Source organism: Vibrio sp. 11986-1-5, assembly GCF_963878025.1.
Classification (GTDB): Bacteria; Pseudomonadota; Gammaproteobacteria; order Enterobacterales; family Vibrionaceae; genus Vibrio; species Vibrio injensis.
In genome coordinates, this window is record NZ_CAWNVW010000006.1 from 1 (window position 1) to 57,671 (window position 57,671).

Genomic DNA, 57,671 nt, shown 5'->3' on the forward strand with positions numbered 1-57,671 from the left:
TGCCGACAGAGCACATTGAGCAACAACTCGATGAGTGGTATCAAATCGAATTAAAACAACTGGACCGCCACGCTCAGCGCCTTTCTGATCGCATCCCGATTGATGAACGCCGAAAAATGGCTCGAGCCTCTCTCGAACAGGAATACCAATCACTTAAGTTAAAACTAATACCATAACGGCAAAAGGCCGGAGTACATCACTCCGGCTGAATGATAAATAATATATTGCATTAATAGTGATAATATTACGTATACCGTTCTATCGTTGAGAACAACCAAAGCTACGGCGTCGGTCTCCGTATTTTTTTGTTTCAGATTTAGCAAAATAACTTAACCGTTTAAATAATTGATCGAATTGAACTTCAAAATTATTCGCTGTACGATTAAGCCAATAAACAGCGTGCTTGGGGAAATGAACCAATCCCTCTCCCTCATCTATATCCAGATCGAGAGCACGACACCACGCACTTTGAATTTTATAGGCTAAATTATTTATGCTTCGATAATTACCTAGATAAGCATAAACATCTTTATTAAAGAATAAGACACAATGATAATGATCATTAATAGATAATTTATTTTCTTTAACCCAAATATAACGAACATTGCAGCTGGGTGTTCTTTTTCCTTCTCTTCGTTTTCTTTTTATATCTACTTCTATTTGTGATGTTAGGGATCCAATAAATCGTTTAATTACATTGCCAACCTCATATTTTATAGTGGAAGGGAATTTAAGATCAACTCTAACTGCGGTTACTCTTGAATATTCACTTGTCGTTTTTTTCATTACCCGCTCTATTCTATCTAAATATTCTTTGAACATTTCTAATTCTTTATTATTTCTCCCCTTACAAATATCTCTTCCTTTGTAGCTACCTTGTTTGATTCTAGTCAAATGGTTCTTTAGTGATGATGTCACTTTCTATACCTCTTCGTTATCCTGGTATAGAAAGGAGAAACAATGTTATTTTTTATTCGTTGATTAAAGTAAATAATATTACTAATACCAACAATCATTCTAAATCACTAGTTCTATAAAAACAAAAAATCAAATTAAAAGTATCTATCCATACCTTATTTTCTTATAACAAAGACATCAACAAGATAAAATACAACTTCACCATACTACCGGCTACTCGGAAGTTAACTTAGGAAAAACAAGCTCGATCAACTTCACAGAACAATGAGAAAAGACCATTAACTTAAGGCTTAGTGAGCAATAAATGAATCAGAACATTACATAAACACTACCTTAACACTACAATAAAAGAACGTTATAACTACTAAGTAGAAAATAAAATGATACATGAAGAAAATATAAAAACAGACAATGTTGAACTACTAAACAAAATTAAAGTTGAGTTAAAAAAATTAAATGAACTTGATTTAAAAAGCATAGCCTATGAACAAGATTTAAGCATGGATCCACAAGAAATAATCTCTTCAAGTATAATAAATGAAGATAATATTGACACGTGTGCGAAATATATAATTAAATCAATTATCGATTATTATAAAAGCGATAACATCACACAAGAACAGATCGGTGAATATATTATGAACTTAACATCTGATTATCTACCATCAAAATACTATGAAATTATTCTAAACGATAAAATAGCCGCCATGACATATTACTCTCATCTATTAAATAATAATGTATTCAATGTTAATGATGAATTAGTATTTTTTAGACCTAGGAAAAAACATGAGTCCGAAATTTTACATTTTTATAAATTCACAACAAGAAAAACAGAAAGCATAGATTATAGAATAAAGGAGTTTATCATTTTTTTAAACACAATGAATACTTCTTATCGACAAAAAATAAGATACCTTGATTATTTAAATGAAATGTATACAGAAAACAAAAACTCATTAAAAACTTCATGGCTCGATGTAAACCTCGAACAAAAACAGTGGTTAAATAACTATATAAAAAATTGTGACACTTTCAAATCAAAATTACCGAAGAAACCTAGAATATATGATAGAAAAGATATTAACTATATTTACTTTTTATCTAGCATTTATGCATTAGAGATATCAATTCATGAGAAAAAACTATTAATACTATCTATGAAAAAGGCTTGGTCTCAAGTGAAATATAGAGAAAAGATAAAGAAAGAAAACAAAAAGAATATAAACGTTGTAGTTGAAGAATCAACAGTAAAAAAACTTAAGCATTTATCTAAAACTCTCGATATGCCAATAAACCAAATAATATCCATTATGACAGAACTGTTTTTTAAAAAAATTGAAGATGTACAAAATCAAATAAAAGAAGAAAAAAAGAAAAAAAGAGATATGCTGAAGAAGATATATACCGAATCAACTTGAAGATGCAGGCTTGAGCAGGGCGTCCGCATGAATGGTTAGAGTTTAGCCATTGATTTGACTCCAGAAACCAAAACTAGCTCCAAGAATCCGGGATCATCATGCAACGTTTCTGCTGCATTGGCACAATAATTTTGGTTGACTCAGCTCTTAACATGTTAAGCATCATGTGTCTTTGATAAGTATCTTCCCGCATGCTCACATCTCAAATCCAGTGCATTGACTATATGCTTCAGTGGGCAATGGCTGGCCTAATGCTCAAAAATAAAACTATTGTTAATGTAAAAACGAAGTGATTTAAACCAACTGGGTAGTATTTGGGGTAGTAAAACCAAACGATCTAGAGAAAACAACACTTAAACCATTGATTTTAAACCATTAAAACCAAGTAATCAACAAGCAGATCCAAAACATCGAATAAGGTTTTTTGAGTCTCTTTAAGCTTACCAAGCCCCTGTAAATTGGGGCTTTTTTTTGTTTTCAGAAGATTTCAACCCCTTTCTGCTGTTTTCAACCAACTGGTGAGTAAAGTTTAATCCCCCCTCGCTCTGATTAAACAGCGCACTAACCACAAGCTTTTTGGGCAGCATGTATGCGAGGCTTCTTATCTAGCGGACAATCTGCGCACATTTGGGTACAAGGCAGCTTGTGACGCAGGCAACATACGATACGCGCGCTTTGCTGATCTTTAAGTCTTAATTTTCGCCAAAAGGGATTGATTGTCGGCTGATCATTTACCCTTAGGGATAACTCTGGACGAGCGAATATTTCTTTTATCCGTTGCTCACGCCAGCTATCAGGGAGTGACAGCTCCCCCAGATACCAATGCACAATATAAGCTTGATGGCTAAAATGAAGCTTTGCAGCCACAGGGCTAAGGCAAGTTAAACGCTCGACGATCGGGATGAGCAATTGTTCGAGTAGCTGCTCCCAACTGGCAAGCTGACTGACGGAAGCGAGATAATTCGCCTCTGGACTAAGCAATAAATAAAAAGTTTCTACTCGACCACTTTCGTGCGCTTCAAAATACCAATTATCCCAACGGGATGCCGCAGCAATGGCACGCTGAAGCTCACTACCGAGCGGACAACAAAACAGCCACAATAATAAAGGAGGCAGTTGCAGACCAAAAAACCACTGACTCCACATTGAATGTAATGCCCTCGCATCGACTTCTCGCGTTGCCTCTCCAGCAACGTTCCCTTTTACTCGATAGCTAAGAGCAAACTGTTCCAACCATGGTCTGTAATGTGTCGCACTGAGCACCGAGTTTAAACAATGGGCATTTGGAGGTAACTGCTGCAAGTTATCAATGGCTTTGAAATGTTCAGCATAAAATGTCGCTTTTTGGCTGAGTAAATGGTTAACCTGGTCAGATAGGGTGATTATTCCCATGATGGTAGTCCCCCATTGACTTCATTATGTTCATCACTTCGGTGATAACTTTTTGCCATTCTCACCCGAGGGATAATCATTGGACACAGCGCTTCAGGGTCGGGCTAAAGGGATTAATGGAAGGCGTGTTTATATCCATCCTTTAGTTAATTCCTCGAAGGTTTACCGGGCTGAACGAAGCTAACATCACGCGAAGGAAAACGATAACATCTTCTTCTAATGCTCTCTCAGAATAGTAACAACACCCTAACACAAACAAGAATCAAAATACAAACGATTATCAATACATAAACTAAGGACTATAACTATCTTAAACTCTAAATACATACCCTGTTTTTAGAGACTATTTTCCCATACCGTTTGAATGACGAAGAAGAGAAAAGCCGTTGAGCACCCAAATTTAAGCACCCCAGCGATAGCAATTATTGGTCCAATCTGTCGCCACGGCTTCGTAAGTACAACATCACCATAACCTAGAGTACTGATTGAGGTACCCACAAAATATAACCCCTCTGTAACCGAAGAGACTAATCCAGCGCAACGTAAAAATATCCCCCACCCGACAACCTCAAGTAAATGGGCAAAAAATAGGATCATAAAACAGCATAGGATAATTATCTTTCCTGCGTAGCTCGAGCTAAAGTGCTCAATAAACCAAGGATGAGCTCGTAGAAAATCTCCCGCAACATCAAATATTAACCATGCATGCACATAGAAGAGACCAAAAACCAGCAAAATGGCTAATAAATATATTCTAGAGATATAAAAAGGCTTAAAACTTTTAATTTTGCTCATGTTATCTCTTGACCTATTATCAAAAATTAATTCATAAAGCCCTAAATGCTAGAAAGCGATATATTTCAATAATAGTAGTTATATTGCCATCTCAATTATCTAAGCGGATGAATAATGTGACTTAAGAAAAAACGAGGAGAATCCAATAACAAGGACTATCGTCTTAGAAGCTGCATTTTAACTTCAGGGTAAGCTCTCGCGCGAAGTCAGTTTACCCATAATAAAAGCTAAGTTAACTGAGCTAATAAGTGTCGCCACATGAGCATCCCCTTGCGCTTGCCGAGCATCAAGTAATGCCGTATCTGCAGCTGTGATCGCATCAATCGTACCGATATCATTACGATAAGCGGCAATGGCGGCTTCGTAAGTAATTAACGCAGCTGCAACCAGCTCTGTTGCTGCATGATAGGCTTCATGTGCGGTGCGTAACGCGTTATGCGCAGCAATAATTTCTGCTACAGCAGCATTTTGTACCCGCTGAAACTCATCCTCTGCCGCCTCAGATCGAGACTTGGCCTCTGTAACCCGCGCACTTCGTAAACCGCCATCATAAATAGGCACGGTTATTCCCAAGAGAACACTGTTCCCAGATCCCTGCTGACTGATTGAGGGAAGGCCAGAAATATCGAAGTTTCCAGATCCCCAGCTAGCACTCGCCCCCAAATAGACCTTGGGTAGGTAACTCGCCTGAGCGGCATCAACACCAGCTTTACTCGCCTGTAAAGCGGCGTAACTTGCAGCAACATCAGGGCGTTGTGATAAAGCTTGGTGTATTAGACTATCAATAGGAGTATCAATGGGCTCAGGAAGAGGGTGCTGCGTTATATTAGCAGCATCAACGTTCAATTCGCGATTAACACCGACAATGGCAAGAAGATGATAATAAGCCGTACGCTCATCACCAATGGCCTGAACACGACGAAACTTAGCCTGAGCGACAGCCTGCCGTGCTTGAGCGATATCCATGGTCGTAGCGAGCCCTTGAGCAGCTCTTGCTGTAACCGCGGCTTGAATATCTTGAGCGTTGTGTAAAGCCTTTTCGGCAAAACTTCGCCGTTGAATGGCAGCACCGTAACCGTAATAAGCTTGAGAAACATCGAAAATCAATTTTTGATGTGTAGCATTGAATAAAATATTTGCTGCTACCGCAACCTGCTGCCCTTCCATTGTAAGCGCTTTTCGCTGTCCAAAATCAAACAGAAGCCATTGAAGCGAGAGTATTTGTGCACTGCCTTGTTCTGTATTATCGATATGACGCTGGCCGAAAATTTCCGGTAATGGAACGGTGACCGTTTGAGAGCCTCCCACAACACTTGCTGCAATGAAGGGTAAGTAAGTACTTTCGACCATACCAACAGCAATTGCTGCTTGTCTCGCGCGTTGCCAAGCCGCTCGTGTTTCTGGATTCGTTCGTTGCGCTAAATCGATTAATTCAGGGAGCCCATAGCGTTGTTCAGAATGAATAAACTCATTTTTCCTAAATTGTGCACGAGCAGGGTTTTCAGGAATAATGAAGTCTGGAATAACATGAGTTGGGGTGGACTGACTCTCATCGGAACCCGCCAAACTCCATAACACAGTTTTATCTTCATCACGTGGTACCCATGGCCTATCTGGAGATGGCGACACCCTGTGAGCCGCATTAGATACGCAGCCTGATACGATAAAAAGCATCATCAATACGATGAATGGAGAATAAACACGACATCGCGAATCACATTGACCATTATTCATCATGCTGCCTCCATAACGTGATCCAGTGAATCAATAAATGATGCTGAAAGATCAGAACACTCTCTCAATTCAATATTGTAAGAACCGGGCTCTCCGGCTTTATCATGAAATCGTAATGCAAGCTCATCAAGTAAATCAGCAAGTTGTCCAAGGTCCGTTTCGCCGCTCAACCAAATGGCTCTATTGAGTGATTCTATTTCATCGATCGCTTTTTTAAGAGCGGCTTCACGCGTTGGTGGCGGACGTAACCATGTCGGCTCAAACGACAACAGACACAACGCTTCATCACACTTTCCGACTAAGGATTCTACAGCGGCAGTATGCCCCAAAGCATGTATGCGTTGATGGGAAGGTAACCTAGCCATCTGAGCTAACTCCTTTAGAGCACGAGAAAATAATGTACGAACCTCGCCTTCTAGAGGAGCGGGCCAAAGACGAGAAAAAATCAGATAAACCACAAAATTACCGAGTAATATACCAAAGATTCGACCTTGCGCCGTTTCCAAACTCAGATTCGGACCAAAGCCCTGCAACACGGTGAGTAGAAAGGCGAGTGCTATCTGAACACCAGCATAAGAACTACGCTCTGGCCCTGTTGAAATCCAAGCACTGATTAAGCAGCCTAGAAATATCAATACCATTAACGAAGCAATATCATCAATATAAGGGATCACCCAAAAGATAGAGGCAACGCCAATTGATGCTCCTATCAAACACCCGACAATGCGCAGCGCCAACTTATGCAAAGTCTCTCCAGTCGTTCCTAATGCTGCTACATAGCAAGTAATCATCGCCGTATGAATACCTTGCCAATCGATAGCGGTATAGATAAGAAAACAAATCATCGCAGCCAACGTCGTTTTGAACGCAAAACGAATGTAGGCTGGATTACTAAAAGCGTCTGGGGCAACAAATGCGGGCTTGCTCGTCGATACGATTTCAGGCTCACTAGCTCCCGCAAGTAAGCGGAGCGCATCCCAGGCCTGCTTCTCTGCATCTCCCATTTCAGTGTCAAGATCTTGAGCACGAGCAATGGAACATTGGGGAGCCTTCCCCTGACCAAGTGAATCATCAATATCACGAATAGCATCCACTAGAGCGATGCGACGATCAGCATCCATAGAGGCGGGTAAGGCGGAGACAGCAAGCATGAGTTTAAAACCAGCACGAATATCGGTGGCTATCTGTTGAGCGGCAGAAAGATTAACTAAACGAAGTGCTTTTACAACAAGTGCTTGTGGCTCAAAGGGGCTATTTCCTTCGCGTAGATATTGAAGTAACGCGGCTGAGTCACCCGTTTCTAATGCTTTAATAGTCACGGCCAATCGAGAGCGCAATTTATCACGTAATAGCTGTACTGGTGAAAAGCCGAGTAGAAAATTAAAGCCGATCATCAATATCATCGGCATAGCAGCCATTAACCAAGCTTCACGCAGTGCAAAGCTCGCCGCTTCACCAAACGGAGCCTTAACAATCAAGGTGAGCAAAAAAGCAATAATCAGTGCCGCTACGCTGCCTTGCTCACCTAGCTGGGTTGCCGCGCCAAGATAAACGAGAAAAATAGAAGTGATAATAATGGCCGCCATGATATGCATCGTCGAGCCATTCGTTAGGTTGATCAACCAAACTAAAAATGCAATAAGTCCAGGTAATAAGATGAGAAAGCCAAAACCCGTGACAATATTGACCACCGCATCAGGCTTCATTAGAAATATGACGAGGTAACAACTGATCGCAGCTTCAGGGATCTGAAACATCATACCGACCCCAGTAACCAAAGCGCATAACAGTGCAATTCGCCAAGCTAAGCCTGCTCGTCCCGGTGCTGGCTGTAAATCCTCCCACGATTGAGACCATAAATATGACAGTAGATCGCGAGTATTACTCTTTTCAATGGTCATCACAATTTTCGCTATGCTTAACTACTGCAGCCGCTGAAGCTCCTACACGCATCAAAGATGCAGGAGGATTATCGATGATGATTCGTACAGGGAAGCGTTGAACAATCCGTACCCAATTTAATGATTTGGGTACGTAAGGAACATTGCGAGGTAAATTGATCAGCTCTTCAGATATGACTCCCCAACCGATACTATCAACCCGACCGTAAACGGGAATAGAACGATCTGCCAGTATATAAACCTGTGCACAGTTGCCCACGGCAATATGAGCCAGCTCTGTTTCAGGAAAAGTCGCCAAAGCGTACCATTTACGAGTATCAATAAGCGTAAACAAAGACTGTCCGGGAGCAACAATCTCTCCCGCTGAAACCGTGAGACCGACGACAAGACCTTCATGTGGGGCACGTACTTGAGTTGCTGCTAATTCATGCTCAGCAATCGCTAATGCTGCTTGCCGAGCACCAACTAATGCCTCTGATTCATCAAGACTGGTGATCAAAGCTTGAGCGGCAGCCTCTTGATGTATGGCTTGTTCGAGCGTGGTTTGAGCATCATCCCTCGCCGTTCTCGCATCATCCACTTGCTGAACAGTAACGTACCCCTTAGCCGCTAATGGTAATAATCGGGCAAGCGCGGTCTCAGCAAGAGAGAGATTGGTTCGAGCACGATGAACCTGTTCTGAAGCGATAGCAGCATTAGATAACTCAGCCGTAATTGTTCTACGCTGAGCATCACGCAATGCCGTAGCAAGCTGTAATTCTGATCTGGCTTTATTGACTATTATTTCATAGGGTTTAGGGTCAATTTCAAATAATAACTGTCCCTCTTCGACACGCTGATTATCGGTTACAGCGATAGTGATTACTCGCCCTGCAACGATAGAAGCAACATTGACAACATTTGCACTCAGTACCGCATCCTCAGAAAGAACCTTATCTGCGCTGTGTTGAAAGTAATACCATCCCGATACCAGTGCACCAAGGACAACCGCTATCGCCAAGGCCGTACCCACAACACTATGTCGACGTGTATAAGCAGAGTTAGACATCACTAAACTCCAAAAACAGTGATCGCGAGCGTTAAAGTAATCATACTCGCGAGCGCGATATAAACGATAGTTCGTAACGGGATGCCTTCATCAACACCAAGTCGAATTAAGACAATTCGTATTAATACCGTGCTGATTATTCCAATCATGGCGCATATAAGCCAAGACGGGAAATAGGCACCGTAAAAAGGTAGCAAAGGGCTCACCGATATGCCCCTTATTGATGAGATAAGAGTGTTTGCGTTCCATCCCATGTTCCACCAGAGAACTGACTGAGAGGAACGACCATTGGACTTGATTGTTTGCGTAATGCTCCTAGATCAAAAGTGACGTAATTTAAGCTTTCATATAAACGAACACTCAATCGCAGCCGTTTAAGATCAGATAATGAAGTCCAAGTCGAGTATTCTGAGGTGTACATACGGTGACCAACCACTCCAGGAGCTATCTTATCTTGCAGAGCCTCGGTAGTACGGCTATCAATAGTAATACCTCTAGGACGGTCGAAATTGTTCATAATATGCGCCAAGGTCGTGACGGCTTCATCGGGTGTTTTCGCTTTTTCAGCAAACTGTGAATAATAAACCGCACGAATAAAACGGCCTACCGACGTATTTGATGCCGGCAATCCTGCCGTGGCGATCCCTGAATCCGGTTGTTTAAACGTTACCCCACCGAGTTTTATCTCTGATTGGTCGATATTACTTAAAAACGTGTAATTATTAAGATTAGTTAAGTGCCAAGTAAACTCAGGACCATTGGTCATAACACCTAAAGGGTTTTCATAGATATGCTGTTGGCCATTCGAAAATTCAATAACGATAGAGTGACCATTAGCATCGTGTAGAGTGTAGTGGAAAGGAGTTTTCAATAATCCCATGGGTAGTAGAGCGGTGACCAATACAGGCTGCTTCTCTAATGCTGCCTTAACTTCATTCACCGTTTTGAATTGTGATAATGCCCAACTTCCTAAATCGATCGCAGATAACATTTTTTGAGTTTTGTCCGACATATCTTCTGGGCCTTCAGTACTTGCAAAAGCTAAGACACTGAAACTCAAGCCTTGATCATTAATGCCCTCGACTACTTTAAGATCTTTAGTAATAGGGTCTGGCATGGCAATCGATAAAAAAGCGTGTTTTGCTTGATAATTTAGAGAAGCATGCTCATCGGCATGGGAAGAAAATTTCGAGCCTTGAGGAAAGAAAGCGACTTTATAATCTAACTGGACTGGGAGTTCCATGGTCCTTCCTGCATAAGGTGCGCCATTGGCATCAGTATACAAAAGCGACGTACAAGCTTGGCTAATTGCTGGAAGCATAAACGTTGCAGCCAGTACTGTTGAAATAAGTGTTCGTTTGAGTGTAGATGATGCGCGCATGAGAACTCCTTGAAATAATTCTGTACCAAGTCACATGAATCCCAATTTAATAGGAGGTGTATCGACAAAGTATTCGTAAAAAAAATATAGTCCAATCAATGGCTTTGTCAATGAATCCACCTCTCTCATTAGTTCATCTCAAAAAATAGAGTTTTTCCGCACCATAAATGTTGTAAATTCATTGCTAAGCATCAGTTTTTACTGACAACTAAATAACGATAAAAAATAAATACATTTAAAAAGGAGATGGATTGTTTTAAAAATGTATTTAAAAATCGTGATCCTCGTGCTTGAAAAAAATGCTACTCGCATTAAACGAGTAGCATTCTTATATTTACAAAGTCAGTTGACTCTCTTTGCAACCAATATTCAGTAAATCAATCCACGGACTCTCCAAACGAGGTAATGACTTTTAAGCACTTGTCTTTACTTAAATAGCGTTGGGCACTGGCTTGTACTGACTGACTGTCCGCCGCAGCAATATGATCATAAATTTGCTGCACGCGCTGATAATACTTGGGTTGAGTGTGGCTCATCGCAGCAATCTCTAACCAAAAGCTATTGCTATTATCGGCATTGGCAATCGATTGTAGTAACGGCTGCTTGGCTCTGGCCAATAAATCAGCGTCTATTCGCTGCCCTGAACTGAGCTGCTCGATGAGCGTGTCAACTTTACCTTCAATAGACAACACATGCTGTCTGTCAACTCGTGCGAATAAACCGATATGACCTAACTCTGAAGGTTCTGTCGCGTTAAAGTGAAAAGCATAAGGTGAATAACTCATCCCACCTTGTACTCGCAGCTCTTCGGTGATCAGCAATTGGAGAACGCGCTCTAATAACCATATTTGTGCCGCTTGCTCAACGGAGTAACTATCACGATTTGGCCAAATCCAAGCTAACCCTGTGGAATCAACTGCTCCTTGATGGACCAACTGGCGGCTCGCGGGCAACTCAGGCAGGCTAGCTACGACTGGACGCTTGGTGATTGGCAACGGATGACGTTCTACCGCACCCAATGTTTCGGCTACCGCTTGAATCGCCTGAGATTCATCAATATCGCCAACGATAGTGACTTCGAGTACTCCGCGATCCACTGCCGATGTAAGCACTGGAGCTATTTCAGAAAAATCTCGCTTCAATAGCTCTTTATCGCGCCCAAGGGCGTAGCGTATATCCTCTGGGTGTAATAGCTCCGCAAATCGCTCCCAAAATAACGTTTCGGCATTAGCATTACGGCTGATTGCATGTTCTCGCACTTGTTGTCGGAACTGATGTAACGCCTCAGGTCTAAACCCTGGTGCGGTCAAAAAGGCCGTGTGTAACCCTAGCTGCGCTCTTAATCGATCAGATCGCACAGAAACGGTATCAACAAAACCTTGCTCCGATAGACTCCACCCCACAGTTAAACCTTGCCCGGCTAATATTTGTCCTAATTCTGTATAACTATGCTGAGCTAATCCTCCCAAGACAAAGCTACGTTGAAATAGCGTGGCTAGGCCTTCAATTTTAGATAATGCGACATCACCAAAACCGACCTTAAGCTGCACTCTTGCTTGACCTATTTCAAATTGAGTTGGCTTTAAAGTCAGTCGAACGCCGTTAGCAAAACCCAGTTGGCGGATCCCTGTGTTCTCATCACGCTGATCACTAATGACTTTTCCCGGCTCACCGAAATTTGCATAAGCAAACGGAGTCACTTTTTGCTCTTGATGAGTGCTAATCGGCTGCTGCTGACTTTGCAGATAGACGCTCAGAAGTTGTTTTGCTACCTGCTCTTCTGGTTGAGAGTGAGTCAGATAAATCCATGGAGCGCCTTGCCAGCGCTGTTTTAATGCATCGTGCAATGTCGTTGGGGTTAAGCTAGGCTTCAGCTGTTGAAATAACGCCCATTCCTGCTGGACATCTAAAAAATATAAGCCGCGGGCGTTATAATCCACCAATTGCTCTGCCAAACCAAAGCTATTCACGTTCAATGGCTGCTCTACGGCATGCCATATATCTTGCTCAATCAAGTCCAGTGCTCGATTAACTTCCTGTTCGGTAAAACCACCGACTAAAGCTTGACGCATGGTCTGTTCGAGCAGTTCAAGATTTTCTCGCCACTGGTGAGGCGCTGAATTAAGTGATAACTCAAAACGTAAGCCATGTTTGAACTCTTCAAATAAAGCAACATCCACTCCACGGCCCATATCTTCTTCTGGCAGATGGGCGGTTAAGCGGCGATACAAAAGATGGCTCAGTAACCAATCGGTGAGCATCTGATGCCGTCTAGCGATACCATCAGCAAGTGCATTATGAGGTTGTAATATTCCAAGGGTAACCGTTGTGGGTAGACGAGGGTCAAAAAAACCATCCGCACGCAACGCTTTCTTCACCGTCAATTTGGGCAATGGATCCTCACTAACAGCGATCGCCTGAGGATGTGGTTGCCAGCTGGTAAAACGTTGCTGAATTTGACGCTCTGTAGCAGCAATATCAATATCGCCAACGATTATGATGGTGGTGCGCTCTGGAGTATAAAACTGCTGATAGAGGCGACGCAGTTGTTCCTCTGTCGCTTGACTAACCACACTTTCCAAGCCGATGGGCAGACGACTCGCTAATGGGCTATCTGGGTATAAAAATGCCTGCTGATGTTGGTAGCTTTCTTGCTCTTTCGATTGTCTTTCGCGTATTTCCGCCATCACGATCGGCTTTTCTTGTGCTAATGCCTGAGGTGTTAAAGTCAGTTGATCACCAATCTCACGCATTAACATCAATCCAGTCGCAAGCTTATCTTGAGAGCCTTCAGTGATGTTCAATTGATAGACCGTTTGATGACGCTCGGTAATTGCATTGGTATCCGAGCCAAAACTAAGGCCAAGCTTTTCGAGTTGAGCAACCATGTCTCCTTGTGGAACGGAGTGAGAGCCTTTAAACGCCATATGCTCTAATAAATGCATCAACCCCTGCTGCTGTTCAGATTCCACCAGCGAGCCACCCGCGATTTGCATGCGCATAATGATGGCTTTTTCTGGGTACGGATTAACCATCAACTGATACGTTAAGCCATTAGCTAAACGACCTTGATGGATTCGTGGGTCAGGCGTTAATTCGTTGGCAACCGTGTGCAAAGAAATAATGATGTAGCAAGCGCCAAAGAATGGCATTAACCGAGTAAAGAGAGACAAAAGATAACCTCGAATAACATCAGTAAAAAAGAATCGTTATTATTCATGTTTTATCTCGCTTTAGAATGGTTGCATACAAAAGCATACAAAAACATCAAGCAACGCTGTGAGTAAGCTACTGACGTTTATTCAACAAAGTTGGCATTTTTGCTCTGCAAATCGGATCGTTTCGCCAAATATCGCTACAATTTTATTTATCTGTGTATCAAGGCGCCCTGCCGATAGTTGATTGGAGTGATGGAATGAATAAACCTTTTTGGTTACTGCTCGGGGCAAGCATGCTCGCTACTCCTGCTTTTGCCGCTCAGTATGTGTTTAAAAATGTGCAAGTATTTGATGGCCGACAAGCAACGCTCAGCGCAGCAAAAAATGTCTATGTGCAAGATAATCTGATCAGCAAAATCGAAGATTACCAAGCTCTCAACGTCACTGACTCCAACACCATAGTGATTGATGGGCAAGGCAAAACCTTAATGCCGGGATTAATTGACGCTCATACTCATTTAATGCTCGCCGCACTACCTCAACAAGCCTTAATGGTTGCTGATCAAGGTTTTATTAATATTGTTGCCGCTAAAACCGCTGCCGATATGCTGCAACGGGGTTATACCAGTGTGCGTGATTTGGGCGGTCCCATTTTTGGCTTAAAAATGGCGATCGATAAGCAGATCACGACCGGCCCTCGCATTTGGCCGGCAGGGGCTTTTATCTCTCAAACTGGCGGCCACGGTGATTTTCGCCTACCTAATGAGTTAATAACACCGGATAGTAAAAAGCGCACCGTATCAGTCACCAGCGGAACGTCAGCAATTGCCGACAGTCCCGATGAAGTGCGGCAGCATGTGCGAGAACAGTTAGCACTCGGGGCGTCACAAATTAAGTTAATGGCTGGCGGTGGTGCTTCGTCGTTTTATGATCCGATTGATGTGACTCAATACAGCGTGGCAGAAATTCGCGCGGCGACGGAAGCGGCAGACAATTGGGGCACCTATGTGACCGTGCACGCTTATACTCCCCGCTCGATTAATCAAGCCATTGATGGTGGGGTTAAATCGATTGAACACGGTCAATTGATTGATGAAAAAACCGCAAAACGAATGGCCAAAGAAGGCATTTGGTGGAGCTTACAACCGTTCACTTCTGAGCGAAAATCCAGTTTTGCCGAAGGATCACCGCAACGTCTGAAACAAAAAATGGTCGAACAAGGCACAGACAGGGCTTATCGTTTAGCGAAAAAACATCAGGTAAAGGTCGCATGGGGAACCGACATTTTATTCAGCGCGGAAAAACTCAAAGATCAAACACAGCTTTTGAGTATTATGACTCGCTGGTACACCCCTGCTGAAGTACTGAAAATGGCTACCTACGACAATGCGCAGCTACTGATGCTCTCAGGAGAGCGTGCACCTTATCAAGGTAAGTTAGGGGTTATTGAGGCCGGAGCTTTGGCCGATCTGTTAATCGTAAATGGTAATCCACTACAAGATTTAACCATTTTAGAAGCAACGGATAACCTACAGCTAATCATGAAAGACGGTCGCATCTATAAAAATACACTCTAATCAATACGCCTGCTGAGGGGATGTTATCCCCTCAATTTTCACTACACCTTAAGTATAAAAACAAAGTAATATCGGCCTCATTCTGCCCTGTTGGGCTTTGTTGATGGTTACTTTAAATGGAACGTATTATCGAAAAACTGCTCTACTCCGCTCGCTGGATCATGGCACCTATTTATCTCGGTTTGAGTTTTATCCTCCTCGCCTTAGGGATTAAATTTTTTCAAGAAGTGATTCACCTACTCCCGAATATCTTTGCTATTCAAGAAGCTGACCTGATTCTAATTGCGTTATCATTGATTGATATCACCTTAGTTGGTGGACTGATTGTGATGGTGATGTTTTCTGGCTATGAGAATTTTGTTTCTAAAATCGACGTTGAGGAGCATAACGATAAGTTAGGCTGGTTGGGTAAACTCGATGCTGGTTCACTGAAAAATAAAGTTGCTGCGTCAATTGTCGCGATCTCTTCAATTCATTTATTGAAAGTGTTTATGAACACCGAAAATATCGCCAATGAAAAAATACAATGGTATTTGATGCTGCACATTACCTTTGTCATCTCTGCTTTTATGATGGGTTATTTAGATAAAATCACCAAAAAATAATCCGCCGCTAGAGCTAAACATAAAAAAGCCCTGAACAAATGGTATCAGGGCAAAATCATTCACCAACAGGGGGAAGGTGAACTAACTTAAGTCAACATCTTTGCATCCAAACCAAAGCGTTGCAAAAAAACCAACCACATAAGAAATGAATAGACCGCAGATAAATACCAACATCCCTGGGAAAATACCCTGCGCTGATGTCATTAACGGAATCGCGACAATACCCGATGGCCCAAATACCGTATTAAGTCCGACAGGTAAGCCAAGATAAGAGACTAAACCAATAAAGAAACCACCGGCCGCACCGCCAATACATGCCGTAACAAACGGTTTCACTCTGGGTAGGGTGACGCCATAAATCAGCGGCTCACCAATGCCTAAAATACCCGGAATGATCGCGCCCTTCACTTGGGTGCGCAGCACGGCGTCTTTTTTGGCTTTAAAGTAAAGCGCTAGCGACGCGCCAACTTGGCCGCCTCCGGCCATTGCCAAAATGGGAAACAACGAGTTAAAACCCTGCACATCCATCAAAGCAAAGTAGACCGGAACAAACCCTTGATGAATGCCAAACACCACCGAAATCAAAAATAAACCGGAGAGCAACGCAGCCCCTAGTGGATTATCATTCAGGTTGAGAAACAACCATGACATGCCTTTAAATAACTCACCACCAATCGGCATTATCACCAAAAAAGTCACCGCCCCCATGATCAATAACGTGACGCAAGAGGTTAAGATCATGTCTAAATCATCAGGCATGTATTGGCGAACTTTTCTTTCGACCTGAGCTCCCAAAATCGCCGCTAACAGTACGCCGATAATATTGCCTCTAGGGTCAATCGCAAAACCGAAAAATTCACTCATGCCAGAATAAACGCCCGTTGTCGCATCTGGGTTGTAACCCAGTACAAACAAGGAAGCTAAAATAGCGCCATTGACCCCAGAACCGCCAAATGCCTGCTGCGCGTTATAACCGATTAAGATGCTCAGAAAAGCGAATAATCCTTTGCCAAACACCTTCATATAGGCGATCAGATCCAGTGTAAATTGACTTGGCGATTGACCAAGGACCAGCATCTGCTCTAATAAAGTGGCAAAACCAAGTAATAAACCTGCGGCAATAAAGCCCGGAATTAATGGCGTGAAAATGGTCGCAAATTTACTGAGGAAACGCTGCACGGCACTGGTTTGCTTACTCTTCATCTGCTGTTTCTGCGCCGCAGCAATTGTCGATAAATCCGGCGCATCTGACGTTGATGTAGCAGTGAGCCCAAGATTGGCGATCATCTCATTCATCATTTCAGCGGCAGTTTGCGCTTTACCTGGACCGAGAATAATCTGCAGTTGTTGATCGCTTTCTACCACCCCCATAACCCCAGCAATGGCTTTAATCCCAGCTTGATCGGCGAGGAGGTTATCATTCAATGTTAAGCGTAAGCGGGTCATGCAGTTACCACACTTACTAATATTATCACTGCCGCCGACCGCGCGAAGCAGTTGAGCTATCATGCTCGATGTAATTTTAGCCATTTACCTTACCTCAACACGATTGGATTATTGATCGTTCAGTGCCGCACGAATAAAGCCATGATGCTTTGCCAGCCGCTCCGCTGCTTGCTCTGCATTCAGATCGGCAAGGATCATCAAAATCGCCGTTTTACAATGCCGTTGGCAGGCCGCGAGCGCTTGTTCCGCTTGATCTGTACTGCAGCCCGTTGCTTCACGAACAATGTGCGTTTGACGCTGAATAAGCTTGGCATTGGTGGCTTCAACATCGACCATTAAATTGCCAAAGACCTTACCACTGCGAATCATCGCTCCTGTGGTTAACATATTGAGGATCAGCTTCTGCGCCGTGCCGGCCTTCATTCTTGAAGAGCCAGTGACAATTTCAGGACCAACCACAGGCGTAATAGCAATATCCGCGGCTTGTTCCATTAAACAATTAGGGTTGCAGGCCAGAGAAATCACCGTCGCACCAACGGATTTTGCGTAAGCCATACCGCCCAGTACATACGGTGTTCGGCCACTAGCGGCGATACCCACTAAAACATCTTGTTTACCAAAATGAAAACGCTGCAAATCTTGCTCACCAAGCTCTGCATTATCTTCTGCATTTTCCACGGCTTTTAAAATCGCTTGATGACCACCAGCAATCAGGCCAATCACCAAATCGGGCGAGGTACCATAAGTAGGAGGACATTCGCTAGCATCCAGAATACCTAATCGGCCAGAGGTTCCCGCTCCCATGTAGAACAAACGCCCACCAGATTGCAGAGCAAAAGTAATCACATCGACCGCTTGCGCCACTTGAGGCAAGGTTTTTTCAACCGCTAAAGCGACTTTCTTATCCTCCTGATTGATGATTTGTAACATCTCAAACGTGGATAAGGTATCAATCATCGCGCTCGCTGGATTACGGCTTTCCGTTACCCATTGGGTTAAATCTATTTTCATGCACAAGCCTATATGTCTAATAACAACTGGTGGCGATTCTATAGAATAAAAAATTCCAATCGAGTGATAAGGATCACAGCTATGGTTATTCATTAACCAGCTAAAGCATGGAATAATCATCCACAATAAGGTAAGACAAGGCAAAAGATACGCCAAGTCACTGAATATTATTCACCTGCAAAGCAAATTTAATTCCCACCAAGGAATAAAAAATTCCAAAATCTGCACCATAAATCGTCTTTCGAATTACGGATTCGTGGTAAAACCGCTTGTAGAATATGGAGAAATCATCATGTCTATAGTCAATCGAATGCTCAGTCGACGTACTCAGCTCTCAGCAAATGAGTTAAAAATTGCCGACTGGATCCTTGCTCATCCTCAACAAGCAGCCTTAATGACCAGTTTACAATTGGCCGAGCAAGTGAGTGCTAGCCAATCCAGTATCATTAAGTTTGCTCAAAAAATGGGCTTTAAAGGTTACAGTGCTTTTAAACTATTATTGGTAGAAGAGCTCAGCCGCAAACAAGCACTCGAATCAACGCCTGTACAGCACAATATTTTTATTAATGATCCACTAGCAGTGATTGCACAAAAGTTAGTCCAAGCAAAAACGGATGCCATGTTTCATACCACCAACGCGCTCAGTTTTGAACAATTTCACCATGCGGTGAATTGGATTAATCAAGCGCATCGAGTGCAAATCGTTGGCATTGGCGGCTCGGCACTGACTGGGAAGGATTTGGCTTTCAAGCTATTGAAATTAGGCATTACCGCACTCGCTGAGCAAGACAGTCATGTACAAATTGCTACCGCGCGAACGCTCACGCCTCAAGATGTCCAAATCGCGATTTCTTTTTCTGGGGATAGAAAAGAGGTCTTTATTGCCGCCGAAGCGGCTAAGCAACAAGGGGCCAAAGTTATTGCTCTGACCGCACCAAAGAAAAGTAAACTGCGTCAGCTGGCGGATATCGCTTTAGATACCATCGCCGATGAAACGCAACATCGCAGCTCGTCTATCGCTTCTCGTACTGCGCAAAATGTCTTAACCGATTTACTGTTTATCAGTTTGGTTCAGCAACGAGAAGATTCAGCGCGACAATTGATAGAGACCATTTCGTCGGACATTCAGCAAATTTTATAAACCTAAGACTCAATCAGCGGCGGATGGGTGACCTGAAAGTAACTGAGCGATAAAGGCCAGCTCTTCTCGGCCTTGCTCATCACTCAATGTTTCAAGCCAAATACTGGCGCTGTAATGCTCGGCTTTGAGTAGTAGCTGACAACCTTCAAAATCAATTAGCCAAGTATGTAAGTCGGCATCAAGCTGCTTATCGATAAGCGAAGCCGATAACCAGTGCAGAAAACGCTCGCCAAGAGCGGGAAAACTATCGATATCCCATTCTGACGTATTCAGGATAAGTCGCCCCGGATCGGCAAGATAATCGTGTAAAGCAAACTCAGCCATGACCGGTTAAATGCTCCTGAATGACATCCAAAAACGGATCGGCGTATTTCTCTAGTTTGCGCTGACCAACCCCATTCACGGCCAGCATTTCGCCATAAGACGTCGGTAAAATATCCGCCATATCAATTAAGGTCGCATCGCTAAAGACCACATACGGTGGTAAGCCTTCTTCATCGGCCAGCGATTTGCGCAGTTTGCGTAATTTCGCAAACAATTTTTTGTCGTAGTTTTTATTCGACAATTTATCCGATTTCACCGCCCGTGCTGCGGTATCTAAACGTGGCACGGCTAATTCAACCGCTTTGTCGCCACGCAGAATCGGCCGAGCTTCTTCGGTCAACTGCAAGGTGGAATTGCGAGTAATATTTTGCTGTAGCAAACCCTTATGAATCAACTGACGGAAAATGCTCACCCAGTAATCATGGCTGTGATCGCGTCCTAAACCGTAGGTAGAGAGTTTATCGTGACCATTTTCACGAATCCGGATATTTTGCATCCCACGCAGCACTTCCACCACGTAACCAATCCCAAAACTCTGCTGAACACGATAAACACAAGACAGCGCTTTGCGCACTTGCTCCGTGGCATCGAAATGTTTCGGTGGGTCAAGGCAGACATCACAGTTACCGCAAGGTGTGTCACGGTATTCGCCAAAGTAGTTGAGCAATACTTGTCGGCGGCAGGTTTGCGCCTCAGCAAAATGGCTCATCGCCGTCAGTTTATGGCTTTCGACTTGCTTTTGTGGCCCCTCTTCTTTTTCATCTAGCATGCGGCGCAGCCAAACGATATCCGCAGGGTCGTAAAGCATGATCGCTTCAGCAGGCAAACCATCGCGTCCCGCACGTCCGGTCTCTTGATAGTAAGATTCAATATTGCGTGGAATATCAAAATGGACCACAAAACGCACATTGGACTTATTTATGCCCATCCCAAAGGCGACCGTAGCGACAACAATTTGCACATCATCACGCTGAAACGCCTCTTGGACATAAGCACGCTCATCAACCTCCATCCCGGCATGGTAACTGGCCGCTCGAATGCCGTTATTGCACAGTTTTTCAGTCAGCATTTCGACTTTTTTACGACTGCCACAATAGATGATCCCACATTGACCACGTTGCGTTTCTAAATAACGGATCACTTGCGATACGGGTTTGTGCTTTTCAACTAAGGTGTAACGAATATTGGGCCGATCAAAGCTACCCAAATAAATGTGCGGGTTAGCCAATTGCAGGCGATGTAAAATATCAACGCGTGTCGCATCATCCGCCGTTGCCGTTAAGGCCATAAAGGGAACGTGAGGAAATATCTGTTTAAGCTGACCAAGCGCGGCGTACTCTCGGCGAAAATCATGCCCCCACTGAGAAATACAGTGCGCCTCATCCACGGCGATCATCGCTAATGGTAGCTGTTGTAAGCGTTCGATAAAATCGGCCATTAACACTCGCTCTGGCGAGACATAAAGCAATTTTATCTGTCCGCGATTAATCCGGTTATAAATCGCAATCAGCGTCTCGCGTGAGAGACTAGAGTTGACACACTCTGCGGCAACACCATTGGCTTTGAGCTGATCGACTTGATCTTTCATCAATGAGATCAGCGGTGAAATCACCACGGTGAGTCCGGGAAACACTAACGCAGGGATCTGGTAGCAAAGCGATTTACCGCCCCCAGTAGGCATAATCACCAAGCTGTCTTGCCCAGCGATCGCCGCCTCTATCACCTCTTGCTGTCCAACCCGAAACGTCTGATAGCCAAATACCTCACGTAATACGTGCTGCGGCGATAAGTTAAGTTCCGGTTGTTCAACGAGTACAGTGGCGGTCATGCAAGCTCTCAATCATGAGTAGGGATGCTGATACTTCAAGTATCAGAACAGTCGAGTATTGTAGTGCCGTTTGCCGGTGAATAAAACCGCAAAGTAGTCGATGAATTCGATTTACAGGTTATACTCTCAGCGGTTAACCTTTGGTTACGTTTTTACGTATTAGTTAACACGCCCTGACCAGCATTTCTCCTCTTTATCCCTTGCGACTGCAGAGAATTCGACATCATGACATTAGAACAACAACAAGAAGCTAAAAAAGGTATCTTTTTAGCGATCTGTGCTTACACCATGTGGGGCGTAGCACCGATTTATTTTAAATTACTGGGCCACGTTTCTCCGCTAGAAATTCTCAGCCATCGGGTTATTTGGTCTTTCTTTTTATTGGCAGGACTGCTCCATTTTAGCCGTCAATGGCGAGCGGTTGTCGACGTTTTTCAATCTAAGGTCAAGCTCGGTTATTTGTTGATCACCGCCCTCTTGATTGGGGGTAACTGGTTGATTTTTATCTGGGCAATTAATGCCAACCATATGCTTGATGCCAGTCTTGGCTATTACATCAATCCCATCCTGAATGTCTTTCTTGGTATGCTATTTTTAGGTGAACGACTACGTAAATTACAATGGTTTGCCGTGCTACTGGCGATGATTGGCGTTGGTATTCAGTTGGTGGTATTTGGATCGCTGCCAGTGGTAGCGCTAGTGCTCGCCACTACATTTGGTTTATACGGTTTGCTGCGCAAAAAAGTCGGCGTGGGGGCACAAAGTGGTCTATTTATCGAAACCTTATTTTTACTGCCTGTCGCCGCGTTATATCTGTTTATGCTGGCCGATACGCCAACCAGCCACCTATCGAACAATGACTGGTCATTGAATCTACTGCTGATCAGCGCAGGCATCATCACCACTTTACCTTTGCTCTGTTTCACTGGTGCGGCAACGCGCCTTAAGTTATCGACGCTCGGTTTCTTCCAATATATCGGCCCTAGCTTGATGTTCTTACTCGCCGTTTTGGTATACGGCGAAGCGTTCAGCGCCGATAAAGCGATCACTTTCGTCTTTATTTGGGGCGCACTGATCGCCTTTAGTTACGATGGGTTAACTTATAAACGCCATACCACGCGTATTGTTACCGAGTAAGGTGATCATTTTTTACAAGACAAGGCAATGGGTAACGATTAAGCTTAGTGGTATCGATTCTCATACCACTAAGCTCATATGGATACGATTCGATATTATTCAACGCAGCATCAAGCGATTAATCTGATTGAAGCTGACTATAAAAAGTTTGCCTTTCAACGCCACTATCATCTGGATTTTCATATCGGTTTGATCACCAGTGGCCAACAAAAGTTTGTTTATCGTGGCAGCCAACATCAGGTAGGACACGGACAGATCGTCATTATGCCACCGGATGAACTTCACGATGGTCAATCTTTATTTGATTCAGGCTATCAAGTACGAGTGTTATCAATCACTCCAGAATGGTTTAGTGAACATGTAGCATTAAGCCGCTCTCATGCGATGATCAATTTTAATCGCGTAATTGTTGATGACCAATCGATTTTTCAGCAACTGTCTCAGCTCCATCAACGCTTACTGTTGCCTAACCTAAGCCAACTAGAACAAGATTGCCTCCCATACGAAGGACTCGCCAATTTAATTCATCGCTATAGTATAACTAAAGAAAAAGTGGCGATTCCGCTTGGCGTACAAACTATTGCGACGCTGAAAGAATTTCTGATCGCCAATATCGATCAACCTGTACAATTGGCACAACTTGCCCAGCTTTGTCAGCTCAGTCCAACTCAGTTTCAACGTCATTTTAAAGCTCAAATGGGTATGACACCCTACGCTTGGTTTACTCGACTACGTCTAGAGCAGGGCATGAAACTGATAAAAAGTGGTCTAGCAGGAACGGAAGTCGCTCATCGAGTCGGATTTTACGATCAAGCCCATTTTACCAAAGCCTTTAAATGGACTTATGGTGTAACTCCCTCAGCCATCAGTTAAACGTCAATAATTTACAATCGCACAGCGGTTTAATCTGGCATTCTTGATTCTCTCCAATTTTTTGAGCCAATAACCATGAATGAAATCAGCTTATTAATTACCCTAGCCAGTGTCCATTTCATTGCTTTGATGAGCCCGGGGCCAGATATGGCGCTGGTGATTCAAAACGCCACTCGCTACGGTCGCCACACTGGGCTTTATATTGCCCTTGGGCTATCCTGCGGCATCTTACTTCACTCGTTATTAAGCTTAACGGGTGTCAGCTATCTTGTTCATCAACAGCCCTTGCTGTTTGCACTCGTCCAAGTCGCCGGTGGCAGTTACTTACTCTATCTGGGCAGTAATGCACTACGCCATACCATACAACACTGGAAAACAGACAGTGGGGTTATCTCTCAGCGCACAGAACTGCTACTGAATAATAAACGGCAAGCGTTTTCTCGTGGCTTAATTACCAATCTGTTTAATCCTAAGGCCTTGGTTTTTTTCATCAGTTTGATGTCAACGTTAGTACCGGCCAGCATGTCACTACAAGGTAAAGGGATGGCGTTACTGATTCTATGGGCTATCTCACTGCTCTGGTTCGCCGCACTAGCGTGGATGCTGTCAACCGAGCGCTTGCAGCGTAAATTGCAACGGGCAAGCCGCTATATTGATTTATTGTGTGGGATTATTTTCAGCCTAATTGGCTTAATGATTCTCTCTCAAGCACTGATCGGCTTGTTTTATCAATCATAATCGCTCCTCGAGCCAAGCGCCCAAAGAGGAAGATTGGCTTGACCTTTTGTAAGCGATCTCGCACAAATAAGTAAGCCAACATCGTTTTCTCTCTAGAGCAACGCCACTTAAAAACAAATAACCAATTGAATTTATTGATTTTATAATAAAATCCACAGCAAAAAATTGAGCGCCTATTTATTTTTAGTCTCTTGTTGATGTGGCCTAAAAGCGTAGTATGGGTGGTGTCGGAAGGATGCTGACACGGAACAGAAATTACTACGGACAGTAAACGTCAGGATGGCGAGTGATGGTTAAGGATTCATCATCAGCAAGGATAGCACAGGGACATTGAAAGGATGCGCTCGTTACTAGGATGGTAACGACAACGGAATGACAATGGACTCCTCTGGATGAGGCAAGGATTGAACATCAGGATGATGTCAAGGACACTGCTCAGGGAACAAGTAAGCGAACTAACAGGATGGTTAGTCGATCAGGATGATAAAGGACACCGCTAGGAAGGCGATGGACGGATTACGCTAAAGGATATGGCATACTATCAAGGAATTGATGCAGGGAGCACCGATTGAGTAGCTGGATTGCTGCAAGTAAGACCCTAACCCCGCAGGCTTTGCCCGCGGGGTTTTCTTTTATCGGTAATCAGCGTTACCCACTTGTTTGGTAACGCTGAAAAACGCTAAGCTTTTTCTAATCGAGCATAAGCGGTGACCAGCCATTTAATGCCTTCACCATTAAACGCGACTTGCACTCTGCTCTGTGGGCCACTGCCTTCAAAGTTGATGATCGTACCTTCACCGAATTTCGGATGCCGCACTCGAGCCCCCAAACTAAAGCCCGTTTCATTAAAATTCTCTTTCACCGCACTAGAGCTAAACCGGCCACTGTTAGCGGGTCTGCTGACTTGCGCTTTCATGCGCACTTCATCTAAACAGTGCTCAGGTAATTCGCGAATAAAACGCGATGGCTTGTGATATTTGTCTTGGCCGTACAAACGGCGAATTTCTGCATGGGTGATGTATAACTTTTGCATCGCTCGCGTCATGCCGACATAACACAGACGGCGCTCTTCTTCTAAACGCCCCGCTTCTTCAGCGGACATTTGGCTCGGGAACATACCTTCTTCGACACCAACCATAAACACCAAAGGAAATTCTAGTCCTTTCGCGCTGTGTAACGTCATCAATTGCACCGCATCATCAAACTCATCCGCTTGCCCTTCCCCTGCTTCCAGTGCTGCATGGGTTAAAAATGCGGTTAGCATGCTCATCTCATCGGCTTCTTCTGGTTTTTCAAACTGACGCGTGGCGGTAACCAATTCCTCCAAGTTTTCGATTCGTGCCTTAGATTTCTCGCCTTTCTCTTGTTCATACATGGCGTATAAACCCGAAGTTTTGATCACGTGGTCCGTTTGTACGTAAAGTGGCATCTCAGCACTATCGTCTTCCAAGGCATTAATCAGCTCAACAAAGCGGCTCAAAGCTCCCGCTGCACGTCCGGTTAGCACTTGCTCATTTAATAACGCGATACTGGCATCCCATAAAGTACAACCACGATCACGGGCAGCAAAACGAATGGTTTCCAGCGTTTTATCACCCAGCCCTCGCACCGGAGTATTGATCACTCGTTCAAAAGCCGAATCATCATGACGATTAGCGATTAAACGTAAATAGCTCAGCGAATCTTTGATCTCCTGGCGTTCAAAAAAGCGCATCCCGCCATAGATGCGATAAGGTAGACCAGCTTGAATTAACGCCTCTTCCAATACCCGTGACTGAGCGTTATTGCGATAAAGCATCGCACAATCATTGAGTAAGCCCCCATTATCTCGCCACTCTTTAATTTTGGTCACCGTGAAGCGGGCCTCATCCAAATCGTTATAAGCAGAGTACACCGAGATCCGCTCGCCTTCATTACCATCGGTCCATAGCTCTTTACCCATCCGCTCGGTGTTATTGGCAATTAAGGCGTTCGAGGCCTGTAAGATGGTTTTGGTTGAACGGTAGTTTTGCTCAAGGCGAATGGTGTTAACACTCGGAAATTCCAAGGTGAATTTTTCAATATTGGCGATATTCGCTCCACGCCAGCCATAAATCGATTGATCGTCATCACCCACAATCATCACATGACATTCAGGTCCGGCTAACATGCGTAGCCAAGCGTACTGAATATTATTGGTATCTTGAAATTCGTCGACCAGAATATGTTTGAAACGCGCTTGATAGTGTTCGCGAATATGCTGTTTATCACGCAAAAGCTCGTGAGTACGCAATAAAATTTCGGCAAAATCGATCAGCCCCGCTCGGTCGCACGCTTCTTGATAAGCGCTGTACAACTGCAGATAGGTTTGTGTCACCGGATCGCGGTAGACATCAATATGTCGCGGACGTAATCCTTCGTCTTTTTTGCCATTGATCCACCAACAAACCTGTTTAGCGGGCCATTGTTTCTCATCGAGATTTTGCGCTTTGATTAAACGGCGTAATAAACGCAGTTGATCTTCAGAATCGAGAATTTGAAAATCTTCCGGCAAATTGGCGTCTAAATAGTGGGCACGTAAAATACGATGACAAATGCCGTGGAAGGTACCATTCCACATACCCGATGCGCTGCCTTGCATTAGCTCTTCAATGCGTCCACGCATTTCTGCAGCGGCTTTATTGGTAAACGTCACCGACATGACCGAAAACGGCGATGCTTGTTCAACCGAGATTAGCCAAGCAATACGATGCACTAGTACCCGTGTTTTACCACTGCCCGCTCCTGCCAACACCAATAGATTTTCTAAAGGGGCGGCAACGGCTTCGCGCTGTTTATCGTTGAGACCATCGAGCAAAAGAGAGGGATCCATCATGGCTAATCTACTGTTTATTTATACATAATTTGTACGATTATACTCTTAAACGATGGGATAACCAAATGACGTAACAAGTCCCCGTTTCATCGTCATCGTCGAGTGATGGCATAGAAAAGGGCTGCATGAGCAGCCCTTCTAAGTGATGTTCACTTGACGTGTATTTAAGCGGCGATCCCGGCATGGCGTAGCATAGCGTCGATTTGTGGTTCACGACCACGAAAACGCTTGAATAGCTCCATAGGCTCTTCACTGCCACCCATTTCAAGAATATTTTCTAGGAAGCTTTGTCCAGCTTGAGTATTAAAAATACCCTCTTCTTCAAAGCGTGAAAACGCATCCGCAGACAACACTTCTGCCCATAAATAGCTGTAGTAACCAGCGCTATAACCACCCGCAAAAATATGGCTAAAGCTGTGAGAGAAACGGTTCCACTCTAAGCTTGGTAATACTGAGACCTTTTTCTTCACTTCAGCTAAGGTTTCTAGCACTTTTGGCCCGACTTCTGGGTCGTAGGTGGTATGAAGCGTAAAATCGAACAGACCGAATTCCAATTGACGCAAAATAAACATCGCCGATTGGAAGTTCTTCGCAGCGAGCATTTTATCCAGCATTGCTTTCGGCAGCGGTTCACCAGTTTGGTAATGACCTGAAATAAAGGTCAATGCCTCTTCTTCCCAGCACCAGTTTTCTAAAAATTGACTTGGTAACTCAACCGCGTCCCAAGGCACACCATTGATGCCAGACACCGAGCCAATCTCGACTTGAGTCAGCATATGATGAATACCATGACCAAATTCGTGAAACAGCGTCACCACTTCATCATGAGTAAATAAGGCTGGCTTATCGCCGATTGGGCGGTTGAAGTTACAGGTTAAATAAGCCACTGGCGTTTGCAATTCACCATTTTGCGTCACACGACGGCCACGGCAATCGTCCATCCAAGCACCGCCCCGTTTATGCTCACGAGCGTACAGATCAAGATAGAAGCTACCACGTAAGGTATGGTTGGAATCAAAAATATCAAAGAAACGTACCGAAGGATGCCAAGTATCTACCCCTGCACGCTCTTTAACCGACATACCGAACACACGGTGAAGCACTTCAAATAAGCCTTTGACTACCGTCTGCTCAGGGAAATAAGGACGCAATTCCTCATCGGAAATGTTAAACAAGTGCTGTTTTTGCTTCTCACTGTAGTAAGCGACATCCCACAATTGCAGCTCAGACACGCCATATTCTTGCTCAGCAAATTGGCGTAAGGCTTCCACTTCACGCTCGCCTTGAGGCTTGGCTTTCGCCGCCAAATCATTCAGGAAGCCCAACACTTGATCTGGGGTTTCCGCCATTTTGGTCGCTAATGATTTTTCACTGTAGGAGTTAAACCCTAACATCCGAGCAATTTCATGGCGTAGCTTGAGTTTCTCAGCAATGATCTCACTGTTGTCCCATTGACCAGCGTTAGGACCGCGATCCGATGCTCGCGTCACGTACGCTTCATACAACTCTTGACGCAGAGCTTGGTTATCACAATAGGTCATCACGGGTAGATAAGAAGGCATCTCTAGAGTCAATAAATACCCTTCTAACCCTTTCGCTTCTGCGGCTGCTTTCGCTGCAGCAAGGGCCGATTCTGGCATACCCGCTAACTGCTCAACATCGGAGATCTGTTTGCTCCAGCCCATGGTGGCATCAAGGACATTATTAGAAAACTTTGAACCTAACTCGGACATGCGCTTACTAATCTCACCATAGCGTTTCTGCTCGGCGGCAGGTAAGCCAATCCCCGAAAGCTCAAAATCACGCAAGCCATCGTCGATGGTTTTTTGCTGAGCTCGAGTTAAGGTTGCAAACTCTGGACTGGCTTTGATCGCTTTATAAGCTTCGAACAGTCCTTTGTGTTGTCCAACCCAAGTGCTGTACTCAGAAAGCAGAGGCAGACAGCTTTCATAAGCGTCACGTAACTCATCACTATTGACAACGGAATTCATGTGACTGACCGGTGACCATACTCGGCTTAAGCGATCATCGACTTCTTCAATCGGCGCAATCACACTCGCCCATGAAGGTTGAGTGTTACCCTCAAGAACTTGGTTAATTTTAGTGCGGCAAGCTTCAATCACTTGTTCAACCGCAGGTTTTACATGCTCAGGTTTAATGGCAGAAAACGGCGGTAAATCCGTGAACGTGAGAAGAGGATTTGACATATAACATTCCTTTTGAGTTAAGACGTGTCGCTCTCCTTCCTATTTGTAGTGGCAAAGTAAGAAGGTTGTGTTATGAGAAAGTAAATCGGGGTGGTGAGGCAAAATTTCAATAGCGACTTAAGTATTATGACTTAAAATCACCACAAGATTGACGATGTTAAGCTAACTTTCACCCCACTATCCCAAACGACTTGGAGTTACAAGTAAGCGGCAAGTGAATCAATCCCCATGAGCATAGACAAACGATGTGATTGGGGTGAATAAATGCAACCAACACCGCGGCAGCTTCAAGTACGAAGAGGATATCATCAACCCACCTTGCTCAGACTGACGTATCACCAACTGCACCTGAAACGCTTTTGAGTATATAATCAGGCGATATTATTTGATTCACTAGCCACACTCGCGCAGGAGTGTTTTGAGAGCTCATTTTGCTAAGTTATCGTCACAGTTTTCATGCTGGCAACCACGCTGATGTATTAAAGCATATCGTACAAAGTCTTATTCTCAATGCTTTACAGCAAAAAGAGACGCCATTTGTTTATCACGATACTCATTCTGGCGTTGGGCGCTACGATTTAACCCACGAGTGGTCAGAAAAAACCGGAGAATACAAACAAGGGATTGGCCGATTATGGCAGCAGACAGACACTCCCGCGGCAATAGACAGTTATCTGGATGCGGTTAAAGCCCTCAACCAAGGCGAGGAGCTACGCTATTACCCAGGTTCACCACGCATCGCTCGCGCTCACCTTCGTGCCCAAGACCGCATGGTACTCAGCGAACTGCATCCCAGTGATTACCCATTACTGGAGCAAGAATTTGCTCGTGATCGCCAAGTGGCCATTTACAAACAAGACGGCTTTGCACGCTTAAAAGCCAGCTTGCCGCCGAAAGAACGCCGCGGCTTGGTGCTGATTGATCCGCCTTATGAGCTGGCCAAAGAGTATCGCGATGTGGTGCAAGCCATCGCACAAAGCCATAAACGTTGGTCAACGGGCATTTATGCGATTTGGTATCCTGTAGTTAACCGCTGCGATATTGAAGATATGTTAGAAGGCCTAGCTAACCTTGGCATTCGTAAAATCTTACAAATTGAACTTGGCGTGGCGCCCGATACCAATCAACGTGGTATGACCGCGTCAGGGATGATTGTGATTAACCCGCCGTGGAAACTGGAGAGTGAAATGCAAACCATTCTGCCGTTTCTCAAGCAAGCCATCGCTCCCGCAACGGGTCATTTTAAAGTCGAATGGGTTGTTCCAGAATAAACTGACCCAATCTAGTTAATAACGCACTGAAAAGAATAACGGAGAAAGGAATGACAACACATTTTGATTATATCTGTATTGGTGGCGGCAGCGGTGGCATCGCTTCAGCGAACCGTGCGGCAATGTATGGCGCAAAAGTCGCTTTGATTGAAGCGAAAGATCTCGGTGGCACTTGTGTGAATGTCGGCTGTGTGCCGAAAAAAGTCATGTGGCATGGCGCTCAAATTGCCGAAGCCATGCAGCTTTACGCAAAAGACTACGGCTTTGATGTCAAGGTTAATGGTCTAGATTGGTCAAAACTGATTGAAAGCCGTCAAGCCTATATCGGTCGTATTCATCAATCTTATGATCGCGTACTCGGTAATAACAAAGTGCAGGTTATTCGTGGTTTTGCCCGTTTCATTGATACCAAAACTATCGAAGTGGAAGGCAAACACTATACCGCCGATCATATTTTGATTGCCGTGGGTGGCCGACCAACCATTCCAAACATCCCTGGCGCAGAATACGGTATTGATTCCAACGGCTTCTTTGAGCTAACCGAGCAGCCGAAACGCGTAGCCGTGGTCGGCGCTGGTTATATTGCGGTTGAGATCGCCGGGGTACTGCATGCCCTTGGTACAGAGACCCACTTGTTTGTACGCAAAGAATCGCCACTGCGCAGCTTTGATCCGATGATCATCGATACTTTGACCGAAGTAATGAAAACGGAAGGGCCAACACTGCACACTCATAGTGTGCCAAAACAAGTCGTTAAAGAGGCCGATGGCAGTCTGACACTGCATCTTGAAAATGGCCAAAGCTGCAATGTCGATACCCTGATCTGGGCGATTGGTCGCCATCCTGCCACGGATGCGATTAATCTTGCCGCCACTGGCGTGGCGACTAATGAGCAAGGCTATATTAAAGTCGATCAATACCAAAACACCAATGTTGAAGGTATTTACTGCGTCGGCGATATTATGGAAGGCGGTATTGAGTTAACCCCCGTGGCTGTTAAAGCAGGTCGTCAGCTGTCCGAGCGTTTGTTCAACAACAAACCTGAAGCAAAAATGGATTATGAGTTAGTGCCTACCGTGGTCTTTAGTCACCCACCGATTGGTACCATCGGCTTAACCGAACCCGACGCGATAGCTAAATATGGCGCGGATCAGGTCAAAATCTATACATCGAGCTTTACTGCCATGTATACCGCGGTAACCTCTCATCGCCAGCCATGCAAAATGAAATTAGTCTGCGCAGGGCCAGAAGAAACCGTGGTCGGTTTACATGGTATTGGCTTTACAGTGGATGAAATGATTCAAGGTTTTGCAGTTGCAATGAAGATGGGCGCGACGAAAGCTGATTTTGATTCAGTAGTGGCTATTCACCCAACGGGCAGTGAAGAATTTGTTACCATGTAGATCTGTGTCTGGAAAATCCACCCTGTAGATTTGTAAACTCTGGAAAACCTACTAGCCTCTATGTATATCAAATACATTGGAGGCTGGTATGGTTACTGTTGTAAATTCTAAAAATTTTGATGTTCCCCGAATCTATCCGCCTTCAAGTAAATCGACATCCATTCAATTAAGTGGATTTCCTACCTTTTACTCTAAAGACAACGAATACCTGCTCCCGGTGAACCTCTGGTTCAATTACTTGGTGAATATTCGAAAAGCAGTCGATATAACAGCAAGTGTTCGCGCCCTTAAGAGATATTGGCAGTTCTTAGAAACCAATAATTATTCCTGGGATAATTTTCCAGCAAACGATTATCTAAAACCCACCTATAGATTCAGAAATGATGACCTATTAAAAGCAGCAAGAAGCGGAGAGATCGCTTTTTCTACAGCATCTATGTACATTCTTCATGTCATCAAATTCTATGAATGGGCAGCTCATGAAAGGTTTATTACCTTCACAGAAGAGAATAAACCATTTAATTATCAAATAGTTCATATCGCCAATTCAGGAATAATGAATCATAACAACCCGAGATTCGCAGTGCGATCAACTGATCTGAGAATCAGGAAGCCAGCAAGAAATGAACAACAAAAACTCAATCCTTTATCTCAACAAGAGCTATTCTGTTTTGCCGACTGTCTCAGAGAGTGTTCTGAAGAGTTTATCATTCATCAGCTACTACAAATACAGTCTGGATTACGCGTTGAAGAAGCTTGTACATTTCCATTTGAGGTTGTTGAAATGCCTCAACAACATATTCGCCGATACGAAGTTGAAATCGGAGCTAATAACGGCGTACACACTAAATTCAACAAAACACGCAAAGTAGAAATACCTAACCAACTAATGCGCAAGATGTATGACTATTTGGTTAGTGATCGGCGACTAAAACGGGCGAGTAAAACTGATAATACACATAAAACACTTCTCCTTAACAATTTAGGTAACCCTCTTTGTAGTAACAACGTCCAACAACATTTTCGTCGCCTAAAGCACCAAATCCAACAGAAACACAATATCGTCTTTAGCCACCGCACTCATGATTTAAGAGCAACCTATGGTACCTATCGCCTCGATTCACTAATGAACCATCTCCCAGTTGGTGATGCTTTAGCTTTGATTATGGGGTGGATGGGACACAAAGACGATAAAACCACATGGAAATATCTTCGATATTTAAGAAAAGAAAAAGCAAACCAAAATGCGATTGTTATGCTTGACCAAATATTAGAGGAAGCAATGTTATGACTTACTCTCCTCCGACATTAACAATCAAACTTCGTACCGGAATCAAACAAACGTTAACTTATGACTTCACCCGTTTTTTCTACAAAGGCGTTGCTTTTAAAAGAGATTTACAACAAGCAGAACCTGCAAATCGAGATGCTGATGTTCTGAGGTGGTACAGAATATTTACTGAGACAAACGAATACTCTGATCTGACAAAACAAAGCTACCTAAGAGATTTTGCGAAGTACGTTCGCTTTTGTGATTCGAAAAAACTTAATCCAGAAAGCTCAGCTGCAGTTGAGTCATGGGAAAGACATTTGATAGAACAAGTTCGTATCTCTTCAATGAATACCAACTCTGCGCGGAAAATGATTTCTTGTTCAAAAAAATGTTTGGAAATGCTTGGAAACCCAAGCTCAGAATGGTTTTCCCCGTATGGTTTGTTTCGATCTGAACCTAATCCAACTCAAGGCTATTCAGATCGAGAGCTGTCTTCCTTAATCAAAATTATTAATTCCTTTTTCAGGCAAATTTCCAAACAAATAATAGATAATCCCGAGGTTCACTTGAATGCCTCAGGCAATCAAAGAACTGCATCCTTTACCTATAATCAACATACGCATGAGATAGCCTCCCCAGTAACAAAATGTTTTAGTGCAGCCTACTTCATGTTGTCGTATTACACATGGGGTAATACGACTGTCCTCCTGAACATGACAAAACCTAAAGAGAAAATATTTGAAGGAGGAAAATGGTTTGAACAAAGTGTTTTAAAGCCTAGAGCAAATAAGTATGTATCTATATCGATTGGGGATAACGGTACGTATCATGTCCCCAAAATTGCCCTTCGTTTTTTTGAACAGTTATTGAAACTAAGTAACCTTATTTCGTCAGAACCTCATCTTCTTTGGCAGGCTAAAAAAGGAAATATCGCTCCCTTAGAACAAGGACATATACAAACCTTCTCTAAATGGCTGTATGAGATGTTTTCTCTAAAATCTGATGATGGTGAGCCATTACGGCCAATGGCTTCGAAATTTCGTGCCAGTGGAAGTTACCGCTATTTAGCAAAAACGGGAAATGCAACTGAAACAGCATTGCTCTTAGGCAATACCCCATACACATTATCAAAGCACTATTCTTCCGGAAATCAGGTTGAGAACCAAAAACAATTGCTTGCAGCAACTCACACAATTGAAGGCGCGGCTAGATGTTCAGATATTAATGCTGCAAAAGAATTTGCAAAAAAAGAGTTGGGGTTAGAAGTTCTTCCGTACGAGGAATTCCTTGCAAAATATGCAGATAAGAACGGCGAAAAAACGATTATAGGAACGGGCTGCAAAAATGTCTATTCCAGTCAGGCTGACAAATATCGAAGGAGGAATCACTTTAGCCCGAAAGACTTTAACGTTGACCACCTGGCTTGTTCTGACATTCATAATTGCTTCAATTGTGACAATCAGGTCATCATTGAAAGTGTTGAGGATATCTGGTGTTTACTGAGTTATCGAGAATCCATCATTGATTCAAAAGTTCACCACCTCAGTGAGCAACATTTTAATAAAAACTATTCAGACCTTTTAAATTCGATCAATCGAATTGTCTTCACCATCCATCCCAAAGTAAAAAGATTAGCAGAAAAGAAACTACAGAATGAGGGAAGACACCCTCTATGGCCAGAAGGCATCAACATAGACTTTTAGGAAAAAAATATGACACCTCTTTTTGAGTTACCCAAGAATATTTTGCAAGAAAACATTTCTGAATACAGAAGGATAATTCAGCTTTTTGCTGATAAAAAATATAGAGAGTTGGAAGGTGTTGTTGTAACTAAAAATTACGACGGCTCTCCTAGAAGCTATATGGGTGATGAAGAATGGAACTTTCAAGCGTACCTTGATGCGAGAATCACCTATAAAAAAAGTATCGTATTCTCGAAGATTATTGATGACCATTTAGCTAGAGAAATGAAATTAATTTGTTTTTCATGGTTATATATTGCCGGTCACCACAGAAAAGGGGCAGTGATAAAACCATCCACACTAATCGCCCGATATTCTAAGCTATGTATCGTATATAAATTTCTAGATAGTGAAGGTTACTCCTCCATAGAATGCTTAAGCTCAAATTTGGTTTTTAGTCAATTTTGTATATATATACGAAAACTAAATTACAGCGTAGCTCAAGTTGAAGGGTTATTTAATGCTCTAATGCATGCTGCAAAAGTCGCCAGATACCTACCTATAAATATTATAATCCCAGAAGGCTATACACAAACGGCTTTTTCTAGAGAGATCACAGGGAAAAATAGGCTCGAAAGTAAGAATCAATTTTATGCAATACCAACCCGTTTAATGGAGAAGATTTATGGTCATTGTTTTGGATTAATAGAAAAGTACCACCCGTACAAAGAAGAAATATATGAACTTTTGCACGACATGAGACAAAACTATGAAGAAGGTAAAAGAAGAGTTGATGATAAAATAAAAACAGGCACTTGGCACTGGCTTGATGAAGCGTCTTCAGATTATCGAGTCGAGGTTAACAAACATCAACCATTTAGCTATCAAAGCATATTTGAAGCACACTTAGGGAACTCTGAATTAGGAAATTTGTTGCCAAAGCATGCAGTAAAAGTTCAAGGTAAAGTAATTGAATTGCAGACAGCTTGCTATATTGTCTGTGGTGCTCTGACAGGGATGCGCCGTTCAGAGTTATTCTGCCTCCATTCGAATAGCTATAAAGAAAAAGAAGTGTATGGACGAACATATAGCGTCCTTCAATCTGAACAACATAAATTCAGTCAAGGGATAGGAAAGAGTGCTGAGTGGGTAACAACTCCTCTTACACGAAAAGCGATTGAACTTGCGGAAGCAATATCCCGCTATATGAGAATTCAATTACTTGAAGACGATGACCCTATGAGTAATCACGACTCAAGTTGCCTGTGGCTAGGTCAAGGTAGAAAAGCTCAAAAGCCTATTATACGTCAAGACGGAAACATGCGTACTCATTTCAACAGGTTATGTAAAGATGCCGGTGCAATCATTACAGAGCAAGACTTAATTGAATTTGAAATGATTAATCCAAATAGAGAACCAAATCACGCTGATGAAAGAATTACTGAAGGTTGTGTATGGCCTTTAACAACGCATCAATTACGTAGAACATTCGCCGTATTTTCCAAAAGACACAACTTGTGTCATGACATCGCAATTAAACAACAATTCAAACACTTAGATCTGCCTACAACCGAATGGTATGGAGAAGGAGGACTTGCAAGTAAAATAAAAGCACTACAGATCGACACGGAGCTTCAGTCTTTTATTAATGATGTCATCCAAGAATCAACGACTCAAAAAATTCACGAGTGGTATAAAGGCTGGGATTCTGGTCAACTAATGGGACACATGGCCGGCTCAATCAATAAAAACCGAATATCTCTTCACAAAAAATATAAATCATGGGATGCGATTAATGAGCATGTAAAAGCTGGTCGATTAACTCTTGTAGGCACGCTACACTCTTACTGTATGGCTGGCTACGAATGCCAGATGCATAAGGTTAGTTCTCCAGCCAACTGTATGAGCTGTGAAAATCAACTCATAGATAAAGAAAAAGCTGAAAACTGGAGCAAACGCTATCAATGGGTATGCAAACAAGTTCTTGATATGGAAGCAATCGGTTCGTTAACCGCTTCCATGTATTCACATTTTATTACCCAAATCAGAGCCGCTGAAAAAGTTCTCCACAAATTCCAGATTCCATTCACAAGATTTGAGATAGGCAACGGAAAATATGAGCAAATCCCAAATTACGCAGGTTGAACTAGAGCAAGCACTAGAAAGAATCTTATCGGGAAAAACTCACCGTGTTGATCCTTCCAGGAAGATATCCGTTAAGGCTGTCGAAGAAGAAGCTGGATTAGGTGATGGCTCTGCCTATTACTACAAAGATATAGTGCAAAAAATAAAAGACTCAGTTGTTCTTAATTCACCAAAACTCAAAGCCAAAAACGCGTATGAGGATAAGATTTCCAGCTTAAGAGAGCGATTAAATAAGGAAATAAAACTGAAAGAAAAGTACCGTGATCAAGTAGAAGAAATGAAAGATCAACTTGCTAGTATGGCTAGCCAGCACAATCAATTGGCTTTGATGATTGAGCAATATCAATATCAAATAACGGAATTGGAGTCCGATACAACTCGGTTAAAGCTTCCAAAAGAATAATTTAGCCTCAGATTCCAGAACGCAGCTCTGAGGCTAAATTAGTACGACTTATGACCTTACTCTCAAGTTAATATCTATATCATGAGTAACCCAACCAGACTGAATCATCTTCCGAATAGCTTGGTTGTACACAGGCTGAGTCGGATCTAAGGATCTCAAACTGACAATTAATGATACTCGTTGAGGAATATCAGGTTTTTCCTCTTCAGCCCGTCGCTCAACTTTTAATTTCAATCGCCATGTGTCAATACTAACACCTTGAGGAAATATGTGATGATACGCTTTCACAGGGGACCACTTAAAGCCATGCTCTATTCGTGACTTTTCATATAACTTACTCATATCCTTAGGAGCTGGCGGCACCCGTGAATTAAATTTTCTTTTACCTTCTTCATCCTTATCATAACTGCCCATGCCAGCATCAACATTGGTCCGGCAATACTCTGAAGCATAATCTTTATCTGTGATAGGAGAATACACTAAGGTCATAGCAATCTCTCCTTTAAACTTACCGTCATCAGTTATTAAACAATCAGGAATAGGAAAAGGGTATCTTTCAAACTCAAAGCCACCATATTTTAAATCAGTCTCAAAGAAAAGAGTTATGCAATGGGGATCACAATACAGTATATCCACTATATCTGCGGGCTTTCCAAATCCATTTCCATTGATCGATGCGGAGTTAACTTTGGGGCTATTTAACAAAGCAGAATGTATGACCAAAGCTTTGATTCGTTCTGGCGGAATACCATCTGCACTATAACCCTTTAAATAATGAAGTAATGAAGCGGCCTGACCACTAACAATTGGAGTGGAGAAACTTGTACCTATCGACTCATAGATCATATTATTTGGACCCATTGACAAAACACCTGTCTGAGCAAAACCTCCATTTGCTGCATTATTCCCACCATAGTGAGTAACTTCTGGTTTTGGAATATAGCAAGGCCCAGGGCCAATACGTGAGAAAGGAGAAGGTTCACCAGCCTTAACTAACGTTGCCGGAGTGTCCTTATGTGCAATACTCCCAACAGTAAGAGCTCTAATTGAGTCCCCTGGAGAAGATACTCTATTTAAAATAGGATCCTTTAACGTTGTCGGCCACAACGACATATCATTTTGGTTACCCGAAGCAACAACAAATAAACAACCATGATCATCATGCATTTCATCTAAAAATCGGGCAAAATCAGAGAATTCACTGTAGCTAACTGGACAAGAAGCCCCTAGAGATAGATTCCAGACTTTAACCATTGGATATTTAGTAACAACCTCTTCAATAATTGCGACTAGTTCTTCCTCTGAAACATTTGAGTTTTTAGGAAAAACATTAACATCAACAATTTTTGCTTGAGATGTTGGGAATGCGGGATCACGATGATTCAAGTAGTGGCTATTTGCTATCAGACCTGCCACCATCGTGCCATGACCGTAATCTTCCAACCCAGAAGGAACATAGGATTCTCTAGCAATTACCCAAGGGGCCAATAATGTGCATCTTGGACAGACTCCCGAATCAATAACTCCTACAACAGGATATTCCTCACCAGCCAAAGGTGGCGGGCATTGTTCTGCACTAGCATTAGTCACCGGTGTGACTTGAACATCCATATCTAAAGGAAAAAAATCAGGCATTGGAGCTGCAGATCTTAATCCAACAAACTCTGCCAGTTTTTTCTCTATACCTTTATGAAAATCAATGGTTAATACTTCCTGTTTTCCATAACTAACTTTTTTAACATGAAGTTGATTCTTATGAAGATATTCAGAAAAAGCCTGCTCCAATGACGCATTTTTCTCATGATCTTTATGATCAAAGAGTTTTAACTTAACTTTCTTATTATCATATCCAGAAATTCGAGAGATATATTCGGCTGCTACATAGGGTTCGATTTTCTCTATTGCTGAAATATTTGCGGTTTGCTTCTTTGCTGTATTATTTTTAATGCGTTTTTGCAGCTCATTAAGACCAGATTGAGTTGCACTAACTAACAGTTCACCATAATCCATAGTTCCAATAATTGGACATGTTCTTTTTGAAAACAAAGCCGTTGGTCTATGAGACTTTGCCAATGCTTCTTCTTTTAATGTAACTTTTGCAACAACTGGCAATTTAGGCCACAAATTAAAAGACAACCTAAAATAGTCCGATACATCTTTAACCTCATTTACTAGTTGCAAGCGCCTTTCTCTGCTTGCTCCATCTCCAAATACTTTGTCTTTAGTATTAACCAAGCCTGGAGGACGATGATCAGTTTCACGTATCGAAACAACTTGAATCGGATTGTCTTTCTTATTCATGAGTTCTAGCCTTTTGTCGATGTGATTTTTGAAACTTTACCTATAGAAATTCCCAACAGTGCCGACAAGCGATTAACAGTAAAAACTTTTCTATTTTTTTCTCTTAACTGTATCGCTTTTTCTTCCACACTTAATTCAGAACGAATGATATCTTGATACATTTCGCCAACTAGTTTTAATACCAGGGAATCAATATCCACATGTTCAAAACCATTTATAATTGCATTCCGAATTTCTGATTTACAAGCCTGCTCAATCAAAGCACCACTCATCCCATCTGTTATTTCAACAATAGTCTTAACGTTCGTCGGGCCATAATTACCTAAAAAGTCTTTAATTAACTTTTCTCGGGTATCACTATCAGGAAGAGGAATTTTTACTCTATAAGCAAATCTCCTCCATACTGCTGGATCTAGCAAATCTTCATGGTTAGTCGCTGCTAGTAGTATTGTACCCTCAGGTAAAGCATCAATGTTCTGCAAGAGGCTTACAACAACTCTCTTCAATTCACCAAGCTCATGCTGGTCATCTCGTGCTTTTGCAAATGCATCAAATTCATCTAAGAATAATACACAAGGTCTTTGCGCTGCATGATCAAACAAGCTTCTCAAATTCTTAGCAGTAGACCCCAAAAAAGATGATATAAGAGTATCACCTCGTGCTGTTATCAAGGGCAAATCCAAACGTGCGGCTATATACTTAGCTAACTGTGTCTTACCGCAACCTGGAGGACCATATATCAGCATTGATGGAGTAATTCCAACTCCAGCATCTGCCAACAAATGAGCCTTATCAATAAATGATAAAAATTCCCTGACTAATTCTTCTACGCTCTGTGGTAGCTGAACAGAAATATCAGTTACACATGGATTGGTTTCATCACCTAAAGTCAAACGGCTATCTCTATCCACTGGTAAAACAGTACCTTGTGAACTCGTTACCGACGTCGAACCAAAACCAGCTCCTGGCTTAGAAAAAAGTTTCTTCCTAATATTCTCAGCAGGTCTTCCCATACCCTCTTTTTCCATCTTATCAGCGAGTAGCTCTGCATATGCAACAACTTGAGAGGGATTGCTTTTAATTCCTCCCTCTATAATTTTCAAAATTTCTGGTATGAACAGCATCTGAGTCACCATTTGCTCGACATTGAAATCGATGCAAACTTGAAAAAAAACCAACATAAATGAAACTTATACCAGATTAATGAAAAAAAATAAAGAATTACGCTAGTTTTTTGTGAAAAAATGAAAATCAGAAACATATCAGGAGGGGGGCAGTTCAATAACTTCCGAGCAAATATTAAACTTGTATCACAACCAACATGGCCCTCTCTTGCAAGGTAGATGTCACTGTTAAATTTTAACCAGTTAGGGGTAGTAACAGAGTAGAAAATCTCTCGTTATTCGCTGGAAAGAAAAGTGATCCACACCAACATTTTTGAACACCGAGTTAATTGAGTTTTTGCAGGTACAGTCTTGATGCTCAACTAGTGACAGGTACTGAACAATTGTCACCAGCAAACAAAAAGAAACCACTAGTGGTGATAGAGAAGCTAAAGAATGAAGACAATGAATGATTCGCCGACTACCTTCTCATCGGCACAAGAACGAGAAAAGCCACCCGAAGGTGGCTTTTCCGTACTACTTTTTCGCTAGAGACCTCTAAGAAGAGGCGACTCCGCCTTGATGTAGTCAATATTAGGCGTACTATTTTCAGTAGTCAACCAGTTTTAAATATTTAAGGGATAAATAATGAGCAACTTAATATCTAGCGACAGACTAGATATCTATGAACATCATCTCAAGGTTACCTCTTCACAAGCCCTAGCCGCATATCACTGGAACAAAGCTCTCAGCGGCGCGCTACTCCCCGCTCTTCAGTGTTTAGAAATCACACTGAGAAATGCGATTGATCAAGCGATACAAAACACCCCCCCAAGTGGTGCTAATGGACTCTATAGCACAGATAGAAACTGGATTTTTTCTCTACCAGAATATAAAGGGCGTAGTTCTCTGAGGAACAACCAGAGATATAAAAGAGTTACGAATCCCAGCCCACATCAACAAGTAGATGCAAACAATTTTCTACTTGATAATTATGGTCACAGAGTTATTCAAAAAAGAATATGGGAAGAAGACCAAATTCGAAATGCAAAACGGCGCATTACAGCGGCAGGAAAAGTTGTTAATGCTAGTAGGGTAATTTCTGGGCTAGATTTCGGCTTTTGGACCAATCTTTTGTCGGATAAATATGAAGATACAAGATCTAACTCTCTTCTATGGCCAAACCTAATACCAATCGTTTTTCCAAACGCTCCTCAGGGCTCAACAAGGCAGGACATAGAAGGCAAATTCACTAAAATTAGAGAACTTAGAAATAGGCTTTCCCATCATGAGGCTATTTGGAAATTTCATTATGACTGCCCTCAAACAGGAACAACTGACTACCAACGACCAGTGTACGGAAAACTAGCAAGTTGCAGCCTATTACTAAAACACTATGAAGACATTCTTACTTTAATTGAATGGATAGATATCGATAGGAAAAAAGTCTTTTTAGAACATAAAGCTCACTCTAGATTTATGTCTTTATGCTCAATAGATGGGCTAAATAGTTTTATTGAGCCAGAAAAGATTGGGCTAAATGTCCCTTCGTCAAAAGGAGGTTGGGCAATGAAGAAGGTCCTAAAAGCCCTAGAAAAAGACAATCTCATACGTGTAACAAAGAAAGGGGACACAATACTCACTATCGGTGCAGATATCTTAATAGATCATCAATAGATTTTAGTAATAGAGTCTGGAAAACAAACTTTTCCAGACTCAAATATCTTAAAATTTTTTTAATTTTTTCACTTATCTGGAAAATGCTTACTAAGCCTTGATAAGCGTGACTTTCCAGAATATCTCCAGAGTCGAAAATAAAGAGTATCATGCTACTATGAGGTAGCCTCTCATCCTAATAAAACTGCGAGCTCACGTTTTGGCTCGCAGTTTTTTATGCACTTGTCTTAACGTAATCACTCTTGTTGAATCGGCGCTTCTAAACCGTAAGACTCAAATATCCGGGTGATTTCCCCAGAACGGCGCATTTCAGTCAATGCAGCCTCTAATTGATTAATGTATTGATAATTTGCTGAGCGTCTAGGTACGCTGAAAAAGCGTCCATTGAGCGAAACATCCGTATAACTGATTTTTCTCAGTTCGGGATCACTTTCAAACACTTCAAGTCCATGCTGCTCCGAAGTGATTGCCAAATCAAATCGTCCCGCCTTAAGCATATTAATAATTTGATCGCCACTAGTGACGAAAATGGTCCGTAGCTGATCGGTATTTTGATTGAATTGTGAACTATAAAAACTGCCATTTAATGCGCCAACGACATACCCTTTACTGACGATTTCATCAAAATCTTTAGCATCGATATCAGAGTTTTTCCGGGTAAAATAAAAGACCTCTCTTTGACCATAACCCATGAGTAGTGGATGTAAATAGACCTCGCGCTCCTCATCCATCGAGTGTAAGGGGATTAAGTCAACACCGCCTTGTGGCGCAACGCCAATGGTTCTCGCCCAAGGCACTTGCGTCCACTGAACTTGATGGCCTAATTTACCAATGACTTGAGTGATCACATCCCCACCCGGCCCTTTGCACTGACCATTTTCAAAATAAAGATAGGGGATTCGGTCTCGACAATGGCCTTGCCACGTCACATTAGCCCACAATGGTGCAGAAAAAAACAAACTTAACCAGCTGATAATTAATAACTTAATACCTTTACTCATGCTAACTCCTCCAGTTAGTAACAGCATATGCCCCATAACAGAGCGGCTACCAATGAGCAAAGTATAGACAGTGATTACGATTATTGCTGAATGGATAGTGTTAGTGAAATATCGATGAATTCTTCAATAATCATCTTAAATCACTCTCTACGGCTTTATTGTGCAGACTTCACACACAATACATTCAGCTTCGAATTACCTTGCAGTTGAGTCACTTTACCGCTGGCAAATAACCCTTTACGGCCTTCTCCCCAATAGGGAATGTACAATGGCCACTGATCTCGCTCGGCAATCTGACTGGCTAATAGCTGCTGCCACTCTTGCTGATTTACTAAACGCATCGTTTGTTGCTGACAGAGCGTTCTTGCCTCGTCATAACTGAGTCGATTCCATGGCTGGTTGTGCTCCATATAAAACGACTTATTTGTCGCAAAGCTATAAGGAACGACGTAAGTCGTGCCATTAATTGTCGCTTGATGACGGATCTCAACATCTTCAGAAGCACTTACTGGCCGAGCAGAACGCAGCGGTTGAATTGCCGCCACACCGCTTTCCGCCACTTTTCGTTCTGCCTGTTTTGCCGGACTGACCGTGGTTGGAGTGGTCACCGTTGAGGGAGGAGGTGTTGATGGGCGAATTTCTCGAATAAACGATTCACGATAAGCGGCAAGGTTATTAACCAGCATCAACTCACTGCGAGCTTGGGTAAAATTATCATAAGGGCCAATCAAACAGCGTGTGGCGCGCCCTTCGGGTTTCATCCATACATGGGTTGAAATACGCTGATAGATAGGTTTCGCTTGCTCAAGGGATAAGGGCTTATCAAGTAAACCACATTGGATCCAGAACTGAGATTGACTTGAACGTGGCTGACTATTGCCCCATAACCCATCACCGATCGGGCAATCACTGGCCAGAACCGGTAACTGTTCGCTAGAGGCTTGCGTTGCTTCGCAAAGTGCCTCTTGAGCAAATAATCGGCCGTTAAAGAATAAAGCTCCGCCCAATAGTAGGTAAACGAGCCCTCGCGGTGCCGTGTTGATTGTGCTGATTCCCATATCTATCGTTATCCCGACTCTAGTGACAACAGTGATTTGATTCGCTGCGAACTCATGGCCTCAAAACCACTGCGAAAATCACGCCAACATCGATGTCCTGAGAAAGAGAGTCGTCCTCAATGACGACTCTCAGTGTAAGTGGCATATCGATATAAAATCAATCAGCTAGGCCTCAACCTTTGTAAATTTTAGGATTGAAGACATCACGCAGCCAATCGCCCAACAAGTTAATCACCAACACTAGGCTGATCAAAATAATGCCGGGGAATACGGTTATCCACCACGCGCCAGAGAAAATATACTTAAATCCGGTACTAATTAACGCTCCTAAAGACGGTTGATCAACGGGTAATCCTAGACCAAGAAACGACAACGCTGCTTCAGACATGATCGCATTGGCAATTTGAACTGTTGAAATGACTAAGATTGGTGATAAACAGTTAGGCAAAATATGTCGAAACATAATCCGTAGCGACTTGAACCCCATCACGCGTGCCGCTTCAACGTACTCTTTTTGCTTTTCAGCTAACACGGATGCGCGAATGGTTCGAGCATACTGAGGCCACTCCGCAATACCGATGATCACCACCAGCATGATCACCGCATATTGGCTATAAAATTCGCCGCCAAAACTGGCTTTAAAAATCGCCGAAACGATGATTGCCACCATCATGGTCGAAAAAGAGAGTTGAATGTCGGCAAAACGCATTAAAAAACTGTCGATACGCCCACCAAAATAGCCCGCAGAAAGGCCAATAATGATCCCCAAGATAAGCTGTAACCCAACGGCGAGAAAGCCTATCGTCAGCGATAAGCGCGAGCCATACAAAATGGTTGAGAGAATATCTCGTCCTTGCCCATCGGTACCCAATACAAATTGCCCATCACCGCCCTCAATCCACATAGGAGGCAGCTCAGAATCCATAATGTCGATACTGGCGAGATCATAAGGGTTCGTCGGCGCTATCACAGGCGCTAACAAGGCTAACAGTAAAAAAACACTAAATAGCGCAAAGCTGACCATCGCTACTTTATCGCGTAAAAAATAATACAAAAAATCCGATTGTTTAAAGCGCTGCCAAGCGGAGGGCATGGTTGTTATTGCCGTCATGATTAGGCTCCTTTTCCGGTGAGATTCACCGTCGGATTAATTAATCCATACAGTAAGTCAACGATCGTATTGGTCACGACAAAAATTAACCCGACAAAAATTACGTAAGCCGTGATCAGCGGTGTATCAACACGATTAATCGCTTCCAAAAAGAGCAATCCAGTCCCCGGCCACTGAAAGACCGTTTCGGTCAAAATGGTATACGCCACCATGGTACCAATTTGTACACCGCCTACCGTCAACACCGGTAATAGGGTGTTTTTTAAAGCATGTTGAAAATAGATTTTATTCATCGCTAAGCCTTTGGCTTTAGCGAACTTAATGTATTCAGAGTTTAAAACTTCTAACATCTCTGCTCGGACTAAACGAATGAAGAGAGGTAGCATTATCGAAGACAAGGCGATACTTGGTAACACTAAATGGCTTAACCCATTGAGGTTAAATAATCCCGACTGCCAGCCGAAAACATTGGTGGTTTGCCCGCGGCCATAAGAAGGCAACCAGCCCAGTTCAATGGAAAACACATACATCAACATAATGGCGGTCAAAAAGACGGGGATCGAAATACCGATACTGCTGCCAGCCATAATCAGTTTCGAAAACAGCCGTTTAGGATGAATAGCCGAATAGACGCCTAATGGAATGGATAAAGTAATAATAATCACGGTCGCGGCAAAAACTAGCTCAAGTGTCGCAACCAGTTTATCTAAAATCACCTCAGCCGCTGGACGTTTAAAAAAGTAGGAGGTCCCTAAATCACCTTTGATTGCCGCGCCCAAGAAACGACTATATTTGACTAAAAATGGGTCATTAAGCCCCAACTCATCACGCATCGCTTGACGCTGTGCTTCTGACACCGATTGCCCAACCAGTTCACGCAACGGATCGCCTAAATTATCTTGAATGGCAAACGCCACCAAGCTAATCACAAACATGACGATCAGTGCCTGATATAGACGTTTGATCAAAAAAGAAAACATTCCCTGCCCCTTACACTATCCATAACTCTTGTCGGGTTGATGACCACATCAACCACAATAAAACGACCGCTTTAAAGAAGAAAAAAGGTTGCCGTCTGAGAGGGCAACCTTTCCTCAACTTCAAACATTTCAGAAAGGTTATCTAAACGCTACTTGTTAACCACCAAATCGCCAAAGTAAGGGAAGTCCATACCATTGATGATCGGCGCTAACTCTAGGTTTTTCTTCGCCGCCCAAGAAGGATCTTGCCAATGCAATGGTACGAATGCCGCTTCGTTGTATAAGATCTCTTCTACCTTTTTCAACATCTCGCTGCGTTTGGCTAAATCGGTCTCAACGTTAGACGCATTGACCAAAGCATCCACTTCTGGATTAGAGTAGTGACCACAGTTGTATTGCCCTTTACCCGTTTGCTCATTACGCGTCATGGTTAAAAACTCAGTAAAGTTAGCGGAATCTTCTGTATCTGGGTGCCAGCCAATCAGCAACATATCCGCTGCACATTTATCAAATTCTGGCCAATATTGCGCTTTAGGCATGGTTTTCAAATCAACTTTAATATTGATACGAGCAAGCATTGCAGAAGCGGCTTGAGCAATTTTATCGTCATTAACATAGCGGTTATTCGGCGAAATCATCGACAAATTAAAGCCTTGTTCATAACCAGCGTCTTTCATCAATTGTCTGGCTTTTTCAAGATCAAAGCGCGGTTTGAGATTCTCGTTATAACCGGCATAACCGACTGGGCTTTGCTGACCAGCGGCCGTCGCCGCGCCGCGCATAACACGATCAACAATCCCTTGATTATTAATCGCATAGACAATCGCTTGACGAACACGTACATCACGTAGGGCTTCATGACTATTTTGGTTTAATTGAAAGGTGATCACGCGTGTACCCGGCATGGTGTACAGCTCAACATCACGCGCATTACGAATGCGTTGGTAATCATTAGGCGAGACAGGTGCAATCATATCGACGCCACCGGATAATAATGCCGCCACACGGGTTGCATCTTCTTTGATCGGCACGAGAGTCAGTTTCTCAACATTACCCTTGCTGGCTGTATCCCAGTAATCCGTAAAGCGAGCAAACTCCATACGAATACCCTGCTCACGATGAGTAATAATGAAAGGGCCTGTGCCCGAAGCATTTAAAGAAGCAAAGGAAGATCCGTGTTTGACAATTTCCGCTTTATCTTTGCCATCAGCGGTCTTGCCAGAGTAGAACTGGCTGTCCATCGGGAAAATATAGGTCGCAACGTTTTCGATCAGGGGATAAACACCATGGGTTTTAATATCCACCGTATAATCATCCACTTTACTGATCGAAGCTAGCGGCTCAAAAATACCTTTAAAATCGGCCGACTCTTTCAAGCGATTGAACGTCCATATCACATCATCAGCCGTGAAAGGATTACCAGAGTGAAACTTGACGCCTTCGCGCAAATGAAAGCGCATGGTTTCATCATCCAAACGCTGCCAAGATTTCGCTAAACGGGCTTCAAATTGCATGTCTTGAGTAAAACGAATCAGCGGGTCAAACACCATGTGCGATAACTGAAGTGTACCGCCAGAGAGCTGCTCATGAGGATCCATCGATACCGGGTCTGAATCGTAAGCGATTTTTATTTGTGCTGCGTTGAGCGAAAAACTCAGTCCAGCAGCAATTAAGGCTAGGGCTAGCTTGCTTTTAATGATTTTCATTGCATAACTCCTTATGCGGGAATCAATATCCCTATGGGTTGTTTTGATTATGAGATGTTACGTCGATAATCGATGATTAACGGTTAACGCCACCGCACATTAGGCAGAGACTTTCTGCTCTCTTAGTCCGGTGAACTCTGGCATTAACGAAATTAATTGCTGACTGTATTCATGTTGTGGATGAGAGAATAATTGTTCTGTCGGAGCCACTTCTAATAAGGTCCCCATCTTCATCACCCCGACTCGGTCACACATTTGGCGAATCACCGGCAAATCATGACTGATGAATAACATGGTTAAGTTGAGCTCTTGTTGTAAGTCTTTTAATAAATTCAAGATTTGTGCTTGTACAGAAACATCCAAAGCAGAAGTCGGTTCATCACAAATCAATAAACGAGGGCGAGTCGCGAGAGCTCGAGCAATCGAAATTCGTTGACGCTGACCACCGGAAAACTCATGAGGATACTTAACCCCAGCCATTCGCCCTAAGCCGACATACTCTAAAAGATCGTGTACGATTTGCCGCGTTTGCGATTCATTATCCGTTAAACGGTGGAAACGTATCGGTTCCGCGATGATGTCCATCACCTTCATACGAGGATTCATTGACGTGTATGGATTTTGAAATACCATTTGCATCTGACGACGAATGGGGCGGCGCTGCTTCTCTGATTTTAACGCTGTAAGATCAATGCCTTCAAAAGTGACTCTACCTTCATTCGGCTGATACAAGCCAGCAATGACTCGCGCAATAGTGGATTTACCCGATCCCGATTCACCGACCAGCCCAAAGGTTTCCCCCTCATGAACTTGAAAACTGACGTTATTCGAGGCTTGAACATACTCACGGCGACTGGCAAATAGGGAGTCCTTAGTCACAAAGCGCAAGTTAACCCGCTCAACATTCAAAAGTGGACCCGTATAGGCGCGCTGATCTTGGCTTTGTCCTAACCAATGAGTTTTGATATCCAGTGGAGCTAGCTCACTGGCTTGTTCGATGTAGCTGACCAGGGGAAATCGATCTAATTTGATATCCGAACGTGGGACAGCTGAAATCAAGCTACGTGTGTAAGGATGATCTGGGTCGCCAAGCACTTTCGCTGTTGGTCCAAATTCGACTAAATCGCCCCGATACATCACAGCAACGCGATCAGTCACATTGGAAACGACGCCCATATCATGGGTCACCAGCATACAGCCAACATTATTTTTCTTACACAAATCACGAATCAAACTCAAGATCTGATCTTGAATAGACACGTCTAGCGCAGTGGTTGGTTCATCAGCAATGATCAGATCAGGCTCTCCGGCCAAGGCGATAGCGATCACCACTCTTTGACGCATACCACCGGAAAATTGGTGAGGATATTGCTTAAGACGATTTTCAGGTTGGGGAATACCCACTTGGTTCATCAACGCTAAGGCACGCTGGTAAGCCTGTTCATTACTCACTTTCATATTGGCATGAATGGTTTCCGTCAACTGTTGCTCAACGGTGAATAATGGATTTAAAGAGGTCATCGGATCTTGAAAAATAAAACCGATTTTTGAACCTCGCACTTGGCGCATTTGTTCTATCGATAGACCAGAAATTTTCTCGCCATTTAAAAACACTTCGCCGCCAGCAACAGTCCCTGGTGGACTCAATAAATCGATAATTGCATTACCAACAGTCGATTTTCCAGCGCCAGATTCTCCCACCACACCGACAATTTCACCGCGCTGAATATCCAATGTGAGTGATTTTACCGCAACATGAACCCCATGACGTGAGGGATATTCTATTCGTAAGTTATTAACTTCTAAAAGTGACATGCAAACCAGACCTCAACCGCTATGGCGTAATTATCCGTGTCTGAGACTGACTGATTCAGACCATAAAATGGCTGATTATTCAGTCAGTACCCATCAATCCTTTTGACCAGTCCACTGTTCTGGTTATTTACAAGTTGAACAATTTGGCAAAATTTTCACATAAAAGCAACAAGCAAACTCGAAAAGATAAATTTACCGATAAACGATTGAAAAGCGCAGGACAACACAGATTTGCAGAAGAATTCTTTATAAAGAAAAGCCCTAGTCTCTCAACTAGCGCTTCTTATCATGGTCGGTGAAGAGATGGGCTTGAATATCAGGCGAACCCCGCTCCTAGCAAGAGCACTATGTCATTTTAAATTTAGCGCATGAAAAAAGCCCCAGTCTTTCGACTAGGGCTTTTTATGATGGTCGGTGAAGAGGGATTCGAACCCCCGACCCTCTGGTCCCAAACCAGATGCGCTACCAAGCTGCGCTATTCACCGAAACAATTTTTTTACTTTAAGAACAACTACCGAGGGTCCCCCTCTGCTCCGCCATTCCTAAAACCGGGATGCGCTATCAAACTGCGCTATTCACCGAGATTTTATTCGCTTTATAATGGGGTGACTAACGAGGCTCGAACTCGCGACAACCGGAATCACAATCCGGGGCTCTACCAACTGAGCTATAGTCACCATCAATTTTTTTATCGTTAGCTGTATTTTAACGATTTAAGTCAGCTTATTGACCAACTTATTGAAAAATGGTCGGTGAAGAGGGATTCGAACCCCCGACCCTCTGGTCCCAAACCAGATGCGCTACCAAGCTGCGCTATTCACCGAAACAATTTTTGACTTTAAGAACAACTATCGAGGGTCGCCCTCTGGTCCGCTGTTCCCAAATTCGAGATGCGCCACCAAGTTGCGCTGCTCACCGATATAATCTTTTTATCTCGAAAAATCAAGAACGGAAGCCATTGCTACCAAAATAATGGGGTGACTAACGAGGCTCGAACTCGCGACAACCGGAATCACAATCCGGGGCTCTACCAACTGAGCTATAGTCACCACTGATGTTGCCAATACACACCCTGATCAACCAACCGGATGGCGCGCCCGAAAGGATTCGAACCTTCGACCTTTGGCTCCGGAGGCCAACGCTCTATCCAGCTGAGCTACGGGCGCATGCCCTATCGGCGGAGTGGAATAATACGGATATCCCCTGAGGGCGTCTAGTACTTTTTCAACTTTTTTTCTTGTTTGGCGTCTTTTTCAACAAAACAGACTGATAAAAGCCAGTTTCATGACGAATACCTAATACTAAGGCGCCTCATCCACGATAAAAACACGCCGTAGCATCAAAAAAATCCGTCAATATTGACTATTTTTTATTAAACATGGCTTTTAAATTAGCGATATGTGCTTGGCCTTTATTCATTCGCTCTTCTTGAGAAAGTACTTTTTTCTGCGTTTCCCATTCAACATCATCGTAGGGTAACTCGTCCAAAAATCGACTTTGCGTTGGTTTAATCAGTTCACCAAACTGGCGGCGTTCTTTACAAACAGTAAAAGTTAATTCTCGCTGTGCTCGTGTAATGCCAACGTACATCAAACGACGCTCCTCTTCGACATTCTCTTCATCAATACTGGTTTGATGGGGCAAAATACCTTCTTCAGCGCCTATCAGATAAACGTAAGGAAACTCCAATCCTTTCGAGGCATGCAGCGTCATTAACTGTACAGCATCACTGTCATCATCTTGCTCACCACGCTCCATCATGTCACGCAAAGTTAAGCGTTGAACCACTTCTCTTAGGGTTTTCTCTTCTTGATCATAATTATCACCTTCTAAATCGGCGACAATCCAAGCATAAAGTTCAGAAACGTTTTTCATACGCATTTCTGCTGCTTTGGCGCTCGATGACGTTTCATACAACCAATCTTCGTAGTGAATATCGCGTACCAGCGAGCGTAAGGCTTCGACAGTATTGCCACGTTCCGCATTATCGGTAATTTCAACTAACCACTGCGTAAAACGTCGTACATTATCCAGGCCACGCCCCGATAAATGTTGTTCCAACCCTAATTCAAAACTCGCTGCAAATAGGCTCTTTCCTCGCATGTTCGCGTAACTGCCTAATTTCTCTAAGGTCGCTGGCCCTATTTCTCGCTTCGGGGTATTCACAATCCGTAAAAAGGCATTATCGTCATCCGGATTCACCAATACTCGTAAATAAGCCATGATGTCTTTAATTTCTGCTCGGGCAAAAAACGACGTTCCCCCAGATAATTTATAAGGCACTCGGTTCTGCATTAATGACTTTTCAATCAAGCGCGATTGATGGTTGCCACGATATAAAATCGCGTAATCACGGTATTCGGTGCGGTTAAGAAATTTATGGGCAATCAGTTCAGCGGTCACTCGTTCTGCTTCATGATCTTCATTATTGGCCAGAATAACTTTGAGTTTTTCCCCATCAGGAATGTCGGAAAACAATACTTTTTCATAAACATGGGGATTATTAGCAATCAAAATGTTCGCGGCACGTAAAATTCGACTGGTTGAACGATAGTTCTGCTCTAATTTAATCAATTTTAAATGACTAAAATCTTGACCTAGCTGGACCAAATTTTGTGGTCGAGCGCCTCGCCAAGAGTAGATCGATTGATCATCATCACCGACGACGGTTAAGCGCCCACGCTCACCAACCAGTAATTTGACCAATTGATATTGGCTGTTATTGGTGTCTTGATATTCATCAACGAGTAAATATCGGATACGGCTTTGCCAGCGCGTTCTCACCTCTTGATGATCACGCAAGAGTCGAACGGGTAGTGAGATCAAATCATCGAAGTCTAACGCGTTATACGCTTGCATCTGTTTTTGATAACACTCATAACAAAAAGCAAAAAGTTGTTGTTGCTCACCCTTTGCAGTCGCTTTAGCTTGCGATGGCGATATCATGTCATTCTTCCAATTAGAGATGCTACTCAATAACTGGCGCAACAAATCTTTATCGCCCTCTAACTGAGATTCCGTGAGCTCTTTCAATAAGGCCAACTGATCTTGATCGTCAAATAATGAGAAACCCGGTTTTAACCCTAACGTTTTATATTCTCTACGAATAATGGTTAAGCCAAGGGTATGAAACGTTGACACAATAAGGCCACGAGCTTCCGCTTTACCTAATGTTTGACCAACGCGTTCTTTCATTTCTCGGGCAGCTTTATTGGTAAAAGTCACCGCGGCAATATTACGCGCCTTATATCCACACTGCTGAACTAAATAGGCAATTTTATTGGTAATCACGCGAGTTTTTCCCGATCCTGCCCCGGCAAGGACGAGACAAGGACCCGATACATATTTTACCGCTTCATCTTGTCGTGAGTTCAGCTTCATCTTCTTCTCTGTGTGGATTATTCAAGACGCTAATCATAATGCCGCTGATGACTCAATACTATGTTGAACTCAAAAAACAGCCGCAAAGTAAAATTTTTTATTATTTACTGCACAACTGTATTGCAAACATGGTTAGGTTGTAGGCTATAATGCTCTCTCAATTAGCCAAGATGATGGCAAGCTTGTTGTTCAGGAAGAAGAAAATATGAGCAACAAGTCATAACAACTGATTGCAAATAAAATGAATTGAGCAAAAAATAGCTATTGGACTCTCTCTTTACTGGTAATCATCGGTACAACCACCTACGTTTTATAAACGTTGCTACCGGTTTATTTAGCTACTGAGCATGAGGTGTATCCAACACACTTAGCCCAAAAACCCTGATCCCTCTCATCAATTTTGATAGGGGAACCTTTCAACAATGTGGCACATTTCAAGTCGTCATCAAACCGATTGAGATACCGTCATTCAACATTAACTTGGAGTTCTCACCAGAATGAAAAAGTGGACATTATTTATGTTACTTATCGTGGTGCTGCTATTTGGTAGCGTGATAGGTTTCAATCTGTTTAAACAGCAAAAAATCGCTGAATTTATGGCCAATCGACCTGAAGCAGAATTCCCAGTGACGGTCACTCAAGTCAATGCCGTTGATTGGATACCGGTCATCGAAGCGATAGGGTTTATTGAACCCAACCAAGGGGTGACATTGACCACGGAAACCAGTGGCGTGATTGATCGCATCTTGTTTGAATCAGGTGCTCAAGTAGAAGAAGACCAACCACTGGTAATGCTTGACTCCGCCGTCGAACAAGCCAATTTGAAGAGCTCACAGGCTCGACTCCCAGCGGCAAAAGCAAAATACGAGCGTTATAAAGGTCTGTTCAGTAGAGGAGCCATCTCTCAAGAAGCATTTGATGATGCAGAGGCCAGTTACTACTCTCTCGCGGCCGATATTGAAAGCTTAAAAGCCGCTATCGCTCGCCGTGAAATTAAAGCTCCTTTTGCTGGCGTGGTAGGTATTCGTAATGTCAATCTCGGTCAATATTTACAACCTGGTACCGATATTGTCCGTTTAGAAGACACCACCGTTATGCGTTTACGTTTTACCGTGCCACAAACCGATATTTCTCGCATATCAATTGGACAAAATATTGATATTTTTGTCGATGCTTATCCTAACGATGCTTTTAAAGGCTCGATCACCGCAATTGAGCCAGCAGTCAGTGTGCAAAGTGGTCTGATTCAAGTTCAAGCTGATATCCCTAATAGCGATGGTAAATTACGCAGCGGTATGTTTGCTCGCTCGCACATCATCTTACCAACCTTAGAGAATCAGGTAACTCTGCCTCAAACCGCCATCACCTTTACGCTCTATGGCGACAGTGTGTTTGTACTAACTGAAGATAACGGTGAGCAGCGTGTGGAACAACGAGTGATTAAAGTTGGAGAACGTGCCCGTGATATCGCTCATATTCTCGAAGGTATCAATCCTGGGGATGTCGTCGTCACGACAGGGCAAGTTCGTTTAAGTAACGGCGTGAAAGTGCGTATCGTAGAAAGCGATGCGACAACGCCACCAGCCAAAACACCGATGCTGTAACCGGAGGAATTATGCGCTTTACTGATGTTTTTATTAAACGTCCGGTTTTAGCGGTATCAATCAGCTTTTTGATTGCATTGCTTGGTTTACAAGCCATGTTCAAAATGCAAGTGAGCGAATACCCTGAAATGACCAATACGGTGATCACCGTTTCCACCAGTTACTACGGTGCCAGTGCTGATTTGATCCAAGGCTTTATCACTCAGCCATTAGAGCAAGCCGTCGCTCAAGCTGATAATATTGACTATATGACGTCGCAATCGGTGTTAGGCAGCTCAAAAATCACCGTTTACATGAAACTCAATACCGATCCGAATGCCGCATTGGCGGACATTTTAGCCAAAACTAATTCGGTTCGTTCTCAATTACCTAAAGAAGCTGAAGACCCATCGGTCAGTATGTCAACGGGCTCAACTACCGCTGTGCTGTATTTGGGTTTTACCAGCGATGAGCTCGATTCCAGTCAGATCACCGATTATTTACAACGAGTGATAAACCCTCAACTGTACGCGATTAATGGTATTTCCAGTATCGATCTGTACGGCGGGATGAAATATGCCCTACGTGTGTGGTTAGACCCAGCGAAAATGGCGGCATTTAACCTCACGGCTAAAGAGGTTATGGGCGTATTGAGCGCGAATAACTATCAATCAGCGACTGGTCAAATCACTGGTGAGTTTGTTCTGTTTAACGGCAGTGCTGATACTCAAGTTTCGAGTGTTGAAGAGCTCAAAAACCTTGTGGTAAAAACCGAATCAAGCGACATCATTCGTCTATCTGATATTGCTAAAGTTAGCTTAGCGAAGAGTCATGATACCTACCGCGCCAGCGCTAATGGGCAAGAGGCAGTTGTCGCAGCGATCAACGCAGCACCAAGCGCCAATCCTATCAATATTGCCAAAGATGTCCTTGATGTTCTGCCTGAGCTTGAGCGTAATATGCCAAGCACGATAAAAATGAATGTTATGTATGACTCTACAGTAGCAATTAATGAATCCATTCATGAGGTTATCAAAACCATCATTGAAGCGGCGTTAATTGTACTGGTGGTGATCACGCTGTTCTTGGGATCGCTGCGAGCGGTCATTATTCCCATTATTACCATTCCGCTATCACTGATTGGGGTCGCAATGGCGATGCAAGCAATGGGATTCTCATGGAACCTGATGACGCTTCTCGCAATGGTGCTGGCTATCGGTCTGGTCGTTGATGATGCGATTGTCGTACTGGAAAACATTGACCGACATATTAAAGAAGGTGAATCCCCATTTCGAGCGGCGATTATCGGTACCCGGGAAATCGCCGTACCGGTTATTTCGATGACTTTAACACTAGGTGCGGTGTATGCTCCGATCGCTTTAATGGGCGGGATCACGGGTGCATTGTTTAAAGAGTTTGCGCTAACCTTAGCTGGAGCGGTATTTGTCTCTGGTATTATTGCCTTGACCTTATCGCCGATGATGTGCTCGAAGATGCTCAAAGCCAATGAAATACCGAGCAAATTTGAACAAACCGTGCATCATCTACTCGATAAGTTAACACAGCGTTATGATCGCATGCTGCAAGCGGTGATGTTGCATCGCCCAGTCGTGATTGCCTTTGCGATCATCGTGTTTGCGAGTCTACCCGTTTTATTTAAATTCATTCCTAGTGAACTGGCCCCATCGGAAGATAAAGGGGTAATCATGTTGCTCGGTACTGGACAATCGAACGCCAACTTAGATTACCTGTCGAACACAATGCATGAAGTAAATAAAATTCTCTCTGCTCAGCCAGAGGTACAATTTGCTCAAGTATTTACTGGGGTGCCAAACTCTAACCAAGCGTTTGGTATTGCTTCAATGTTCCCTTGGAGTGAGCGTCAAGCTAGCCAAGCTGAAGTGACAAAACGTGTTGGCCACTTAGTGCAAGATATTCCCGGCATGGCGGTAACGGCCTTCCAAATGCCTGAGTTACCCGGCGCGGGTTCTGGGTTACCGATTCAGTTTGTCATCACTACACCTAACGCATTTGAGAGCTTATTCACCATTGCCAGTGATGTATTGGCGCAAGTCAAAGCTAGCCCACTCTTCATTTATTCGGATTTGGATCTGAACTACGATTCCGCGACGATGAAAATCAACATCGACAAGGACAAGGCGGGCGCTTACGGTGTGACCATGCAGGATATTGGTATGACGTTAGGCACCATGATGGCCGATGGCTATGTTAACCGTATTGACTTAGATGGCCGCTCTTACGAGGTCATTCCGCAAGTCGAGCGTAAAT

General features: G+C 43.2%; 40 protein-coding genes and 5 tRNA genes (1 of these 45 running past the window's edge). 16 read left to right on the plus strand and 29 right to left on the minus strand.

Going from position 1 to position 57,671, the window contains the following annotated elements; all coding sequences use genetic code 11:
* Positions 1-258: 258 nt before the first annotated feature.
* Entirely contained in the window at positions 259-918 is a 660-nt protein-coding gene (locus AACS00_RS02225; protein WP_258306896.1) for an inovirus Gp2 family protein, read from the minus strand.
* 380 nt (positions 919-1,298) lie between these two features.
* Here AACS00_RS02225 and AACS00_RS02230 point away from each other — a divergent pair, with 380 nt between their 5' ends.
* The gene (locus AACS00_RS02230; protein WP_258306897.1) at positions 1,299-2,339 is read left to right on the plus strand and encodes a hypothetical protein; all 1,041 of its coding nucleotides are present in this window, start codon (positions 1,299-1,301) and stop codon (positions 2,337-2,339) included.
* Positions 2,340-2,900: 561 nt separating this feature from the next.
* On the opposite strand, the gene fhuF is transcribed toward AACS00_RS02230, so the two are convergent.
* From fhuF to AACS00_RS02265, 8 genes are all read right to left on the minus strand, one after another.
* Positions 2,901-3,731 (minus strand): siderophore-iron reductase FhuF, encoded by an 831-nt coding sequence (gene fhuF, locus AACS00_RS02235; RefSeq protein WP_110168356.1) that lies wholly within the window; start codon positions 3,729-3,731, stop codon positions 2,901-2,903.
* Between the two features lie 336 nt (positions 3,732-4,067).
* Positions 4,068-4,526, minus strand: coding sequence for an ion channel (locus tag AACS00_RS02240; RefSeq protein ID WP_072670336.1), 459 nt, complete (start codon positions 4,524-4,526; stop codon positions 4,068-4,070).
* A gap of 183 nt (positions 4,527-4,709) precedes the next feature.
* On the minus strand, positions 4,710-6,155 hold the full coding sequence (locus tag AACS00_RS02245; protein ID WP_219968448.1) for a TolC family protein: 1,446 nt from the start codon (positions 6,153-6,155) through the stop codon (positions 4,710-4,712).
* A 104-nt stretch (positions 6,156-6,259) separates the two neighbouring features.
* Complete coding sequence (locus tag AACS00_RS02250; RefSeq protein WP_110168357.1) at positions 6,260-8,161, minus strand: FUSC family protein; 1,902 nt, start codon at positions 8,159-8,161, stop codon at positions 6,260-6,262.
* The gene (gene mdtN / locus AACS00_RS02255; protein WP_110168358.1) at positions 8,151-9,209 is read right to left on the minus strand and encodes a multidrug transporter subunit MdtN; all 1,059 of its coding nucleotides are present in this window, start codon (positions 9,207-9,209) and stop codon (positions 8,151-8,153) included. The genes AACS00_RS02250 and mdtN overlap by 11 nt, the downstream gene beginning before the upstream one ends.
* Positions 9,210-9,211: 2 nt before the next feature.
* Positions 9,212-9,463 carry a YtcA family lipoprotein gene (locus tag AACS00_RS16720; RefSeq protein WP_072670339.1) on the minus strand — a complete coding sequence of 84 codons (252 nt, stop codon included), beginning with the start codon at positions 9,461-9,463 and terminating at the stop codon, positions 9,212-9,214.
* Positions 9,427-10,590, minus strand: coding sequence for a linear amide C-N hydrolase (locus AACS00_RS02260; protein ID WP_219968450.1), 1,164 nt, complete (start codon positions 10,588-10,590; stop codon positions 9,427-9,429). The genes AACS00_RS16720 and AACS00_RS02260 overlap by 37 nt, the downstream gene beginning before the upstream one ends.
* Positions 10,591-10,967: 377 nt before the next feature.
* On the minus strand, positions 10,968-13,763 hold the full coding sequence (locus AACS00_RS02265) for a M16 family metallopeptidase (RefSeq protein ID WP_146205784.1): 2,796 nt from the start codon (positions 13,761-13,763) through the stop codon (positions 10,968-10,970).
* 242 nt (positions 13,764-14,005) lie between these two features.
* On the opposite strand from AACS00_RS02265, the gene AACS00_RS02270 reads away from it, so the two are divergent.
* Both AACS00_RS02270 and AACS00_RS02275 read left to right on the plus strand, forming a co-directional pair.
* The gene (locus tag AACS00_RS02270) at positions 14,006-15,325 is read left to right on the plus strand and encodes a metal-dependent hydrolase family protein (RefSeq protein WP_110168360.1); all 1,320 of its coding nucleotides are present in this window, start codon (positions 14,006-14,008) and stop codon (positions 15,323-15,325) included.
* 116 nt (positions 15,326-15,441) lie between these two features.
* A complete protein-coding gene (locus tag AACS00_RS02275) occupies positions 15,442-15,930 on the plus strand; it encodes a TIGR00645 family protein (RefSeq protein ID WP_004397492.1) in 489 nt (162 codons plus the stop codon).
* 81 nt (positions 15,931-16,011) lie between these two features.
* Here the strand turns inward: AACS00_RS02275 and murP are convergent, their stop codons facing one another.
* Positions 16,012-17,460, minus strand: coding sequence for a PTS N-acetylmuramic acid transporter subunit IIBC (murP, locus tag AACS00_RS02280; protein ID WP_004397493.1), 1,449 nt, complete (start codon positions 17,458-17,460; stop codon positions 16,012-16,014).
* A gap of 24 nt (positions 17,461-17,484) precedes the next feature.
* The gene (gene murQ, locus AACS00_RS02285; RefSeq protein WP_110168361.1) at positions 17,485-18,387 is read right to left on the minus strand and encodes an N-acetylmuramic acid 6-phosphate etherase; all 903 of its coding nucleotides are present in this window, start codon (positions 18,385-18,387) and stop codon (positions 17,485-17,487) included.
* Between the two features lie 292 nt (positions 18,388-18,679).
* Between murQ and AACS00_RS02290 the strand changes: the two genes are divergently transcribed.
* Positions 18,680-19,528, plus strand: a complete 849-nt coding sequence (locus tag AACS00_RS02290; RefSeq protein ID WP_110168362.1) for a MurR/RpiR family transcriptional regulator — start codon at positions 18,680-18,682, stop codon at positions 19,526-19,528.
* A gap of 9 nt (positions 19,529-19,537) precedes the next feature.
* On the opposite strand, the gene AACS00_RS02295 is transcribed toward AACS00_RS02290, so the two are convergent.
* Together AACS00_RS02295 and recQ are read right to left on the minus strand one after the other, a co-directional pair.
* Positions 19,538-19,852: a DUF3630 family protein gene (locus tag AACS00_RS02295; protein ID WP_110168363.1), complete on the minus strand. Its 315-nt coding sequence runs from the start codon at positions 19,850-19,852 to the stop codon at positions 19,538-19,540.
* The gene (recQ, locus tag AACS00_RS02300) at positions 19,845-21,680 is read right to left on the minus strand and encodes an ATP-dependent DNA helicase RecQ (protein ID WP_110168364.1); all 1,836 of its coding nucleotides are present in this window, start codon (positions 21,678-21,680) and stop codon (positions 19,845-19,847) included. The genes AACS00_RS02295 and recQ overlap by 8 nt, the downstream gene beginning before the upstream one ends.
* 225 nt (positions 21,681-21,905) lie before the next feature.
* On the opposite strand from recQ, the gene rarD reads away from it, so the two are divergent.
* The 3 genes from rarD to AACS00_RS02315 all read left to right on the plus strand — a co-directional run bounded on the left by rarD (position 21,906) and on the right by AACS00_RS02315 (position 24,428).
* Positions 21,906-22,817 carry an EamA family transporter RarD gene (gene rarD, locus AACS00_RS02305; protein ID WP_072670345.1) on the plus strand — a complete coding sequence of 304 codons (912 nt, stop codon included), beginning with the start codon at positions 21,906-21,908 and terminating at the stop codon, positions 22,815-22,817.
* Positions 22,818-22,895: 78 nt separating this feature from the next.
* The gene (locus AACS00_RS02310) at positions 22,896-23,690 is read left to right on the plus strand and encodes an AraC family transcriptional regulator (RefSeq protein WP_072670346.1); all 795 of its coding nucleotides are present in this window, start codon (positions 22,896-22,898) and stop codon (positions 23,688-23,690) included.
* Between the two features lie 75 nt (positions 23,691-23,765).
* The gene (locus AACS00_RS02315) at positions 23,766-24,428 is read left to right on the plus strand and encodes a LysE family translocator (protein ID WP_110168365.1); all 663 of its coding nucleotides are present in this window, start codon (positions 23,766-23,768) and stop codon (positions 24,426-24,428) included.
* 679 nt (positions 24,429-25,107) lie between these two features.
* Here the strand turns inward: AACS00_RS02315 and uvrD are convergent.
* Both uvrD and prlC read right to left on the minus strand, forming a co-directional pair.
* The gene (uvrD, locus tag AACS00_RS02320; RefSeq protein WP_110168366.1) at positions 25,108-27,282 is read right to left on the minus strand and encodes a DNA helicase II; all 2,175 of its coding nucleotides are present in this window, start codon (positions 27,280-27,282) and stop codon (positions 25,108-25,110) included.
* 164 nt (positions 27,283-27,446) lie between these two features.
* Positions 27,447-29,489, minus strand: a complete 2,043-nt coding sequence (gene prlC / locus AACS00_RS02325) for an oligopeptidase A (RefSeq protein ID WP_110168367.1) — start codon at positions 29,487-29,489, stop codon at positions 27,447-27,449.
* Positions 29,490-29,920: 431 nt separating this feature from the next.
* Between prlC and AACS00_RS02330 the strand changes: the two genes are divergently transcribed.
* The 6 genes from AACS00_RS02330 to AACS00_RS02355 all read left to right on the plus strand — a co-directional run bounded on the left by AACS00_RS02330 (position 29,921) and on the right by AACS00_RS02355 (position 37,666).
* Positions 29,921-30,760, plus strand: coding sequence for a 23S rRNA (adenine(2030)-N(6))-methyltransferase RlmJ (locus AACS00_RS02330; RefSeq protein WP_072670350.1), 840 nt, complete (start codon positions 29,921-29,923; stop codon positions 30,758-30,760).
* Between the two features lie 50 nt (positions 30,761-30,810).
* Entirely contained in the window at positions 30,811-32,163 is a 1,353-nt protein-coding gene (gene gorA, locus AACS00_RS02335) for a glutathione-disulfide reductase (protein WP_110168368.1), read from the plus strand.
* 88 nt (positions 32,164-32,251) lie between these two features.
* Positions 32,252-33,454 (plus strand): site-specific integrase, encoded by a 1,203-nt coding sequence (locus tag AACS00_RS02340; protein ID WP_181397655.1) that lies wholly within the window; start codon positions 32,252-32,254, stop codon positions 33,452-33,454.
* On the plus strand, positions 33,451-35,139 hold the full coding sequence (locus AACS00_RS02345; RefSeq protein WP_110168370.1) for a hypothetical protein: 1,689 nt from the start codon (positions 33,451-33,453) through the stop codon (positions 35,137-35,139). Before AACS00_RS02340 ends, AACS00_RS02345 begins: the two co-directional genes overlap by 4 nt.
* Before the next feature lie 9 nt (positions 35,140-35,148).
* Positions 35,149-37,263, plus strand: coding sequence for an integrase (locus AACS00_RS02350; protein ID WP_110168371.1), 2,115 nt, complete (start codon positions 35,149-35,151; stop codon positions 37,261-37,263).
* Complete coding sequence (locus tag AACS00_RS02355) at positions 37,235-37,666, plus strand: hypothetical protein (protein WP_110168372.1); 432 nt, start codon at positions 37,235-37,237, stop codon at positions 37,664-37,666. The genes AACS00_RS02350 and AACS00_RS02355 overlap by 29 nt, the downstream gene beginning before the upstream one ends.
* Before the next feature lie 48 nt (positions 37,667-37,714).
* Here the strand turns inward: AACS00_RS02355 and iteS are convergent, their stop codons facing one another.
* On the minus strand, positions 37,715-39,967 hold the full coding sequence (gene iteS, locus AACS00_RS02360) for a S8 family anti-phage peptidase IteS (RefSeq protein ID WP_110168373.1): 2,253 nt from the start codon (positions 39,965-39,967) through the stop codon (positions 37,715-37,717).
* Between the two features lie 5 nt (positions 39,968-39,972).
* Positions 39,973-41,091, minus strand: coding sequence for an AAA family ATPase (locus AACS00_RS02365; protein WP_110168384.1), 1,119 nt, complete (start codon positions 41,089-41,091; stop codon positions 39,973-39,975).
* A gap of 627 nt (positions 41,092-41,718) precedes the next feature.
* Between AACS00_RS02365 and AACS00_RS02370 the strand changes: the two genes are divergently transcribed.
* The gene (locus AACS00_RS02370; RefSeq protein WP_110168374.1) at positions 41,719-42,747 is read left to right on the plus strand and encodes an Abi family protein; all 1,029 of its coding nucleotides are present in this window, start codon (positions 41,719-41,721) and stop codon (positions 42,745-42,747) included.
* 236 nt (positions 42,748-42,983) lie between these two features.
* On the opposite strand, the gene AACS00_RS02375 is transcribed toward AACS00_RS02370, so the two are convergent.
* From AACS00_RS02375 to rep, 12 genes are all read right to left on the minus strand, one after another.
* Positions 42,984-43,748, minus strand: a complete 765-nt coding sequence (locus AACS00_RS02375; RefSeq protein WP_072670352.1) for a substrate-binding periplasmic protein — start codon at positions 43,746-43,748, stop codon at positions 42,984-42,986.
* A 155-nt stretch (positions 43,749-43,903) separates the two neighbouring features.
* Complete coding sequence (locus tag AACS00_RS02380; RefSeq protein ID WP_110168375.1) at positions 43,904-44,806, minus strand: SPOR domain-containing protein; 903 nt, start codon at positions 44,804-44,806, stop codon at positions 43,904-43,906.
* A gap of 172 nt (positions 44,807-44,978) precedes the next feature.
* On the minus strand, positions 44,979-45,917 hold the full coding sequence (locus tag AACS00_RS02385; RefSeq protein WP_072670354.1) for an ABC transporter permease: 939 nt from the start codon (positions 45,915-45,917) through the stop codon (positions 44,979-44,981).
* Between the two features lie 2 nt (positions 45,918-45,919).
* Positions 45,920-46,897: an ABC transporter permease gene (locus AACS00_RS02390; protein WP_072670355.1), complete on the minus strand. Its 978-nt coding sequence runs from the start codon at positions 46,895-46,897 to the stop codon at positions 45,920-45,922.
* 149 nt (positions 46,898-47,046) lie between these two features.
* Positions 47,047-48,603 (minus strand): ABC transporter substrate-binding protein, encoded by a 1,557-nt coding sequence (locus AACS00_RS02395; RefSeq protein ID WP_110168376.1) that lies wholly within the window; start codon positions 48,601-48,603, stop codon positions 47,047-47,049.
* A 99-nt stretch (positions 48,604-48,702) separates the two neighbouring features.
* Positions 48,703-50,418 carry a dipeptide ABC transporter ATP-binding protein gene (locus tag AACS00_RS02400; protein ID WP_110168377.1) on the minus strand — a complete coding sequence of 572 codons (1,716 nt, stop codon included), beginning with the start codon at positions 50,416-50,418 and terminating at the stop codon, positions 48,703-48,705.
* A 408-nt stretch (positions 50,419-50,826) separates the two neighbouring features.
* Positions 50,827-50,903: transfer RNA gene (locus AACS00_RS02405), tRNA-Pro, on the minus strand.
* 116 nt (positions 50,904-51,019) lie between these two features.
* A tRNA-His gene (locus AACS00_RS02410) sits at positions 51,020-51,095 on the minus strand.
* A gap of 69 nt (positions 51,096-51,164) precedes the next feature.
* Positions 51,165-51,241: transfer RNA gene (locus AACS00_RS02415), tRNA-Pro, on the minus strand.
* Between the two features lie 150 nt (positions 51,242-51,391).
* A tRNA-His gene (locus AACS00_RS02420) sits at positions 51,392-51,467 on the minus strand.
* A 40-nt stretch (positions 51,468-51,507) separates the two neighbouring features.
* A tRNA-Arg gene (locus AACS00_RS02425) sits at positions 51,508-51,584 on the minus strand.
* 196 nt (positions 51,585-51,780) lie between these two features.
* Positions 51,781-53,799 (minus strand): DNA helicase Rep, encoded by a 2,019-nt coding sequence (gene rep / locus AACS00_RS02430; RefSeq protein ID WP_110168378.1) that lies wholly within the window; start codon positions 53,797-53,799, stop codon positions 51,781-51,783.
* A 497-nt stretch (positions 53,800-54,296) separates the two neighbouring features.
* On the opposite strand from rep, the gene AACS00_RS02435 reads away from it, so the two are divergent.
* The gene (locus AACS00_RS02435; RefSeq protein ID WP_110168379.1) at positions 54,297-55,403 is read left to right on the plus strand and encodes an efflux RND transporter periplasmic adaptor subunit; all 1,107 of its coding nucleotides are present in this window, start codon (positions 54,297-54,299) and stop codon (positions 55,401-55,403) included.
* Positions 55,404-55,414: 11 nt separating this feature from the next.
* Positions 55,415-57,671, plus strand: partial view of a multidrug efflux RND transporter permease subunit gene (locus AACS00_RS02440; RefSeq protein WP_110168380.1) — the 5' portion only. The gene runs 869 nt beyond the window's last position; 2,257 of the gene's 3,126 nt are visible here — the first part of the coding sequence; it begins with the start codon at positions 55,415-55,417; its stop codon lies beyond the right edge, outside the window.

Coding starts and splice junctions, on each gene's coding strand:
- murQ (WP_110168361.1), bottom strand. CDS start 18,387: ATGAAAATAGATTTAACCCAATGGGTAACGGAAAGCCGTAATCCAGCG.
- AACS00_RS02310 (WP_072670346.1), top strand. CDS start 22,896: ATGGATACGATTCGATATTATTCAACGCAGCATCAAGCGATTAATCTG.
- prlC (WP_110168367.1), bottom strand. CDS start 29,489: ATGTCAAATCCTCTTCTCACGTTCACGGATTTACCGCCGTTTTCTGCC.
- AACS00_RS02395 (WP_110168376.1), bottom strand. CDS start 48,603: ATGAAAATCATTAAAAGCAAGCTAGCCCTAGCCTTAATTGCTGCTGGA.
- AACS00_RS02290 (WP_110168362.1), top strand. CDS start 18,680: ATGTCTATAGTCAATCGAATGCTCAGTCGACGTACTCAGCTCTCAGCA.
- AACS00_RS02380 (WP_110168375.1), bottom strand. CDS start 44,806: ATGGGAATCAGCACAATCAACACGGCACCGCGAGGGCTCGTTTACCTA.
- AACS00_RS02355 (WP_110168372.1), top strand. CDS start 37,235: ATGAGCAAATCCCAAATTACGCAGGTTGAACTAGAGCAAGCACTAGAA.
- rep (WP_110168378.1), bottom strand. CDS start 53,799: ATGAAGCTGAACTCACGACAAGATGAAGCGGTAAAATATGTATCGGGT.
- AACS00_RS02315 (WP_110168365.1), top strand. CDS start 23,766: ATGAATGAAATCAGCTTATTAATTACCCTAGCCAGTGTCCATTTCATT.
- rarD (WP_072670345.1), top strand. CDS start 21,906: ATGACATTAGAACAACAACAAGAAGCTAAAAAAGGTATCTTTTTAGCG.
- recQ (WP_110168364.1), bottom strand. CDS start 21,680: ATGACCGCCACTGTACTCGTTGAACAACCGGAACTTAACTTATCGCCG.
- AACS00_RS02385 (WP_072670354.1), bottom strand. CDS start 45,917: ATGACGGCAATAACAACCATGCCCTCCGCTTGGCAGCGCTTTAAACAA.
- AACS00_RS02340 (WP_181397655.1), top strand. CDS start 32,252: ATGGTTACTGTTGTAAATTCTAAAAATTTTGATGTTCCCCGAATCTAT.
- AACS00_RS02295 (WP_110168363.1), bottom strand. CDS start 19,852: ATGGCTGAGTTTGCTTTACACGATTATCTTGCCGATCCGGGGCGACTT.
- AACS00_RS02250 (WP_110168357.1), bottom strand. CDS start 8,161: ATGACCATTGAAAAGAGTAATACTCGCGATCTACTGTCATATTTATGG.
- mdtN (WP_110168358.1), bottom strand. CDS start 9,209: ATGTCTAACTCTGCTTATACACGTCGACATAGTGTTGTGGGTACGGCC.
- AACS00_RS02230 (WP_258306897.1), top strand. CDS start 1,299: ATGATACATGAAGAAAATATAAAAACAGACAATGTTGAACTACTAAAC.
- uvrD (WP_110168366.1), bottom strand. CDS start 27,282: ATGATGGATCCCTCTCTTTTGCTCGATGGTCTCAACGATAAACAGCGC.
- AACS00_RS02400 (WP_110168377.1), bottom strand. CDS start 50,418: ATGTCACTTTTAGAAGTTAATAACTTACGAATAGAATATCCCTCACGT.
- AACS00_RS16720 (WP_072670339.1), bottom strand. CDS start 9,463: ATGGGATGGAACGCAAACACTCTTATCTCATCAATAAGGGGCATATCG.
- AACS00_RS02350 (WP_110168371.1), top strand. CDS start 35,149: ATGACACCTCTTTTTGAGTTACCCAAGAATATTTTGCAAGAAAACATT.
- AACS00_RS02260 (WP_219968450.1), bottom strand. CDS start 10,590: ATGCGCGCATCATCTACACTCAAACGAACACTTATTTCAACAGTACTG.
- murP (WP_004397493.1), bottom strand. CDS start 17,460: ATGGCTAAAATTACATCGAGCATGATAGCTCAACTGCTTCGCGCGGTC.
- fhuF (WP_110168356.1), bottom strand. CDS start 3,731: ATGGGAATAATCACCCTATCTGACCAGGTTAACCATTTACTCAGCCAA.
- AACS00_RS02345 (WP_110168370.1), top strand. CDS start 33,451: ATGACTTACTCTCCTCCGACATTAACAATCAAACTTCGTACCGGAATC.
- gorA (WP_110168368.1), top strand. CDS start 30,811: ATGACAACACATTTTGATTATATCTGTATTGGTGGCGGCAGCGGTGGC.
- AACS00_RS02370 (WP_110168374.1), top strand. CDS start 41,719: ATGAGCAACTTAATATCTAGCGACAGACTAGATATCTATGAACATCAT.
- AACS00_RS02375 (WP_072670352.1), bottom strand. CDS start 43,748: ATGAGTAAAGGTATTAAGTTATTAATTATCAGCTGGTTAAGTTTGTTT.
- iteS (WP_110168373.1), bottom strand. CDS start 39,967: ATGAATAAGAAAGACAATCCGATTCAAGTTGTTTCGATACGTGAAACT.
- AACS00_RS02270 (WP_110168360.1), top strand. CDS start 14,006: ATGAATAAACCTTTTTGGTTACTGCTCGGGGCAAGCATGCTCGCTACT.
- AACS00_RS02390 (WP_072670355.1), bottom strand. CDS start 46,897: ATGTTTTCTTTTTTGATCAAACGTCTATATCAGGCACTGATCGTCATG.
- AACS00_RS02435 (WP_110168379.1), top strand. CDS start 54,297: ATGAAAAAGTGGACATTATTTATGTTACTTATCGTGGTGCTGCTATTT.
- AACS00_RS02365 (WP_110168384.1), bottom strand. CDS start 41,091: ATGCTGTTCATACCAGAAATTTTGAAAATTATAGAGGGAGGAATTAAA.
- AACS00_RS02240 (WP_072670336.1), bottom strand. CDS start 4,526: ATGAGCAAAATTAAAAGTTTTAAGCCTTTTTATATCTCTAGAATATAT.
- AACS00_RS02275 (WP_004397492.1), top strand. CDS start 15,442: ATGGAACGTATTATCGAAAAACTGCTCTACTCCGCTCGCTGGATCATG.